This is a genomic window from Vibrio cionasavignyae (genome assembly GCF_050337155.1).
Lineage (GTDB): Bacteria > Pseudomonadota > Gammaproteobacteria > Enterobacterales > Vibrionaceae > Vibrio > Vibrio nomapromontoriensis.
In genome coordinates this window covers 115,344-173,014 of record NZ_JAKJSR010000009.1, presented here as the reverse complement: position 1 = coordinate 173,014, position 57,671 = coordinate 115,344, and the positions used below count along the sequence as shown (strand labels likewise).

Annotated in this window: 46 protein-coding genes (2 of these 46 cut by a window edge); 22 read left to right on the top strand and 24 right to left on the bottom strand. The window is 44.8% G+C overall.

The genetic code is table 11. The annotated features are described in order from the left end of the window. The 4 genes from hemL to L4D74_RS01415 form a co-directional block, all read left to right on the top strand. Window positions 1-245 carry the end of a glutamate-1-semialdehyde 2,1-aminomutase gene (gene hemL, locus L4D74_RS01430; protein ID WP_428750386.1) on the top strand. 1,048 nt of this gene lie to the left of the window's left edge, so 245 of the gene's 1,293 nt are visible here — the last part of the coding sequence; the start codon falls outside the window, past its left edge; it ends in the stop codon at window positions 243-245. 465 nt (window positions 246-710) lie between these two features. Continuing rightward, the gene (locus L4D74_RS01425; protein WP_428750668.1) at window positions 711-1,784 is read left to right on the top strand and encodes an AI-2E family transporter; all 1,074 of its coding nucleotides are present in this window, start codon (window positions 711-713) and stop codon (window positions 1,782-1,784) included. 69 nt (window positions 1,785-1,853) lie between these two features. Continuing rightward, window positions 1,854-2,876 (top strand): 16S rRNA (guanine(1207)-N(2))-methyltransferase RsmC, encoded by a 1,023-nt coding sequence (gene rsmC, locus L4D74_RS01420; protein ID WP_428750385.1) that lies wholly within the window; start codon window positions 1,854-1,856, stop codon window positions 2,874-2,876. 294 nt (window positions 2,877-3,170) lie between these two features. Continuing rightward, window positions 3,171-6,557, top strand: a complete 3,387-nt coding sequence (locus tag L4D74_RS01415) for a response regulator (protein ID WP_428750384.1) — start codon at window positions 3,171-3,173, stop codon at window positions 6,555-6,557. A 164-nt stretch (window positions 6,558-6,721) separates the two neighbouring features. Here L4D74_RS01415 and acnB read toward each other — a convergent pair whose 3' ends face one another. The 4 genes from acnB to hrpB form a co-directional block, all read right to left on the bottom strand. Then, window positions 6,722-9,319, bottom strand: a complete 2,598-nt coding sequence (gene acnB / locus L4D74_RS01410) for a bifunctional aconitate hydratase 2/2-methylisocitrate dehydratase (protein ID WP_428750383.1) — start codon at window positions 9,317-9,319, stop codon at window positions 6,722-6,724. A 302-nt stretch (window positions 9,320-9,621) separates the two neighbouring features. After that, window positions 9,622-11,973, bottom strand: coding sequence for a patatin-like phospholipase family protein (locus tag L4D74_RS01405; RefSeq protein ID WP_428750382.1), 2,352 nt, complete (start codon window positions 11,971-11,973; stop codon window positions 9,622-9,624). A 163-nt stretch (window positions 11,974-12,136) separates the two neighbouring features. Next, window positions 12,137-14,524 (bottom strand): penicillin-binding protein 1B, encoded by a 2,388-nt coding sequence (gene mrcB / locus L4D74_RS01400; protein WP_428750381.1) that lies wholly within the window; start codon window positions 14,522-14,524, stop codon window positions 12,137-12,139. Further along, window positions 14,521-17,004 (bottom strand): ATP-dependent helicase HrpB, encoded by a 2,484-nt coding sequence (hrpB, locus tag L4D74_RS01395; protein ID WP_428750380.1) that lies wholly within the window; start codon window positions 17,002-17,004, stop codon window positions 14,521-14,523. The genes mrcB and hrpB overlap by 4 nt, the downstream gene beginning before the upstream one ends. A 56-nt stretch (window positions 17,005-17,060) precedes the next feature. Here hrpB and sfsA point away from each other — a divergent pair, with 56 nt between their 5' ends. The 7 genes from sfsA (at window position 17,061) to panC (ending at window position 23,011) form a co-directional block, all read left to right on the top strand. Beyond that, window positions 17,061-17,771, top strand: a complete 711-nt coding sequence (gene sfsA, locus L4D74_RS01390) for a DNA/RNA nuclease SfsA (protein ID WP_428750379.1) — start codon at window positions 17,061-17,063, stop codon at window positions 17,769-17,771. 126 nt (window positions 17,772-17,897) lie between these two features. Continuing rightward, window positions 17,898-18,344 carry an RNA polymerase-binding protein DksA gene (gene dksA / locus L4D74_RS01385; protein WP_250615776.1) on the top strand — a complete coding sequence of 149 codons (447 nt, stop codon included), beginning with the start codon at window positions 17,898-17,900 and terminating at the stop codon, window positions 18,342-18,344. A gap of 136 nt (window positions 18,345-18,480) precedes the next feature. Further along, complete coding sequence (gluQRS, locus tag L4D74_RS01380; protein ID WP_428750378.1) at window positions 18,481-19,368, top strand: tRNA glutamyl-Q(34) synthetase GluQRS; 888 nt, start codon at window positions 18,481-18,483, stop codon at window positions 19,366-19,368. Window positions 19,369-19,455: 87 nt separating this feature from the next. Then, complete coding sequence (pcnB, locus tag L4D74_RS01375) at window positions 19,456-20,814, top strand: polynucleotide adenylyltransferase PcnB (RefSeq protein WP_428750377.1); 1,359 nt, start codon at window positions 19,456-19,458, stop codon at window positions 20,812-20,814. Then, a complete protein-coding gene (gene folK / locus L4D74_RS01370) occupies window positions 20,811-21,296 on the top strand; it encodes a 2-amino-4-hydroxy-6-hydroxymethyldihydropteridine diphosphokinase (RefSeq protein WP_428750376.1) in 486 nt (161 codons plus the stop codon). Before pcnB ends, folK begins: the two co-directional genes overlap by 4 nt. 24 nt (window positions 21,297-21,320) lie before the next feature. Then, entirely contained in the window at window positions 21,321-22,115 is a 795-nt protein-coding gene (panB, locus tag L4D74_RS01365) for a 3-methyl-2-oxobutanoate hydroxymethyltransferase (protein WP_428750375.1), read from the top strand. A gap of 8 nt (window positions 22,116-22,123) precedes the next feature. Beyond that, window positions 22,124-23,011 carry a pantoate--beta-alanine ligase gene (panC, locus tag L4D74_RS01360; RefSeq protein WP_428750374.1) on the top strand — a complete coding sequence of 296 codons (888 nt, stop codon included), beginning with the start codon at window positions 22,124-22,126 and terminating at the stop codon, window positions 23,009-23,011. Between the two features lie 101 nt (window positions 23,012-23,112). On the opposite strand, the gene L4D74_RS01355 is transcribed toward panC, so the two are convergent. Then, a complete protein-coding gene (locus tag L4D74_RS01355) occupies window positions 23,113-24,369 on the bottom strand; it encodes a methyl-accepting chemotaxis protein (RefSeq protein ID WP_428750373.1) in 1,257 nt (418 codons plus the stop codon). A 132-nt stretch (window positions 24,370-24,501) separates the two neighbouring features. Here L4D74_RS01355 and L4D74_RS01350 point away from each other — a divergent pair, with 132 nt between their 5' ends. Beyond that, a complete protein-coding gene (locus tag L4D74_RS01350; RefSeq protein ID WP_428750372.1) occupies window positions 24,502-25,263 on the top strand; it encodes an ion transporter in 762 nt (253 codons plus the stop codon). An 80-nt stretch (window positions 25,264-25,343) separates the two neighbouring features. Here L4D74_RS01350 and L4D74_RS01345 read toward each other — a convergent pair whose 3' ends face one another. Beyond that, the gene (locus L4D74_RS01345) at window positions 25,344-26,861 is read right to left on the bottom strand and encodes a CYTH and CHAD domain-containing protein (protein ID WP_265673642.1); all 1,518 of its coding nucleotides are present in this window, start codon (window positions 26,859-26,861) and stop codon (window positions 25,344-25,346) included. 205 nt (window positions 26,862-27,066) lie between these two features. Here L4D74_RS01345 and L4D74_RS01340 point away from each other — a divergent pair, with 205 nt between their 5' ends. The 3 genes from L4D74_RS01340 (at window position 27,067) to L4D74_RS01330 (ending at window position 29,960) form a co-directional block, all read left to right on the top strand. After that, a complete protein-coding gene (locus L4D74_RS01340; RefSeq protein ID WP_250615784.1) occupies window positions 27,067-27,747 on the top strand; it encodes a TIGR00153 family protein in 681 nt (226 codons plus the stop codon). Between the two features lie 119 nt (window positions 27,748-27,866). Then, the gene (locus L4D74_RS01335; RefSeq protein WP_265673641.1) at window positions 27,867-29,129 is read left to right on the top strand and encodes an inorganic phosphate transporter; all 1,263 of its coding nucleotides are present in this window, start codon (window positions 27,867-27,869) and stop codon (window positions 29,127-29,129) included. A gap of 219 nt (window positions 29,130-29,348) precedes the next feature. After that, the gene (locus tag L4D74_RS01330; RefSeq protein WP_428750371.1) at window positions 29,349-29,960 is read left to right on the top strand and encodes a TIGR04211 family SH3 domain-containing protein; all 612 of its coding nucleotides are present in this window, start codon (window positions 29,349-29,351) and stop codon (window positions 29,958-29,960) included. 58 nt (window positions 29,961-30,018) lie between these two features. Here L4D74_RS01330 and rpoS read toward each other — a convergent pair whose 3' ends face one another. From rpoS to L4D74_RS01285, 9 genes are all read right to left on the bottom strand, one after another. Beyond that, on the bottom strand, window positions 30,019-30,999 hold the full coding sequence (gene rpoS / locus L4D74_RS01325; protein ID WP_428750370.1) for an RNA polymerase sigma factor RpoS: 981 nt from the start codon (window positions 30,997-30,999) through the stop codon (window positions 30,019-30,021). Between the two features lie 100 nt (window positions 31,000-31,099). Then, window positions 31,100-32,035 (bottom strand): murein hydrolase activator NlpD, encoded by a 936-nt coding sequence (gene nlpD / locus L4D74_RS01320; RefSeq protein WP_428750369.1) that lies wholly within the window; start codon window positions 32,033-32,035, stop codon window positions 31,100-31,102. Next, a complete protein-coding gene (locus L4D74_RS01315; RefSeq protein WP_428750368.1) occupies window positions 32,036-32,659 on the bottom strand; it encodes a protein-L-isoaspartate(D-aspartate) O-methyltransferase in 624 nt (207 codons plus the stop codon). Window positions 32,660-32,662: 3 nt separating this feature from the next. After that, the gene (gene surE, locus L4D74_RS01310; protein WP_428750367.1) at window positions 32,663-33,433 is read right to left on the bottom strand and encodes a 5'/3'-nucleotidase SurE; all 771 of its coding nucleotides are present in this window, start codon (window positions 33,431-33,433) and stop codon (window positions 32,663-32,665) included. 5 nt (window positions 33,434-33,438) lie between these two features. Then, window positions 33,439-34,470, bottom strand: a complete 1,032-nt coding sequence (truD, locus tag L4D74_RS01305) for a tRNA pseudouridine(13) synthase TruD (RefSeq protein ID WP_428750366.1) — start codon at window positions 34,468-34,470, stop codon at window positions 33,439-33,441. Between the two features lie 12 nt (window positions 34,471-34,482). After that, window positions 34,483-34,962, bottom strand: coding sequence for a 2-C-methyl-D-erythritol 2,4-cyclodiphosphate synthase (gene ispF, locus L4D74_RS01300; RefSeq protein ID WP_428750365.1), 480 nt, complete (start codon window positions 34,960-34,962; stop codon window positions 34,483-34,485). Further along, on the bottom strand, window positions 34,959-35,669 hold the full coding sequence (ispD, locus tag L4D74_RS01295) for a 2-C-methyl-D-erythritol 4-phosphate cytidylyltransferase (protein WP_428750364.1): 711 nt from the start codon (window positions 35,667-35,669) through the stop codon (window positions 34,959-34,961). Before ispD ends, ispF begins: the two co-directional genes overlap by 4 nt. Next, window positions 35,666-35,947, bottom strand: a complete 282-nt coding sequence (gene ftsB, locus L4D74_RS01290) for a cell division protein FtsB (RefSeq protein WP_428750363.1) — start codon at window positions 35,945-35,947, stop codon at window positions 35,666-35,668. Before ftsB ends, ispD begins: the two co-directional genes overlap by 4 nt. Before the next feature lie 118 nt (window positions 35,948-36,065). Further along, window positions 36,066-36,716, bottom strand: a complete 651-nt coding sequence (locus L4D74_RS01285; protein WP_428750362.1) for a PilZ domain-containing protein — start codon at window positions 36,714-36,716, stop codon at window positions 36,066-36,068. Between the two features lie 225 nt (window positions 36,717-36,941). On the opposite strand from L4D74_RS01285, the gene L4D74_RS01280 reads away from it, so the two are divergent. Both L4D74_RS01280 and L4D74_RS01275 read left to right on the top strand, forming a co-directional pair. Continuing rightward, window positions 36,942-39,080, top strand: coding sequence for a TonB-dependent siderophore receptor (locus L4D74_RS01280; protein WP_428750361.1), 2,139 nt, complete (start codon window positions 36,942-36,944; stop codon window positions 39,078-39,080). Between the two features lie 403 nt (window positions 39,081-39,483). Further along, window positions 39,484-40,344, top strand: a complete 861-nt coding sequence (locus tag L4D74_RS01275; RefSeq protein ID WP_428750360.1) for a GGDEF domain-containing protein — start codon at window positions 39,484-39,486, stop codon at window positions 40,342-40,344. 53 nt (window positions 40,345-40,397) lie between these two features. Here the strand turns inward: L4D74_RS01275 and arsJ are convergent, their stop codons facing one another. The 3 genes from arsJ to L4D74_RS01260 all read right to left on the bottom strand — a co-directional run bounded on the left by arsJ (window position 40,398) and on the right by L4D74_RS01260 (window position 43,207). After that, on the bottom strand, window positions 40,398-41,639 hold the full coding sequence (arsJ, locus tag L4D74_RS01270; protein ID WP_428750359.1) for an organoarsenical effux MFS transporter ArsJ: 1,242 nt from the start codon (window positions 41,637-41,639) through the stop codon (window positions 40,398-40,400). Window positions 41,640-41,705: 66 nt separating this feature from the next. After that, window positions 41,706-42,203, bottom strand: coding sequence for a phosphatase domain-containing putative toxin (locus L4D74_RS01265; protein ID WP_428750358.1), 498 nt, complete (start codon window positions 42,201-42,203; stop codon window positions 41,706-41,708). Continuing rightward, window positions 42,203-43,207 (bottom strand): ArsJ-associated glyceraldehyde-3-phosphate dehydrogenase, encoded by a 1,005-nt coding sequence (locus L4D74_RS01260; RefSeq protein ID WP_428750357.1) that lies wholly within the window; start codon window positions 43,205-43,207, stop codon window positions 42,203-42,205. Before L4D74_RS01260 ends, L4D74_RS01265 begins: the two co-directional genes overlap by 1 nt. Window positions 43,208-43,588: 381 nt before the next feature. On the opposite strand from L4D74_RS01260, the gene L4D74_RS01255 reads away from it, so the two are divergent. The 3 genes from L4D74_RS01255 (at window position 43,589) to L4D74_RS01245 (ending at window position 47,085) form a co-directional block, all read left to right on the top strand. Further along, complete coding sequence (locus L4D74_RS01255) at window positions 43,589-44,347, top strand: metalloregulator ArsR/SmtB family transcription factor (protein ID WP_428750356.1); 759 nt, start codon at window positions 43,589-43,591, stop codon at window positions 44,345-44,347. Window positions 44,348-44,832: 485 nt separating this feature from the next. After that, window positions 44,833-46,245 (top strand): pyruvate kinase PykF, encoded by a 1,413-nt coding sequence (gene pykF / locus L4D74_RS01250; protein WP_428750355.1) that lies wholly within the window; start codon window positions 44,833-44,835, stop codon window positions 46,243-46,245. A 156-nt stretch (window positions 46,246-46,401) separates the two neighbouring features. Continuing rightward, window positions 46,402-47,085 (top strand): GntR family transcriptional regulator, encoded by a 684-nt coding sequence (locus tag L4D74_RS01245; RefSeq protein WP_428750667.1) that lies wholly within the window; start codon window positions 46,402-46,404, stop codon window positions 47,083-47,085. Window positions 47,086-47,592: 507 nt separating this feature from the next. On the opposite strand, the gene L4D74_RS01240 is transcribed toward L4D74_RS01245, so the two are convergent. Further along, window positions 47,593-48,732, bottom strand: coding sequence for an arginase family protein (locus L4D74_RS01240; RefSeq protein WP_428750354.1), 1,140 nt, complete (start codon window positions 48,730-48,732; stop codon window positions 47,593-47,595). A gap of 127 nt (window positions 48,733-48,859) precedes the next feature. Between L4D74_RS01240 and L4D74_RS01235 the strand changes: the two genes are divergently transcribed. Beyond that, window positions 48,860-49,891 carry an AraC family transcriptional regulator gene (locus tag L4D74_RS01235; protein WP_428750353.1) on the top strand — a complete coding sequence of 344 codons (1,032 nt, stop codon included), beginning with the start codon at window positions 48,860-48,862 and terminating at the stop codon, window positions 49,889-49,891. An 89-nt stretch (window positions 49,892-49,980) separates the two neighbouring features. On the opposite strand, the gene L4D74_RS01230 is transcribed toward L4D74_RS01235, so the two are convergent. Further along, window positions 49,981-51,156, bottom strand: coding sequence for an Ldh family oxidoreductase (locus L4D74_RS01230; RefSeq protein WP_428750352.1), 1,176 nt, complete (start codon window positions 51,154-51,156; stop codon window positions 49,981-49,983). Between the two features lie 413 nt (window positions 51,157-51,569). Between L4D74_RS01230 and L4D74_RS01225 the strand changes: the two genes are divergently transcribed. Beyond that, on the top strand, window positions 51,570-52,010 hold the full coding sequence (locus L4D74_RS01225) for a hypothetical protein (protein ID WP_428750351.1): 441 nt from the start codon (window positions 51,570-51,572) through the stop codon (window positions 52,008-52,010). Between the two features lie 53 nt (window positions 52,011-52,063). On the opposite strand, the gene eno is transcribed toward L4D74_RS01225, so the two are convergent. The 4 genes from eno to relA form a co-directional block, all read right to left on the bottom strand. After that, complete coding sequence (gene eno, locus L4D74_RS01220; protein WP_250615805.1) at window positions 52,064-53,365, bottom strand: phosphopyruvate hydratase; 1,302 nt, start codon at window positions 53,363-53,365, stop codon at window positions 52,064-52,066. Window positions 53,366-53,447: 82 nt separating this feature from the next. Next, entirely contained in the window at window positions 53,448-55,088 is a 1,641-nt protein-coding gene (pyrG, locus tag L4D74_RS01215; RefSeq protein ID WP_265673621.1) for a CTP synthase, read from the bottom strand. Window positions 55,089-55,249: 161 nt separating this feature from the next. Then, window positions 55,250-56,056 (bottom strand): nucleoside triphosphate pyrophosphohydrolase, encoded by an 807-nt coding sequence (gene mazG / locus L4D74_RS01210; protein ID WP_428750350.1) that lies wholly within the window; start codon window positions 56,054-56,056, stop codon window positions 55,250-55,252. 210 nt (window positions 56,057-56,266) lie between these two features. Next, window positions 56,267-57,671: the 3' portion of a GTP diphosphokinase gene (relA, locus tag L4D74_RS01205; protein ID WP_428750349.1), read on the bottom strand. It continues 818 nt past the right edge of the window; 1,405 of the gene's 2,223 nt are visible here — the last part of the coding sequence; its start codon lies beyond the right edge, outside the window — the gene reads right to left on this strand; it ends in the stop codon at window positions 56,267-56,269.

The window sequence follows — 57,671 nt, the reverse complement described above, 5'->3', positions numbered from 1 at the left end:
AAGTTGGCGGTATGTTTGGTTTCTTCTTTACTGATCAAGAACGTGTTACTTGCTACGAAGATGTCGCTAAATGCGATGTTGAGCGCTTTAAGCGTTTCTTCCATCTAATGCTCGATCACGGTGTGTACCTTGCACCATCAGCATTTGAAGCTAGCTTTCTGTCTCTTGCTCACGGTTCAAAAGAGATCGAGGCGACATTAGAAGCCGCAGATCGCTGTTTTGCGATGCTGGCTAAAGAAGCGTAATTTTCTGAATTACTGAGTACAGTAGAAAATTATGAAACATGACATTAAGGGCTGAAATCAGCCCTTTTTTACGCCTGCCAGTGAAATGCAGCCAACAACACGATGACTGATACCATGAGCCAGAACCAAGGAATTTTTCGCTTAATTTTAACCTCTGACTGACACGTTTCTTTGCTATTGCAGCACCCCATAAAACCCCCACTAATCACAGTACTAAATACTAATTAAAATTGATCACTCCATATTTTACGTCCATTATATGCTCAATTGGTCGCCGTATTTGATTACTTAGTTTACCGACAATACGCTTACCAGTAATAAGTTGAAAGAACAGTACTAGCGATGGCCCGTTGCCTACGAGTAAAGCAACGCCGCGACGCAGAAAAAACAACTCTCGCTCATCACCTGATCGCATGCAGATTTCGCAGCCGATATAGTCAAAAAGGATCACTCGTGAAAACGAAAATGAACGTAACAGCAAGTCACTGGGTGCTCATCATCGCCCTGCTTTTAACTGGCTTTGCCTGTTACTTGCTCGTCGAGCCTTATATTAACTCGATCGTCATGGCATTTATTTTGTCACTATTGATGTTCCCTATCCATGAGTGGCTAGAGAACAAGCTGCCAAAACATAAAAACATTGTTGCCTTGTTATCATGCGTCATTCTGACCTTTATTATTGTCATGCCATTGCTGCTGGTTTTTAGCGCCATCGTTCAGCAAGGATCGGTCTTTTCACAAAACATGTATCACTGGGTGACCGGTGGTGGCATTCAAGAAGTCTTTGCTCACCCTTGGGTCGTTAAAGGACTTTCTTTCATTAATGACTACCTACCCTTTGATAAAATTGACCCACAAGACATCGCCAAAAAAGCCGCTGAATTTGCGACCTCACTTGGTTCAAATCTAGTGGCAATCAGCGCAAAAATTCTTGGTGATGCCACCAGCTTCCTCATGAATTTCTTCTTAATGCTATTTGTGTTGTTCTTCCTACTGCGCGATCACGATAAAATCATTGCTGCCATTCGCCACATTCTGCCCTTCTCTCGCAGTCAAGAAGATCGCTTGTTGAACGAGATTGAAAAAGTGTCGAAGTCGGCAGTAATGGGCTCGTTTTTAACCGCTATTGCGCAGGGTGCCGCTGGCGGATTTGGTATGTGGGTAGCCGGATTCCCTGGGCTATTCTGGGGAACAATGATGGGCTTTGCCTCATTTATTCCTGTGGTTGGAACCGCATTGATTTGGATTCCAGCAACGGCTTACTTACTGATTACTGGCGAAACGCAGTGGGGAATATTCCTCGCCATATGGAGTATCGCGGTGGTGGGCTCTATTGATAACGTATTAAGACCCCTGCTAATGCAAGGTAGTGCCGGTATGAATACGTTGATGATTTTCTTCTCCCTGCTTGGTGGTATTCATTTATTTGGTCTTATCGGCCTGATTTATGGCCCGATCATTTTTGCTATCACTATCGTACTTTTCAATATGTATGAAGAAGAGTTTAAGGACTTTTTAGATAGCCAAGATAACAGCTAGAATGCTTTTTTAGTCTGGGGGTTTATGAGAGAATCCCCTCCCTTTTTCAGTTTCCAAGAGATGACGTTCATGTCGCATTACATCGCTCCCAGCCAGATTGCCGAAAGACAGCTTGAGTACTTCGCAGGAAAACGTGTGCTGGTCATCGGTGAAATAGAAGACCAATTCCCGATTGATTTGAGTAAGCATTGCGACAAAGTCACGGTATTTACTAGCAATTACTGTACTTACCGACAACTTCATCGCTCGGAACAACTTTGCTGTCACTTTGGTGCTAATTTACCAGACACGATCGACGCAGATATGATCTTAATGTATTGGCCAAAAGCTAAAGCAGAAGCGCAGATGCTATTAGACATGTCGTTAGCGAAGCTAGGTCAAGATACTGAAATCGTCGTGGTCGGTGAAAACCGTTCAGGCGTAAAAAGCGTGGAGAAAATGTTTGCGCCTTATGGCGTGATTAAAAAATACGACTCAGCACGTCGTTGCTCATTTTATTGGGGGCAATGCCAAACAGCACCCGCATCGTTTGATTTGCAATCATGGTTTAAGTCCTACCTTGTCGAGCTGGACGGCCAGCAATTAGTGGTAAAAAGCCTGCCTGGTGTCTTTAGCCATGGTGAGTTTGATTTAGGTAGCCAGTTGCTACTCAATAACCTCCCCCCACTGCATGGAAAAGTCCTCGATTTTGGTTGTGGCGCTGGTGTACTCGGTGCTTTTATGGCACTACGCTACCCGGATATTTCTCTGCAAATGTGTGATATTAATGCCTTTGCTATCGAGTCTAGTAAGCAGACCCTACTCGCTAACGGCTTGAAAGGCGATGTCTTAGCTTCTGATGTCTATTCTGATCTGTCGTCAGATTTTCAGTTCATCGTAAGCAACCCGCCATTCCATGCTGGTCTAGACACCAGTTACTCTGCAACTGAAGAGCTGCTAAATGATGCACCGACGCATCTTAAAGCCGCAGGAAATATCCTCATTGTAGCGAACAGTTTCCTTAAATACGCGCCTATCATCGAGCGTCAATTTGGCCATTGCCACACTCTCGATAAAAATCGTAAATTTACTATCTACCATGCAACAAAATAACTCGCGTATCTAAACAAGAATATCGGCAATACTCATCATTAGCATCCGTATTGCCGTTCTACTCTACAAGCCTCTCATAACGCCCTGTTTAACCGCCACTTTTATTATTGCTGACATAACAAGCTTCAATCTGCTTTCAAGCAATCATTAATTATGAGTGACCTCACACGCTTTGTATCCAACTTACTTGCTAAAGTAAAAAAAGTATTTAGATTAGTAAGGTCAGACGTTTTATAGCAAAACGCACATCTTCACTTACTCACTAGATACCCCTTAACGGCCTAAGACTTACATATGTTCAAGCTGCATAGAAAACAGAAATTTAAACGATTACAGAGCACTTTGATGATGGCCTTTTTGGTGCTCAGCATCACTCCACTTACTGTCATTGCTCTGTTTTTTCTTAATGCTCACAGCCAAGATCTTCGCGATCAAAGCACTACGCACCTTGTTTCGGTTCGCGATACAAAAAAACAGCAGGTTCTCGATTACTTTGATGCGCAGAAGTCCGAAGTCATGGGCTTTGTGCGCTCAGAGCTTGCCTATGCCAGTGGTGGGCGATTTTACGGCATAGTCAACGCATTCCAACGTTTAGGCGATGACATAGAGCAAGCTCAACAACATGCACAAGAGCGCTACATTACAGGCTCTGGCGATCAAGTAAAAACCTCAATCATGCCCGACTCAAGCAGCTATGTTGGCAGTGAACGTTACCGACTGCTCCACAAACGCTACCACCGCGCATTTGTGGAGCACCTTAAGCGTTCTGACTTTGACGATATCGTCTTGGTCGATTTAACGGGTAACGTTACCTACTCGGTGTTCAAACACGATTACTATGGTACCAACCTCAATACAGGCCGCTTTTCTCAATCGATATTAGGCTCTACCTTCGCGACTTTAGACCAAGAAGTAACGCAAAAACGTAAGGACAACGAAGAATACACGCCGGTTATCATTTCTGACTTTGCCTCCCAAGGAGAGCAGCAATACGCTTGGCTAGGCGCCCCGATTATTCAGCAAGGGTATTTACACAGTTACGCACTATTTCGTTTACCAATTAAAGGGATCACTAAGCTCATCAATAGCGGCAGCACCACCGACATCAACCTTCTTTTGGTCGGAAATGATGGCAAAGCTAAAATGATGGGGTTATCCGCAAAAAGCATCACACAAAGCGAACAAGTCATCCAAAAAGCGCTATCAGGTGAAACTCAAGTCGGAAGCTACAGCAATACTCTCGACAACCAATACTTAGCGGCTTTCGCACCCGTTCAATTTGCAGACACCACATGGGCGCTCGTTGCAGAAACGCCTGAGTCCGTGGCGTTTGCCAGTATCCGTCAACTGGAAAAGCTATTTGTCATTGCTATGCTTAGCGCGATTATATTAGTGGTGATCGCTTCGCACTACCTCTCCAATTTCATTACCTCGCCACTTCTTAAGCTAACATGGGCTGCCGAGCGAGCATCTGGAGGTGATCTCGAGCCATCAATCATTAGTGCTAACCGCAAAGATGAGATAGGTCGGCTGGCACTAAGCTTTGAGCGTATGCGCCGCTCTATCAAGGATAAAATCGAGTTAATTAAGAACCAAAACCAAGAGCTAGAACAAAACCTCATTGTGATTAAAAAACAGAATGAAGAACTACAACTTGCCAACAAATTAAAAGATGAATTTCTTGCCACTACCTCCCATGAACTAAGGACACCGCTACATGGCATGATTGGTATTGCTGAAGCCATGATATCTGGTGCTAATGGCCCGATTGGCGCCAATCATCGCTATCAACTGGATATTATTGTTAACAGCGGTCAAAGGCTGGCAAGCCTTGTAGATGACCTTCTCGATTATCACAAGATGCGCTATGGCAGCCTTGCAATAGAGCGTTCCGCCGTGAGCCTAACCAGTGCGACACAACTTGTTCTCGACTTATCCCAGCACCTGTTGGGTAATAAAAAGATTCGCATTATTAACCAAGTGTTAGAACCTATTCCTTACGTATCCGCTGACCCGCAGCGGTTAGAGCAAGTACTGTATAACTTGGTCGGCAACGCCATAAAATACACCAATGAAGGAAAAATCGTATTATCAGCAACTGCGATGGATGATCATATCCGCGTTCAAGTTGTCGATACTGGACATGGCATCCCTGCACAGCAGCTAGAGCATATTTTCGAACCATTAGTACAGGCAGGACACGATTCAGGGCACTATCGCCAAGGAGCAGGACTAGGGCTCTCTATCAGCCGACAACTCATTGAGTTAATGGGTGGCTCACTCTACGTCAGTAGCCAACCGCATGTAGGAACCACATTCAGCTTCACCCTGCCATTAGCTAACCAAGAAGAAGTGGAAGCCATGTCTTACGTGCCGCAATCTAATCACTACCAAGTGACGGAACAAAGCGAGTTAGCAATCGATGACGAAGAAACCCTTCCTGACAACCCTGATGGGCCTAGAATCCTTATCGCTGATGATGAGCCAGTTAACCTGCGTATTCTAGAGAGCTTTTTACGACTTGAAGGCTATCAAGTCACACTCGCTAAGGATGGCATAGAAGCCATGGCGACCATTGAAAAAGACAAACCAGACCTACTACTACTTGATATCATGATGCCAGGAATGAGTGGATTTGAAGTCTGTGAAACGCTACGTGAGCAATACGATCACGCTGCTCTGCCCGTCATTATGCTCACCGCGCTAAATCAATCAGAAGACCGTGTTCGTGGTTTTGAAGTTGGCGCTAATGACTACTTATCCAAACCATTTAGCAAACAAGAACTGGCGGCAAGAATTGCAGCCCACCTGCAAGCGAGCAAGGCAGAGGTAAGGCGGGCAGAAAACCAAAGTCTTAAATATGAACTAAAGCAACGTGCTCTCGTCGAAGCCAGCCTACTGGAAACACAAGGGCGACTCATTGAGCAGCTCGACACTGCACCAGAAGCTATTTTGTGCGTACGTAATGATCTTAAAATCCAATTTGCCAATCAAGCGGCGGCAGCGTTATTCAAACGAAATGTTGAACAGCTAAAGCGTTCAAGCTTAGATGACCTCATTGCGCCTAAGTTCGTTAACCTATCTCAAGAGCATTATTGCGGTGACATTGATATCTTTATAGAAGATGTAAGACAGCGTATCAATGCCGACATTTTAACGCTACCAGAAGGCTCTGGACTGCGCAGTGTCTATATCTTTGAACAAGGTAAAAATACTAACGTATCGCGCGTTAGAAACCTTGAAACCGCCATTGATGCACTTTCTAGCTACGCCATTGAAGGGGATAAAGCCAAGCTACAAGAATTAAAAGAGCTAGGAGGAGAGTTTACTCGACTGGCCGATAAAGCCAGCGACGAGCAAAAATCTCGCCCTGAATTAATGCGTGAAATACTGGTAGAAGCGATGACAAATTCATTGACTTACTGGGAAGATGTCACCGGACAATCGAAGTTTGCCTTTGCAGAACAAAGTGGCCTCTGGCGGGTTTACCTAGATCGAAGCACGCTACAAACTCGAACGTTAGACAAATACTTACGGGTAGAAACGCTGCCTAAAACCCCTCGCTGGCGAACTGTATTGAGTTCAATGGAATACATTTTGGAGCACTGCCACAAACAAGGCCCTGAGCGCGACCACATCATCGCCTGTAGAGACAGGCTGCAGAAGTTGTTAACCAGTTAATTAACTCATGCGTTCATTGTCTTAATTCAGCATGTTAGCTTGCCCTACAAAAAAGCCAGTCTTCAATTTAACATTGAAGACTGGCTTTATTATTAGTGTCGTTCTATTCCAGAGTCGCTATCGCCACTAGGTTGGGAGAGCAGGCTCTCCCAATTTATAACCGCTTATGCAGGCTCTTGGAAAATAACTGTATCAGCTTTTTCTGTATACTGCCCCATTAAATGGAAGTTCAAATAACGGTAGGTGTCTGCCGCAGTGGCATCAATTTGCTGCATGTACTCTAAGTACTCTTCCTTGTTTGGAATGCGACCTAGAATAGCACCAACAGAAGCGAGCTCAGCAGAAGACAAATAAACGTTCGCACCTGTACCCAAACGGTTCGGGAAGTTACGTGTCGATGTTGACATCACTGTAGAAGCGTCAGCCACTCGCGCTTGGTTACCCATACACAGAGAACATCCTGGTGTTTCGATACGCACGCCCGCACGACCAAAGATACCGTAGTAACCCTCTTCTGTTAGCTGGTCTTTATCCATCTTAGTTGGTGGTGCAATCCACAAACGAGTATCCAACTGACCAGTAAACTTATCAAGAAGCTTACCCGCAGCACGGAAGTGACCAATATTCGTCATACATGAACCAATAAAGACCTCATTGATTTCGGTACCTTGAACATCAGCCAGCAAACGAGCATCATCTGGGTCATTTGGCGCACAAAGAATTGGCTGGTCGATATCGGCCAAGTCAATTTCGATAACGTGAGCATATTGTGCATCGCTATCCGCCTGCATAAGATCAGGGTTTGCTAGCCACTCTTCCATTGCCACAATTCGACGTTCAATCGTACGACGATCACCGTAACCTTCAGAAATCATCCACTTAAGCATGGTGATATTTGAATTAAGGTACTCTTCAATCGACTCTTGAGATAGCTTCACCGTACAACCTGCGGCGCTTCGCTCTGCTGACGCATCAGACAATTCAAAAGCTTGCTCTACTGATAGGTGCTCAACACCTTCAATCTCTAGAATACGACCAGAGAACTCATTGATCTTACCCGCTTTTTCAACAGTAAGTAGACCTTGCTGAATGCCGTAGTAAGGAATCGCATGCACAAGATCACGCAGTGTAATACCAGGCTGCATCTCACCTTTAAAACGAACCAAGATAGACTCAGGCATATCCAACGGCATCACGCCAGTTGCAGCAGCAAACGCCACCAAACCAGAACCAGCAGGGAAAGAAATACCAAGAGGGAAACGAGTATGAGAGTCACCACCAGTACCAACAGTATCTGGCAACAACATACGGTTCAACCAAGAGTGGATAACACCATCCCCCGGACGTAGCGATACACCAGCACGGTTCATAATGAAATCTGGCAGTGTATGGTGCGTATTCACATCAACCGGTTTTGGATAAGCCGAAGTGTGACAGAAAGACTGCATCACTAAATCCGCAGAAAAGCCAAGACAAGCGAGATCTTTGAGCTCATCACGCGTCATTGGTCCTGTGGTATCTTGTGACCCAACCGTTGTCATCTTAGGTTCGCAGTAAGTACCTGGACGAATACCTTCTACACCACAAGCTTTACCCACCATTTTTTGCGCAAGTGTAAAGCCAGTACCTGTATCTTCAACTTCAACCGGACGACGGAAGACTTCAGAAGGCGCCATACCTAGCGCTTCACGAGCACGATCCGTCAAGCCACGACCAATGATTAGAGGAATACGACCACCGGCTTGTACTTCATCAATCAGTACATCGGTCTTCAATGAAAACTCAGCCAGTGTCTCACCGCTCTCATGGGCGCAAACTTTACCTTCAAACGGGTAAATATCAATCACATCACCCATGTTCAGTTTAGTCACGTCCACTTCAATCGGTAGTGCGCCTGCATCTTCCATGGTATTGAAGAAGATTGGGGCAATTTTACCACCTAGAACATAACCACCTGCGCGTTTATTCGGAACATTAGGGATATCATCGCCCATGAACCAAAGCACAGAGTTTGTTGCTGATTTACGTGAAGATCCCGTACCAACAACGTCACCAACGTAAACCAATTGATGGCCTTTTTGTTGGAGCGCTTCAATTTGTTTAATTGGACCAATAGAACCTTGTTGATCCGGTTCTATGCCTTCACGAGCATTTTTTAGCATTGCTAGCGCGTGAACAGGGATGTCCGGGCGAGACCAAGCATCTGGCGCTGGCGATAGGTCATCGGTATTCGTTTCACCGGTAACTTTGAACACCGTCAGTGTGATTTTTTCTTGGAGCTTTGGCTTAGACTGGAACCATTCAGCTTCCGCCCACGACGTCATAACTTGCTTAGCGTGCTCGTTGCCCGCTTTGGCTTTTTCTTCAACGTCATAAAATGCATCAAACATCAAAAGCGTATGAGAAAGTGCTTTAACAGCGATAGGGGCAAGCGCCTCATCATCAAGTAAAGAAACAAGTGACTCTATGTTATACCCACCTTGCATTGTACCAAGCAATTGGGCTGCTTTTTCACGACTGACGAGTGGTGATTCAACTTCACCTTTTGTGATAGCCGTAAGGAAACCTGCTTTAACGTAAGCGGCCTCATCTACGCCCGGTGGAATACGGTTCTCAAGAAGATCAAGGATGGCTTCTTCTTCACCTTGAGGGGGATTTTTTAATAGCTCAACAAGTCCAGCAACTTGTTCAGCGTCTAGGGGTCTAGGAACAACTCCTTCGGCAGCACGCTCTTCGACGTGTTTACGGTAGGCTTCAAGCACGACTTTTTCCTCTCATTGCGGTCCCTCCTTAATAATTAGAATTAGGAGTGGACATCCTTGGAAACTTGGCTCTCCCTCGCCATTTTTCGTCATCAAATCCTTTAATGATCAGCATTAGAGAGGCCAAACTGTGGGGCGAAGAATAGCAAATTTAACGATAAATTAAAATCTTATCATTTTGACCAACATAGCAACTTCGAGCAAAATCCATGATTTTCACTCGCATCTATGTAGAAAACTTTACTTATTTCACTCGCAAATTCTGTTCACAGGCACGCACCTGTGAACAATTGTGGGCTGAATTAATATGCAGCACCAATGATTAAATAAAACGACCGTAATCCTGTTTCAACCTGACCATAGGAGAACATTATTGGCCCAACAGGCGAATCGATACCGGCAAAAATGGATCCGGCCATAAACAGTGGCGCACTCGATATCCCTTGATCACCATCCCAAACCCCACCGTACTCAGCGGATGCCCCTAGATACACGGGGGATTTAAACATGCCAAAATCGTTGTCAAACCACCGATAGCGATACACTAGGCTGCCATACAGTTTATTTTCGCCAATTAAGCTATTTCTTGGGATACCTGATAAATTCAAAAAGCCACCCAGCTCTCTTGGGTTGACGGGTAATGTAGCGTTTTCTGTTTCAATGACCGCATAATCAAACGAACCAACAAAGGTATTACGCCCAAAAGTGTGCGCATACTTAGTTTCCGCCGTAATTTCATAGGCGGTATCAGAAAAGTCCGACGGCGCTTCATTAATATTTTGTTGACCGCTATCTTTAGACAGTAAGTACTCTAAGTTGATATACCAACCTTTCGTCGGCAAACTGAAATCATCGAGGGTGTCCAGCTTATAATTTACAAACATCCCTTGACGATCAAAATCAAACGTTCCTGATGAAGGTAAAGGTGACACATAAGACTCCCCCTGAACAAAACGACCACCGAGCTTAAATTCTTGCCACAAAGTAGGGGCATAGCCTACCGCTAGCTCTCCTAGCCATTCACGATACGTCACGGGAACAAAATCGGCACTGCCTTCTAAGGCTGGATCAAGACAACCTGTGCGATCCGCATTAGGCGTGCACAGTACATTTCGTTTTTCGTTGCCGTACTTAAGACCCGCTAAGAAGAAAAAATCTTGGTTGGTGACAAATGGCGAATACAGCTCCGCCTCTATTCGCTTATCGGTGCCAAAATCAGCATTGACTCGCAATTCGGCGCCGCGATCATTGAGATCAGTAAAGTTTGTACTTACACCAATGGCATAGAAGCTATTAGCATTAAAATCCTCTTCAAGATAAAAGCGGAAATCCATGTAGTTTGGACCCCATGACTTTTCTTTCACGTCCACCACCAGTGCCGTGTCTTCACCTAGCTCTTGGTACTCGTAAGTGATGAGTTCAAATCGGTCTAAAGCGTAGAGGTTTTCTATTTTTTCTTCTATGTCATCCGTTTCGAGGATCTGACCTGATTTTAGTGACAAATTATTGCTCAACAAACTGTCGCTATAATGCGTCTGGTTATTGATGACAACTTTATCAACCTGCGTTTGATCGCCATAACGAAGGTGACGACGAGCATTTTGCTTGTTTTCAATGTACTGCTGGAACTGGGAAGAAGAAACGGATAAATGCTGTAGTTCATCTGCAATTTGATAAGCGGCTTCATACCCTAATTCATATGCTCTCGGCATACTCGAGAAGTCAGTAGTCGCGATTTTCCCCACTTCCGGATGCATGTAAACATCATTTTCACCAAGCGACTGCATCTGTTCTTCCGTACTACGACGAACCAAATAGTTCGACAACTGCTCACCAACACTCAAAAAACTACTAAAGTCATCACGGGTCTTATAATCACTACTGATATCCACGGCGATAATAAGATCAGCACCCATTTCTTTAGCAAGCTCAACCGGCATATTGTTGGTCACGCCACCATCGACCAACAAAAGATCGCCTAATTCATAAGGAGGCAACGCGCCCGGAACCGACATGCTAGCCATCATGGCGTCGACTAAATACCCTTTATCAATCACCACGGGCTCAAGTTTAAGGATATCTGTAGCGACGGAGCGATAAGGGATAGCTAAGTCATCGAAAGATTGAAATTTAGGTAGGTTACCGGTTGTTTTGCGCAAAATACGTAACATATTCTGCCCTTGCACCACACCTTTTGGCGCCTCAATAGAACCAAAATGCAAGCCAATGTCCGTACGAATTTGATAACGGTCTTCTGCTTCTTTATCTCGAATTCGGCGCTGACTGCGATTTACGCGATCCACATAGCCGTTATTCCAATCAACCGTATGGATGAAACTTTCAATCTCATCAGCACTCATACCCGTGGCATACAGACCGCCAACATAAGCACCCATACTGGTACCTGTCACGATATCGACTGGGATATTCATTTCTTCGAGCGCTTTAAGCACACCGATATGCGCCGCGCCTTTTGCACCACCACCCGCTAACACAAGACCAATTTTTGGCCTTGCCTTATCACTATTTGCAGTATTCTCTTGAGCCGTTTGTTTAACTGAGGTTGCAGTTTCGCTTTCTTGCGCGCATAACGTTGCACTACCCCATGTAAAAACTGACGCTATAAACCATCCCGTTAGGCGTTTCACATTCATCCCTAAAAGCGCTCTCAATTTGATTATTCTAATATATCAGTATTTTGCATCATAGCTATAGCCTAACCGCTTATCTCAAACGTATCCATTGTTTCGATAAGCGGCAGCTTGGCTCGTTCTACAATTAAATGTTGTGACACTTACCTTTTTACTTTAGTGACAATTACCAATCAAACAGGTTCTTTATCCACTGTTTGGGTTGGTTGTCACACGATGCCTTCAATTTCCCCGATTCATCCCAGACGGGTAACTCAAATGCATTGCCGCAATCGAGCTGTAGTGAACCATTGGTGGTTTTATTGAAACCAATCATCGTGATATTTTTTGGCCACGGCAAAATAAGCTGCTCCGGCACGCGAGCGGCTAAGTAATCGGAATACACGCGAAGAGCGCCACTTGAACCGGTTAACTTGGTCGATTTGTTATCATCTCTACCTACCCATATGGTGGTCACTTCTCGGCCGTCTACCCCTACAAACCAGCTATCTCGCGTATCATTACTGGTGCCGGTTTTCCCCGCCAATGCTGCGTGAGGAAACAGGCTATTTAAGTATCGCCCTGTCCCTTCAAGCACGCCTTTTTTCATCGCATAGGTAGTCAGCCAAGCAGCTTGTTGTGGCACTTTTTGTGTCGCTTTAGGCAAAGACTGATACAACACGTCCCCATCCACGCTCACCACGGAACGTAGCGCTGACAAATTAGCTTGTCGACCAGAGTTTGATAACGTTTGATACATCTGCGCCACCTGATAAGGCGTTAATGATATCGCGCCTAAAAACATCGACGGTACTGGCCTTATCTCGCTGGCATCGACCCCAAGGCGCACTAGGGTACTTGATACATTTTTAATACCCAGCGACATCCCTAAACGAACGGTAGGAACGTTCAGAGACTTCGCGAGCGCTTCATACAATGGCACGTCACCGCGAAACTTTCGATCGTAGTTTCTAGGCTGCCACACATTGCCTTTACTGCCCTTCAGGGTCAGTGGCGCATCATCAAGTGTTGTTGCTAAATCAAACCTGTCTGGCTGCTCTAACGCCGTTAAATACACGGCAGGTTTCACGAGAGAACCAATAGGACGACTCGCGTTCAGCGCTCGGTTAAAACCACTGTAGCCAGTGCGTTTTCCACCAACCATGGCACGAATTTCACCGCTATTACGATCAACCGCTATCGCTGCCGCCTCTAACCCTTTGCCAGACGTTTTTTCTAGCTGTGGCAGCCGTCTCGCGATCGCTTTCTCAAGTTGATCCTGTGAAACTGGGTCAAGAGAGGTATAAATACGCACCCCACCTTCAGCATTAATTTTATTGCCAAGCTTTTGATTTAGCTCTCGCTTTAACTGCTGAAAGTAAGCGGGCTGACGACTGGCAATCTGCGGATTTTTTTGTAAGTCGAGATCGCGGCTCGCCGCCATTTCAAACTCACGCCCGGTTAACAGGTTTTGATCCATCATCAAGCGCAACACCAAGTCCCGACGCTGTTTTGAGCGCTCAGGATGGCGAATTGGGTTGTAATAAGACGGACCTTTCACCATGCCGACAAGCAGAGCTAATTGATCAATACGCAACTCTTGTAGCGGCTGACCAAAATACAAACGAGCAGCAAGACCGAAACCATGAATCGCCTCCCCTCGGCTTTGCCCTAAATACACTTCATTGAGGTAGGCCTCTAAGATCTGGTCCTTGCTATATCGATAATCCAGTATTAATGCGATATACACTTCACGTAGCTTACGCCACAGCGTGCGCTCACTGGTCAGGAAAAGGTTTTTCGCTAGTTGTTGTGTCAGGGTACTTCCCCCTTGTACCGTTCTTCCCGCACGTATATTGGCAAAAAATGCACGAGCGATTGCAGTAGGTGACACACCATCATGCTGATAGAAGTCTCTATCTTCCGTGGCGAGCAACGCATCTATCATGATTTCCGGAAACTGGTCACGACGTAAGAATAACCGCTGCTCATCCGCATTCTTCTCTAGCATTCCTAGCATTTTGGGTTCAATCCGGAGAAAGCCAAGGTTGCCTTTTTTCTCTAACGATTGAATTCGAACTAATTCATTGCCTTCAAAGTACAACATGACGTGACGATCAGGTTCAGGGCCGTCAGCAAACTCAAATGGACGGCGAATCAACTCAATCTTCGTTGATGATGAGGAGTACTCTCCTGGGTTGCGAGGCTGGTTCACCTTACGATAGCCAAGCACATCAAGTTCATTACGTAGCTGCTGAATCTCGATCGCATCGCCTGTCGACAAATTAAGCACACGCGCATAAACAACGGTAGGCAAATCAAACAACTGCCCTTCAAAACGCTCTTTCACCACCTGATCAAGATAAAAGCCGACCGCAGCAAGCGCCACCCCGCCAACTAATGCCAATTTCCAGCCAATAGAGAACAGTCGTTTTCCAAGCGTTGAGCGCCCTTTCTTTTTGGCAGGCTTACGCTTCTTAGGCGCACTTTTTGCTCTCGGTTTTGCTGCGGTTTTGGTGGTTTTTTTGGTTGTTGGTTTTTTACCTGTCGCCGCCAACTTTCTAACTTCTATCATGAGTTCAACTGTCTTTTGGTTTTGTGCGTTGCCTGATGATTTATTGGATCATCCGGCCATGGGTGTTTGGGATAACGTCCTTTCATCTCTTTTTGAACGTCTTTGTATGCGCCTTGCCAAAATGCGGCAAGGTCTTGTGTAATTTGTAACGGTCTTTGTGCTGGAGAGAGTAGCTCCAGCACTATCGCTTGGCGACCATGTGCTATCAATGGTGAAGCTCGTTCACCAAACATTTCTTGAAGCTTGACCGACAACATAGGCGCTTGCCCGATCTGATAGCGAATTTTTTTCTTTGCGCCTGTTGGCACAGCTAGATGCGTCGGCAAAGCATCATTCAACACTTTTAACGCCTCCCATCCTAGGTACGCCTCGAGTGCAGGCATAAGATTGAGCGCTTTTAGCCCCTTCATGGATGAAATGCCATGCATAAAAGGCAGCAACCACTGCTCTAAGTGGGACAATAATGCCTCCTGTGACATTTTCGGCCATTGAGGTACATCAAGCCAATCTCGTGCACACTCTACCCGAGTGACGAATTCATTCACAGATGGTGTCCAGTTGAGTACTGATACGCCGTGACGACGAACGGTCGCTAATAATGCCCCACTGACATCAGCATCGTCTGGGATAGGGATGATTTTTTGCTTCAAGATGATCGCGCCAAGCTGTTTCACTTCACTGGCAGTCAATCCCCCTCGCTTATCATCCCATTCCAGACGCTGTTTGTTTTCAATTAATTGAGGTGCTAAGTGTTCAATACTGGGAATATCTACGCTGAGTGCTTTAAAGATCTGACTAGCACCTCGCCCGGTATTCAGTACATCCACAACAACAAGATATTCTTCATCTGCAAGCTTGTCATGATCGTCAATTTGCACGCCGTGACCGTTAGCTAATAAGAACTGACCCGAATTTCCCGAGCGTTTCGCCGCAATTCTATCTGGGTAACCTAAGGCTGCAAGTATCCCGAGCAACGACTCATCACTCTCTTTCAAGATAAACCGATACTTGAGCTTCTGAGCTATCGATTTAGCTCGAAGCATTAGAGCAACACTACGAGTATGCTGCCCCGTCTGCCAGCGATGTAACGCATACCTTAAGTCAATATTCCCTCTTTCTGGCTCTTCAATTAAACAGCACAACGCAATAGCAGTGGTTAGCTCGACAGCGCCTAATGGCTGGGCTTGCAGTAGCAAGCTGGCGAGGCGAGGCTCAACGCCAAGTGTATGAGCGCGCTGCCCCAACGACGTCAATTGCGATGAAGCATCAAGCAACTGCAGTTGCCTTAATAGCGCCTTAGCCTGCTCAATATGCGTCGCTTTCGGTGTATCTAGCCACCCTAAAGTGGTTACATCTTGGCATCCCCATTTGAGCAGCTCCAACATCAAAGCAGCTAAGTCACTGCGTAATATCTCTGGCGTGCTTTGCTGTGGCTGCTGATTAAATTGACCTTCACTATACAAGCGAATACAAACCCCGGGCTCAAGACGTCCTGCTCGCCCACTGCGTTGAATTGCAGAAGATTGTGCAATGCGCCCTTGTGCTAGCTTGGTTACACCAGTTTTTAAATCGAAGGCAGCCTGATTCTCTAACCCAGAATCTAATACAATTCGAATGCCCTCGATGGTTAATGAGGTCTCAGCAATATTGGTCGCAAGCACTATTTTTCGCTGACCTGACGCTGCTGGCTGTATCGCCCGTTGCTGAGCTTTAAAGTCTAACTGGCCATAAAGCGGACAAATGTCATAGCCACTTTGTAATTGCGTCAAACTTTGTGATTGTGTTAACAACTCCTCAGTCCGTTTTATTGCCCCTACGCCTGGTAAAAAAGCCAGCAGCGACCCTGAGTGATTAGACATCGCTGATAGGATCTGCTGACACATGGCTTGAGGCAAGTTGTCATTCACCCCTAATGGCCGATAGGCAACCTCAACGGGAAAGGATCGGCCTTGAGACTCGACATAACGTGCTTGGGGTAAAACACGCTTAAGATCATCGCTATCCAATGTCGCTGACATCAGTATGAGCTTGAGATCATCTCGCAGCGCTTCTTGTACCTCTAAGGTAAAAGCTAGCGCGGTATCAGCATGCAAGCTTCTTTCATGAAATTCATCAAATATGATTGCGCCAATCCCGTTAAGCTCAGGATCGTCTTGGAGCATTCGAGTCAGTACGCCTTCTGTGACAATTTCAAGCCGTGTGCCTTTACTGACTTTACTTTCACCACGCACCCGATAGCCCACAGACTCCCCAACTGGCTCTGACAATTGTTGTGCTAAATACATAGCAATATTTCTGGCGGCGATGCGACGCGGCTCTAACATGATAATTTTGCCATCGATCGGCTGATGACGAAGAAGCTGCAACGGAAAGTACGTTGATTTCCCCGCCCCTGTTGGCGCCTTCAAAATCACTTGGTTTGAGTTTTCAATCGCCTCAAATAACTCAGATAACACGTCTTCAATAGGGAGTTGTGACAACGGAAAAGCCTTGTGCTGTAATGTGAGCTCTCATTCTAATAAAAAATGGCCATGAAATGCACTTCGATCCTCCTTTAGAGTCAGGAAAGCTCATTAAACGATATAAACGCTTCCTCGCAGATATCACCACCGCATCCGGAGACGAGGTCACCATTCACTGCGCGAACACGGGCGCGATGACTGGCTGTGCCGTCCCTGGTTCGACCGTTTGGTACTCCACGTCAGATAATCCGAAAAGAAAATACCCAAATAGTTGGGAGTTAACCCAAACTGATAGTGGTGACATGATTTGTGTTAACACAGCTCGAGCTAACACTCTTGTGGTAGAAGCCATTAATAATAATGTGATTGAAGAGCTAAAAGGTTACCAAACGCTGCGCACTGAAGTGAAATACGGTCAAGAAAACAGCAGGATCGATATTTTGTTGCAAGACAGTGAGCGGGTCGATTGCTACATTGAAGTAAAGAGTGTCACACTGCTAGAAGAATCAGGACAAGGGTATTTTCCAGATGCTCAAACGACAAGAGGTCAAAAACATCTCAGAGAGCTCACGGAAATGGCTCAATCTGGAAGCAGAGCCGTATTATTATTCGCTATTTTGCATTCAGGCATTGAAAAAGTCTTTGCCGCACACCATATAGATGCGAAATATTCACAATTACTTGAGCAAGCAAGGGAAGCTGGGGTTGAAGTACTTTGTTATAAAGCATCATTTTCAGATAATGATATGACGCTCTTATCTCGGGTCAATTACGAACAAAAGTGATGACACGTTCACAATGATAAGAACTTTAACAAACATCGTTTGCCACAAGCATTTCTTTTTGCTATAGATACCCGCCTTAAAATTAACTGTTCGCACAGTTGACTAGGTTTAAGTAGGAGATGCTGTATGCCAGAATCAAAGAAAAAAGCGCTAGGCATCCTAGCCATTGCAGGGGTTGATCCTTACCAGGAAAAAGCCGGTGAAGAGTACATGTCACCAGCTCAAATGGATCATTTTAGAAAAATCTTAGGCGCTTGGCGCAACCAACTTAGGGAAGAAGTTGATCGTACTGTGCACCACATGCAAGACGAAGCTGCTAATTTCCCTGATCCGGTTGACCGTGCATCTCAAGAGGAAGAGTTCAGCTTAGAGTTGCGTAACCGTGACCGTGAGCGTCGCTTGATTAAGAAAATCGAGAAAACACTTAACAAGATTGAAGAAGACGACTTTGGCTTCTGCGAATCTTGTGGCGTTGAAATCGGTATTCGCCGCTTAGAAGCCCGTCCTACTGCCGATTTATGTATCGACTGTAAGACACTTGCAGAAATCAAAGAGCGACAAATGCAAGGCTAATATATAGCGATAAAAAGGGAGCAAACGCTCCCTTTTTTGATCATTCAAGATGATCATATCAATGCAGCAATAACGCTCTACACTGTCTTAATAATCAACTCTGTCTTTTATAATAAACTATGTATATAGGTCGGTTATGTATATAGGTCGATTCGCGCCCTCTCCATCGGGACCATTGCACTTTGGCTCCCTAGTTGCCGCACTGGGCAGTTACTTTCAAGCCAAAGCTCAATCAGGCCAATGGCTCGTCCGTATCGAAGATATTGACCCGCCACGTGAAGTTGCTGGCGCTGCCTCTCTTATTCTAAAGACGTTAGAAGCGTATCAATTAGTTTGGGATGGCGACGTGCTGTACCAAAGCTCACGTCTTGCAGCCTACCAGCAGCAAGTTGATCAATGGTTGTCATCAGACGATGCCTACTTTTGTGAATGCACTCGTCGACAAATCAAAGAAACACACGGATTTTATCAAGGCACATGTCGCTACAAAGGCTTAACTGCATCAGGCAACCAAGCGGTTCGCTTGAAAGTGACCCACCCAATTAGTACATTTGATGACCAACGCTACGGCTCGCTCGCTATTCCTGCAGGTTTAGTGCACGAAGACTTTATCATTAAACGTAGAGATGGGCTGTTTGCCTATAACTTAGCGGTAGTACTCGATGATATCTATCAAGGGATAACCGAAGTGGTCCGAGGCGCCGATTTAATAGAGCCTACAGGGCGACAAATTAGTCTCTACAAAACGCTCAATGTGACGCCGGTGAGTTACCTACACTTACCCCTTGCTATTGACGATAGCGGCAATAAACTATCCAAACAGAACCATGCTGCCGGTATAGATTTAACCAATCCCGTGCCAACTTTAATGAATGCGATGCGCTTTCTTGGTTTCTCTTTAGATGACCATATGGCAGGCGCTACACCAGAAGAACTCCTAAAATGGGGAGTGGAAAATTGGCACTTGCAACAGCTATCCGATGCGCTCAAGATTAAACCGCCATTCTCAAATGATGCACTCTAGGCTATCATAAGCGGCAAAATTCAAGCGACAGGAACGAAACGTGACGGATGAGCCGTCATTTTTTCTCACCTAAACTGCGTTAAGATTATGAATAAAACTGAAAATTCCAAAAATGTTCACGAGGTTTATGGTGACATTGCACTGCATGTCTATTCTCGCGAAGAGCACACTGTCTCGCGTCAGAAAATCAGTGATAATGCGCTAAAAGTACTCTATCGACTACACAATGCTGGCTATGAAGCCTATCTTGTGGGCGGTGGTGTGCGTGATCTCTTGCTTGGCGAACACCCAAAAGACTTTGATATCGCTACCAATGCGACACCAGAGCAGATTAAAACCCTATTCCGTAACTGCCGTTTAATTGGCCGCCGCTTCAGACTCGCCCACATCATGTTTGGCCGAGATATCATTGAAGTCGCGACGTTCCGTGGCCACCATCAGGAACAAGAGAAGAACGTTTCTCAACAAAGTAAAGATGGTATGTTACTGCGCGACAATGTCTACGGCAGTATTGACGAAGATGCAGAGCGTCGTGATTTCTCAATCAACGCGATGTACTACAATATCGGTGACTATTCGATTCACGATTATGCCGGTGGCATTGAAGATCTTGAAGACCGCATCATTCGCCTTATTGGGGAACCTGAAGTCCGTTACCGTGAAGACCCGGTGCGTATGCTTCGTGCCACCCGCTTTGCCGCGAAACTCGATTTTGATATCGAAGAAGATACGGCAGCGCCAATTGAAGAATTGGCGCCACTGTTACGTGATATTCCATCAGCACGACTTTATGAAGAGTCGCTCAAGCTGCTGCAAGCAGGCTGTGGTCTAGAAACGTATCACTTGATGCGCGAATACAACCTATTCCAACAGCTGTTCCCGATTATTGCTCCGCACCTAACACCGGACTATGCATCGAACACTGAGCAGATGTTAGATCTGGTACTCGACGCTACCGATCAGCGCATCGAAGAAGGCAAGCGAGTCAATCCAGCATTCATGTTTGCCGCCATGCTTTGGTATCCAATGATGGAACATGCCGTCAAGCTTATGGCGAGCCAAAACCTGTCTGACTATGACGCGGTAATGGAAGCCAGCAATATCATTTTGGATGAGCAGGTTAAATCAACCGCGATTCCAAGACGCCACACGGCTACTATTCGTGAAATATGGCAGTTACAGCTTCGTCTACCACGCCGCACAGGTAAACGTGCATACCGCCTAATGGAATTGAATAAATTCCGCGCTGGTTATGACTTCCTGGAAATGCGCGGGGAGATCGAAGGTGGTGAAGTTGCGGAACTGGCCAGTTGGTGGAATACATTCCAAACCGCAGGCCGCAATATGCGCCAAGCGATGGTGAATGATTTAGGTGGAACGTCAACCAAGTCAGGTAATCGACGTCGCCGCAGCCCTAAGAGCAAAAAGCCAAAGAGCAGCCAATGATCACTTGTTATATTGCGGTCGGCAGCAATCTGTCCGATCCCGTAGCACAAGCTTTGGATGCGATGGAAGCGCTAAAGTCACTGCCCAAGAGTTCGGTCATTCAATGCTCGTCACTCTACAGTAGCACACCTATGGGGCCGGCAAATCAACCTGACTACATCAATGCTGTCGTTAAAATACAAACCGAGTTAACGCCGCTTGAACTACTTGATTGCACCCAAGCAATTGAATTGGAGCAAGGGCGAGTCCGTAAAGATGAGCGATGGGGGCCGAGAACACTCGACCTTGATCTTATTCTTTACGGCAATGAGGTGATCGATTCCGAGCGTTTAACCATTCCTCACTATGGAATGAAAGAGAGAGAGTTTGTGCTCTATCCGCTTGCTGAAATCACACCTAATTTACAACTCCCTGATGGGACTGAGCTCACGAGTTTGCTTAAGCAAGTCGATCGTAATGGGCTGAGCGTTTGGCAATCATAGCCAACGCCCAAATAAGGATAAAAAATGAAAAAAATCACCATCAACGACCTAATCAAGTGGAAGCAAGAAGGTCGAAAGTTTGCTACATCAACTGCATACGATGCTAGCTTTGCAGGGCTATTTGAAAGCCAAAACATGCCAGTATTGCTCGTTGGCGATTCTTTGGGCATGGTATTACAAGGCAAGACCGATACTTTACCGGTAACAGTTGAAGATATCGCTTACCACACTCGCTGTGTTCGTGCTGGTAGCCCGAATTGCTTACTGATGGCTGATATGCCATTTATGAGCTACGCCACACCTGAGCAAGCCTGTCAGAACGCCGCTCAATTGATGCGAGCAGGCGCTAACATGGTGAAACTCGAAGGCGGTGACTGGTTAATCGACACAGTAAGAATGTTGACTGAACGAGCCGTTCCCGTCTGTGCACACTTAGGTCTCACCCCTCAAAGTGTCAATATTTTTGGTGGTTATAAAGTACAAGGTCGCGACCAAAAGAATGCTGACCAAATGGTACGTGACGCGTTAGCGTTGCAAGAAGCGGGCGCACAAATCGTCTTACTAGAATGTGTGCCACAAGACTTGGCTAAACGTATTACAGAAGCGTTAGATGTCCCTGTTATTGGTATTGGTGCTGGTAATGTTACCGATGGACAAATTCTTGTGATGCACGACATGTTCGGTATTTCTGCTAACTACATGCCAAAATTTTCAAAAGACTTCTTAGCTGAAACCGGCGACATGCGTCTTGCTATTGCTAAATATATTGCTGACGTGGAAAGCGCTGCTTTCCCAGATGACGCACATACGATTGCCTAGGGGGAATCATGCATACTTTTGCTGATATCGCAGAGTTAAGAGAACAAATCGCGCAATTTAAACGTGAACAGCGTCGAATTGCGTTTGTTCCAACCATGGGTAACCTTCATGAAGGTCACTTGACGTTAGTGCGCAAAGCGCGTGAGCAAGCCGATATCGTGGTGGCAAGTATTTTTGTCAATCCGATGCAGTTTGAGCGCGCTGATGATCTCAACAATTACCCTCGAACTCTAGAAGAGGATTTGAGTAAGCTGAGTGCTGAAGGAGTGGACATAGTGTTCACGCCGACGCCTGAGATCATGTATCCACACGGTTTAGATAAGCAGACCTTTGTCGAAGTCCCTGGCATCTCTTCGATGCTAGAAGGGGCGTCTCGCCCAGGTCACTTCCGTGGTGTATCCACTATCGTGGCAAAGCTGTTCAACATCGTTCAACCTGATGTGGCCTGCTTCGGTGAAAAAGATTATCAGCAACTCGCGCTCATTCGCCAAATGGTCAATGATCTTGCGATGAATATTGAAATCATCGGTGTACCTACCGTCCGTGAGATGGATGGTCTTGCCATGAGTTCTCGTAACGGCTATCTAACCATGGATGAACGCCAACGTGCGCCAGTGCTTGCGAAAACGATGCGTTGGATCAGCAGTGCGATACGTGGTGGAAGAGATGATTACGCTTCTATAATCGAAGACGCGAACGACCAATTGCGCGCCGCAGACTTACAACCAGATGAGATATTCATCCGTGATGCACAAAGCCTGCAAGTCATTAGTGAAGAATCCACTCAAGCGGTGATTTTGATGTCAGCTTACCTAGGTCAAGCTCGATTAATTGATAACCAGGTGCTGGACTTAGCCCAAAACAGCAATGAAGCAGATGCTGAGCCAGCGGCTTAGTGCTTAATGCTTAATGCTTAATATAAAATAAAAAAACGCTCACATATTGTGAGCGTTTTTTATTGATGCTTCGCACGAGTGACTCGCACTAATCGCCATTGCTAAACTTTGAATGACTTAATCTTACCGTCTAACTCAGCGGCATTACTCTCCATCATCTCTGACGTTTCTAGCAATTCAGTAACCACAACAACCGATGCTTCAACTAGCTCTCTTACGTTGGTGAGGTTTTGATTCATCTCTTCCGCAACACTACTTTGTTGTCCTGCTGCCGTCGCGATTTGGAAGTTCATATCATTAATCTGATTCACTTGATTCACAATGCCGTCCAGTTCACTTCCAGCATTGGTAACCAGCTCCACGCCATCGGCTGCTTCAACGACACTTTTTTCCATTAGTTCAACCGCAGAATTCGCACTCGACTGAAGATGAGAAATCATCTCTTGGATTTCGACCGTCGCTTGCTGAGTGCGCTGTGCTAAATTGCGTACTTCGTCAGCAACCACAGCAAAACCACGCCCAGCCTCACCGGCACGCGCCGCTTCAATCGCCGCATTTAATGCCAATAGGTTCGTCTGCTCAGAAATACCTTGAATCGTACCAACAACGCTACCAATAGACTCGACTCGTTCTTCTACTTGATTCACCGCAGCAGCAGAAGCTGAGATATCATTAGATAACTCATTCATTTTAGTCACTGTACCCTGCACAAAGCGCTGGCCAGTTTCCGCCTGTCCTGACGCCTGCTCTGTTAATTGCGACGCATTTTGGGCATGATCAGCGACCGTTTGTACTGTTGAGGTCATCTCACTCATGGCTGTCGCCAGTTGGTCAATTTCCTGAAACTCTTCTTGAGCCGATTCTTTCGTTTCAGACATACTCAAGGTCATAATTTCAGTCAATGATGATAATTCCTGAGACGTCGCGACTTGAGTTTTGATTACATCTTGCAATTGAATTCGGGTACGCTCTAATTCTCTAGCGACGTCGCCATATTCATCTTTGCAATCCATATTAATTGGTACCGTCAGATCTTTATCTGCCATACGCTTGATAGCAAGGTTTAGATATTGAGTCTGTTTTAACATTGTTTTAGCGGCGAAGAGTAATAACGTGACGAACACCACGATCATAGCGACCGTTTGCCAAACCACCTGCACTAAATACGCTTCATAGTGCTCTTGCGCTATCGCTACATTCTGTGTCGCAGCCAAAAGAGAATCGTAAAACGTACTTGCATCCCAAAGTTGCTTTCCAATTAGAAGCAAGGTGCTAAATACCATTAACATCAACATCTTCGGTACGAGTCGAACATCGGTGATGAGTCGCTCCCAGGGCTTAAATGCCAGTGTTGTCATTATTCGTTCTCCATTATTTATTATATAGTTAGAGTATCCCTCTAACATTGACGCCAACATGACTCAATCACAAACGTGTTTCTCTTCGAGCCAAGTCACGCATGCAATAAAACTATTTAATTCGAGCCTCGTATGAAAGATGATGATATCAAAACTGAAACTAAGCCATTGAGTCTATTGTCACTTTTCTTGTCATTTATGGCATTAATTGTGATATCCGCCCTCCTTTTTGCACCCATTAGTGCAAGCGGTCGTACCATTCTTATCGGCCTAGACTTTATTATCTGTAGTTTATTTATACTGCAATTTACTGTGGATCTGATCCGCTCCACAGATCGTATGCAATATATGAAAACGCACTGGATTGATTTTATCGCCAGTATCCCGCTCATCGAACCGCTGCGTTTCGCCCGACTATTTCATATCTTCCGCGTTATCTTAGTCATCCGCTCTGGTGAGGCGATTCTTAACCAACTCGCACGCAATCGACATGAAACAACACTCGTGTCGATTCTACTGGTACTGTTCGTATTAATTACCGCAGGGGCAGGGATGATGCTTTTGGCGGAAAGCTCGGATCCGCGCGCGAATATCACCCATATTGGCGACGCTGTTTGGTGGGCGTTTGTCACCGTCTCGACCGTTGGCTACGGTGATCATTATCCGGTCACCGCTTTTGGGAAGGTTCTCGCTGCAGGTATCATTATTTGTGGCGTAGGACTATTTGGTATGACATCTGGCCTAATCACCTCTTTGCTTTCTTCTCCGAGTTCCTCAGAAGAGCGTCGCTCAAAACACACCGAAGTCCAATTGCAGAAAATACTCAATCAACAAGAGGTGATTATGCATCGCATCAATCAAATAGAACATAAACTAGAACGTCGAGATAAATAAAAAGAGAGGCCGCTAAGGGCCTCTCTTTCTGATACCAGGGTTATCACTGTTAATGACACACCTTGATGTGTCATGTGTAATTATGGCTGCCAGTAAGGTTCAACTTCCATACTAATCTGTCTGGTTTGCTCCATTGCATGCAAGATCGAGCTTTCTTGGCGACTAAGCCAACGTCCTAGTTGCTCTTTTTCATCGCCTTCTAAGCGCTCAATCAGCGCCTCTAAGAGCTCTAACATCAACAGGTCATCAATGCCTTGCAGTAAGTCTGCCCACGGCAGCCTGAAGCTATTACGCTCTTCTACGTCGAATAGGATGGCAAAGCCTACACCGGAGTATAGATTACGCATTAATCGATATTGCTGTTCGAGGTAATCTTGACGCGTCAGCATTTTTTCTACGGGAAAGGCTTCAACTAATTCAGCCCATGTTCGAGAAAGCTGATTCACAGCAAAAGGCTTAATCGGCTGTTGCATTTTTTCTCGAGCTTTTTCGTCTAAAAAAGGCTGCCAACCGCGCGATAAAATCCAGCGACTAAGATCAAGTAACAGACCGGCATAACGCGCAGAGTGAATCAGTTTCAAGGTTTCTTCTCGATCGGGAAGTTCCGCTTGCGTGTCTTTAAGTTCTGATACTAAGAATTTACGTGCATCAAGCTTTCTTAATACATGCCCTTTATCTTCCAGTAACCCTTCTAAGTGATCATAACGCTTGAGCCATGTTAACTCTTCTTCAAGCCACTTCAGTTCTTGACGTACTATTGCACTCGCGCGGCGTGGGACAATGCCACCATAGACCGTCAGAATTTGGCGAATCAGGCTAATCGAATGGCTAATCTCATGCAGCGCTTCTATCGATTCATGCTCAGTATAGATTTGTTCGTGGTAATGCCAATGCTCTAAAGCATGTTCTAAGGAATTAATGAAGCAGGTTTCAACCGTATCCGATTCAACCGTATCAACCAGCGCCAGAGGTTTCACTTCGTCACCTTCGTAGCCTTGCGCTAAACGATAGCCACGCGCCGCTTTGCTTAAATTACCAAGACGAATGCCACCAGACTCACAAAATGCACGAGCCAGCGTAAATAACGCATCGGTTTGCCCCGATTTAAGCTCAAGTTCTACTTCACAAATAGGATAACTACGCTCACCGGAAGACACGAGCCCCTGATCAAACGCCACTTCGACTTGACTACCGTCAGGCATGCCAATCAGCCACTGCTCACGGGTAAAGTCTGTTGAAAAGATGGCAATGAGTTCTGACTGCAATGTTTCAACATTTTTACCTTGTGGGTAAATGTCGAGCGGATGTAAAGTCAATTCAGGTTCATTAGAAGTGTGTTCGGCGTTAAATTCTGGACGTTGATGCAGCCCCGCTACAACTCGACCTGATGTCTTCACCGTTTGTACAAAGACATCATCAAATCGGCGAATGCGTAGGCCAATATCGTGTTGGCGCAGCCAGTTGTCTGGTGTATCGAAGTAAGTGTTTCCTAACTCACGACAACTGTGCTGAAGTACTTTTGTTTCTGAGATTTTATTTCGTAAAGTTTCTGAAAAATCAGGTGAAACAAAAAACTTCAGTTCTATCTCGGTTTCCATAGTTATACCTTTCAAGGACACTGACAACAGGATATGGTCAATTCCCAAAATCGGCAAGTGACAAATATCACCCAATTCATGATCTAAAACAGTTTAAATCAGACTTTTAATGGGTTAACATGCGCGCCTTTATAGCCATCGCTTAACATTTCACCATGATATGGTGTATGTTTATTTCAGGTTATATTTTTTAGGTTAGACAACCATGCCAGTGAATACAATTATGGGGTTATTTGCAAAGTCCCCTATTAAACCTTTGCAACGCCACGTTGTGTGCGTAACAGAGTGTTGCTCACATCTTGTCAATTTCTTTGAAACCAGTTTTCAAGGTGATTGGGAGAAAGCAGCCGAGATCCGTGCGCAGATTTCTCACTTAGAGAAAGAGGCGGATGTATTAAAGCGTGAGATTCGCTTAAAGCTTCCTCGCGGATTGTTCTTGCCTGTAGATCGTAGCGATATGCTTGAGCTACTGACACAGCAAGACAAACTTGCCAACCTAGCAAAAGACATTGCAGGCCGTGTTTACGGTCGACAACTTGTCATCCCTACCCCGATGCAAGATAACTTCATCGCCTATGTAAAACGTTGTCTCGATGCAGCGAATCAAGCTCAAAAAGTCATTAATGAGTTAGATGAGCTACTAGAAACAGGGTTTAAAGGTCGTGAGGTAACACTTGTAGCCGAAATGATTCATCAGCTCGACATCATCGAAGATGATACCGACGCGATGCAGATTCAACTTCGCCAACAACTCATGGCGATTGAACATGATCACAACCCAATTGATATCATGTTCCTTTATAAGATTCTTGAATGGATCGGTGGCATTGCAGATCAAGCTCAGCGCGTTGGTGCTCGACTTGAACTCATGCTTTCGCGGTCTTAAATCATACGTTAACTAAATAACAAAGAGCGAAATTGATATTAGGCGCTGTATACAATGCTTAAGTGTTGCCCGCGTCTTAAAACTGCTCCGCTTGTTATGAAACAAAACTAGGTATTACAATGGATATTCTTGCAAACTACGGCACTATCCTAATTATTGTTGCGGCTTTATTCGGTTTCCTAATGGCTATCGGTATTGGTGCAAATGATGTTGCCAATGCAATGGGTACTTCTGTTGGCTCTAAAGCTTTAACAGTTAAGCAAGCAATCATCATTGCGATGATCTTCGAATTTGCCGGTGCGTATCTTGCGGGCGGTGAAGTAACAGATACTATCCGTAAAGGTGTTATCGATACTTCACTGTTTGTCCATCAACCTGACGTTTTAGTCTATGGCATGATGTCTGCGCTACTTGCTGCAGGTACATGGCTATTACTTGCGTCATATATGGGTTGGCCGGTATCGACAACACACTCTATTATCGGTGCGATCATTGGTTTCGCCTGTATTTCTGTCGGTACAGAAGCGGTGGACTGGGGCTCAGTAAAAGGTATCGTTGGTAGCTGGGTGGTGACACCTGTTATTTCCGGTTTCTTTGCCTACTTGATTTTTGTTAGTGCACAACGACTGATTTTTGATACAGAAAAACCGCTATTGAACGCTAAGCGTTTCGTTCCGGTTTATATGTTCATTACTACAATGGTCATCGCACTAGTTACGATTAAAAAAGGCCTAAAGCACGTTGGCCTGCACCTTTCAAATGGTGAAGCATGGCTCTGGGCAGCGATCGTTTCGTCTGCTGTAATGGTATCAGGCTACCTGTATATCCAACGTAAGTTTGCTAACCGTGAAGAAGACCATGGCTTTAGCGGCGTGGAAGGTATCTTCAGCGTATTAATGGTTATCACAGCTTGTGCAATGGCATTTGCACACGGCTCTAACGACGTAGCGAATGCCATTGGTCCTCTGTCTGCGGTTGTTTCTACCGTTGAGCATATGGGCGAAATTACCACAAAGAGCTCTATCGCATGGTGGATTCTTCCACTCGGTGGTTTTGGTATCGTTGTGGGTCTTGCGACCATGGGTCATAAGGTAATGGCTACTGTTGGTACTGGTATTACTGAATTAACGCCAAGCCGAGGCTTTGCAGCGCAGTTAGCAACCGCTTGTACTGTTGTTCTAGCATCAGGTACTGGCTTGCCAATCTCAACCACACAAACTTTGGTTGGTGCTGTATTAGGTGTTGGTTTTGCTCGAGGTATCGGTGCCCTTAACCTAGGTGTTGTTCGCAACATCGTCGCATCTTGGATTGTTACGCTACCTGCTGGTGCACTACTTGCTGTTGTGTTCTTTTACGCAATCCAAGCCTCATTTGCTGGTTAACGCACACAAACCATAAAGTCAGGGAGATGTGAACCTCACGTCATATTTGACTCAAATGCAAATAAAGGGAGGCTAAGCCTCCCTTCTTAGTTGCACCACGTACAGAAAATTCATACTATTTGCCCATTCTTAAAAGTTTACAATTTGAGTGTGTCTGCGTAAGACAATGATCGACGCACACTATCATTAATCCCCATTGAAAGACTGAAGGGACTTATCGTGAAAAAACTGATCAGCATGATCTTAGTATCAATGTTTGTAGTACCTGCCGCATTCGCTCAGGAACGCTATATTGCCGACAAACTATTTACTTATATCCACTCTGGACCGAGCAACGAATATCGCATCGTCGGCAGCATCAATGCCGGCGACAAGGTGAAACTACTGTCGACAAATCGCAGCTCAGGCTTTTCTCAGGTGCTAGATGCACGCGGACGTAAAGGCTGGGTTGAAACTAAGTTTGTCACCGCACAAGAAAGCATGGCGGTACGTTTACCTCGTCTTGAAAAAGAACTGACTGAAGTAAAGAGTCAACTTGCAAATGCTCGTGAAACCGCAGATAGCGAACAACAAGGCTTAGCCAGTTCTTTAGATGCGCGTAACAAGCAGATTGCTGAGCTAGAGCAAAACTACTCAGATATTAATCATCAGTTAACCACGTCTCAAACAGAAATTCGTGAGTTAAGAGCTAAGCTCGATACGCAAAAAGAAGACCTACTACTTAAGTACTTCATGTACGGTGGTGGTGTAGCTGGTATCGGACTGTTACTAGGCTTAATTCTGCCGCATATCATTCCACGCCGTCGTAAGAGTCCAAATGGCTGGAAATAGTATTCTAAGAATAAAAAAACCGCCTTTCGGCGGTTTTTTTATTTCTCTATATCTTCATTTAGTCATCATTGAAATTGAATAGTGACTCCATATTGAGACCTTGCTTAATCAAAATATCTCTTAGACGGCGTAGACCTTCCACCTGAATCTGGCGAACTCGCTCACGAGTCAGGCAAATCTCCCTACCCACTTCTTCTAACGTTGATGGCTCATAGCCTAACAATCCAAAACGTCGTGCTAATACTTCTTTTTGTTTCGGATTAAGCTCGTCAAGCCAGTGGATAAGCGACGCTTTAATATCATCATCTTGCGTGGACACTTCAGGATCTGAATGCATAGAGTCTGGAATAATATCTAATAACGCCTTCTCTCCATCACCGCCAATAGGCGTATCTACAGAGCTAATCCGCTCGTTAAGACGAAGCATTTTAGACACATCACTCACTGGCTTATCGAGCTGATGAGCAATTTCTTCCGCCGTGGGTTCATGATCAAGCTTTTGAGACAACTCACGTGCGGTACGCAGATAGATGTTGAGTTCTTTGACAACATGGATTGGCAATCGAATGGTACGTGTTTGGTTCATCAAAGCACGCTCTATCGTTTGTCGAATCCACCACGTCGCATAAGTTGAGAAGCGGAAACCACGTTCTGGGTCGAATTTTTCTACTGCACGAATAAGTCCTAAGTTCCCCTCTTCGATAAGATCTAGTAGTGCAAGCCCACGATTACTATAGCGACGGGAAATTTTAACAACGAGTCGAAGGTTACTTTCAATCATGCGCTTACGAGCCGCTTCATCACCTTTAAGTGCACGTCTCGCATACAGAACTTCTTCTTCTGCGGTTAACAGTGGAGAGAAGCCAATTTCACCTAAGTACAATTGCGTTGCATCAAGGCTTTTGGCTGAGGCGTCAAACTGTTCTTTTTCTTCCTTTTTAGCTTTTTTGTCATTATTAGCGCGAGTGTTGCCCACCACTTCTAATTCGTTTTCAACGTTGAATTCTTCATTTTTGGTTACTGCATTGCTGATACCCATAGCGCCTCCCCCTGGCGAGCTAGCAAAACATGACTACCTAACTATGTCGCTAACCTATCCTGATCATGTCAATTAATATGCAAGTAGCATTGGAACGTTGTTACGGCAAATAGCGTTTTGGGTTCACCGATTTGCCTTGATAGCGGATTTCAAAGTGTAATCTGACACTGTTAGAACCTGAACTGCCCATGGTTGCGATTTTTTGTCCAGATTTAACGCTTTGTCCTTCCGATACCAATAACCGATCGTTATGAGCATAAGCACTGAGGTAACTATCATTATGTTTGACGATAACTAGGTTACCGTACCCTCTAAGTGCGTTGCCCGAATACACCACGGTTCCTCCTGCAGTGGCAACAATTGCTTGTCCTCGTTGACCAGCAATGTCGATACCTTTATTTCCTTGGTCCCCTACAGAAAAGTTCTTTATCACACGACCTTTTGTCGGCCAAACCCAACTTGATACCTTGGCAGTAGCGGCTGGTGCGGTGGTCTTAGGTTTACTCGCTGCCGTTTTTTGCTTTGCCGTATTGGGTTTTGTGTTATTAACATTTTGTTTACCTTTAGAATCACCATACTCTTTTGCTTTGGATTGTTCAACCTTCTTATTGGCTGTTTTTTGGGCACTATTACTTGTTGAACTCGCCGGCTTTTTCGCTGCGGGTTGGGGTTTAGGGGATACAGTAGAGGCCGCTGTGGTCGCCGCTGCGGCTTCACCCGCACCTGAACCAGCATAAGAAGGTGGTGAGTACACACTCCGCCACAAATTAAGGCGATCGCCAGGATGAATCGTATAAGGAGCCTGTAAATTATTTAACCGAATCAGCTCTTTAACATCTTTATTGGTGACGTAGGAGATAAAGTACAAGGTATCCCCTTTTTGTACCTCGTAGAAACTACCTCGGTAACTTCCTCTTGAGACACTTTCGTACTTTCCTCCCAAATCTGAGACAGGCGCACGTGAGTAGCCCGTGCACCCTGCAAGCACACTCGTTAGGGATACAACCCAAACTGCTCGTCTCAACATCGTTCGCATTTACGCAAGCTCACCTGCTATCAAAGGAACAAACCTCACCAATTCAATTACTTCTGTTATAAAACTATCACCTTTACGGGTGATTTTTAATAGTTGCTGCTCATTCTCCCCAACCGGTATCACAAGTCGCCCCCCGTCGGTGAGCTGTAACAACAAAGCATCAGGCACTGACGCTGCCGCCGCGGTTACGATAATGGCATCGAAAGGTCCCTTTGCTTGCCAACCCTGCCAGCCATCACCGTGCTTGGTGGAGACGTTATAAATATCTAAACGCTTTAGACGCCGCTTCGCTTCCCATTGCAGTGCTTTAATTCGCTCAACGGAGCAAACGTGTTCAACCAACTGTGCCAATACTGCGGTCTGATAGCCTGAGCCTGTGCCAATTTCAAGCACTTTAGTCTCTCTCGTTAAGGCCAGTAATTCTGTCATTTTCGCGACAATATATGGTTGGGAGATCGTCTGCCCACTACCGATTGGCAGTGCGTTATTGTCGTATGCTTGATGAATCATCGCCTGGGATACAAACTGTTCGCGTGGCACTTGAAGAATAGCGTGTAATACGCGCTTATCTTCAATACCGTGTCCCTGTAAGAATTCAACTAATCTCGCCGCTTGCGGATTCATTGATTAATCTCTCCCTGCTATCCATTTTTTCATCGCACAAATCGAATCATGAGCGGTTAAGTCAACCTGCAAAGGAGTAACGGATATCTTGCCATGCTCAATGGCGTAAAAATCCGTACCTTCTCCTGCATCTTGCTCCTTACCGGGAGGACCAAGCCAATAGATATCATGTCCTCTTGGATCTTTTTGCTTAATCATACTTTCAGCATGGTGCCTAGCACCAAGCCGAGTCACTTGCATCTCATCCAGTTCAATCATAGACCGGTCAGGAACATTGATATTTAATAGGCGATTCGTTGGAACCGCTTGGGCTAAATGGCGCTCGACAAATTGTTTTGCCACGCGTGCGGCCGCTTCAAAGTTATCTCGCCCCACGAGACTAAACGCCATCGACTGAACGCCAAGAAAGTGCCCTTCCATTGCCGCAGCAACCGTTCCTGAATAAAGTACGTCATCGCCTAGGTTTGCGCCGTGATTAATACCAGATAACACCAAGTCTGGCATCTCATCACACATCAATTCATTCAGCGCAAAATGCACACAGTCCGTAGGCGTACCCTGAACTGAAAAAACATTTGGCTCAATTTCATTGACTCGCAGCGGTTGCTCCAATGTGAGTGAATTTGAAGCGCCAGAACGATTCCGATCAGGGGCGACGATCACAACGTTGGCAATGGCTTGAAGCGCATTCGCCAGCGTGCGTATCCCTTGTGCATGAACGCCATCATCATTGCTGAGAAGTATTTTTGGTTTGCTTACTTTAGTCTTATTCATTTAAATCAGAATTGTCTTTCTACTTCTTCTAACACTGCGATCTCCCGCAGAATTGAGGTTGCAAAGCTGCCAGAGTCTAAGAAGAAACGCAGTTGCAAAGTCTCTTTCTCTACTGTGACGTCTAGCTGCTGAGGAACTAAGCTAATATCACGACGATCATGGCGCATTCTGTTGCCTCTAATCAACAACATTAGATCCGGTTCATTATCAAGGTGACGCTGCTCCAGCGCTAAGGCCTCATCTTGAGTCGGTAAAGCGTTATCGCCAGCTAACGCAGCGGTAATCGCCGTCTTATTCGCCATCAATTCATCATAATTACTTTCGCTCACAACAACGTTCTGGCCTTCAACCGTCACAATATCACCAAGTAATACTCGGTCTAAGCATTGTTGCTCAATACGATCAGAAACAATCTGGTTAAATATCCAAGAGCGTGCCGCAGACAAATACAAGCTTCGCTTGTTTTGATTTCGAGTACGCACATTGTCACGTCCCCAGCGCCTTGCTTCTACGACGTTGTTCCCTTCGTGACCAAAGCGTTGCTGACCAAAGTAGTTAGGCACACCGGAGGTCTTGATAGCTTCCGCTCTTGCCAGTGCTGACTCAAGGTCTGTAACCTCAGTCAGTCGAATCTCAAAGTCATTACCCACTAAGTCACCTGGACGCAATTTTTTGTTGTGCCACGTCGTCTCAATAATTTCAATGCTTGGGTAGGCTGCTAAAAAACCACTAAAATCTGGCACATTTTTCTTCGGAAGATGAATACTCAACCACTGCTCAGTGACGGCATGACGGTCCTTAAGCCCCGCCCAGCCGATGTCTTTAGACTTAACGCCAAACAGCTTAGCAAGTTCATTAGCAACAAAGCTGGTATTTTCACCGCTTTTGCGAATGCGTACCATAAAATGCTCACCTTCTCCGGCAAGCTCATAGCCAAGTACCTCTTTAACAATAAAGTCTTCATTACGTGCTTTAAATTTTGCAGTACTGGTTGGTTTGCCGTATTGAAACGCCAAGCCATCGATAATATTTGTCATTACTAATGCCTACTAGGACAAGGATTTTGTGATTAACACCACAGCTTCTGTGGCAATACCTTCTTTACGTCCTGTAAAGCCAAGTCGTTCCGTCGTTGTTGCTTTTACATTGACGTTTTCAATATCAGTTTCAAGATCGGCTGCGATTACCTGACACATTTGTTCAATATAAGGCGCCATTTTAGGGGCTTGCGCCATGATGGTCACGTCCGCATTAACAAGTTCATACCCCTTAGCGCGAACTTTTGCATACACATCGCGCAATAACGCTCGACTGTCTGCCCCTTTCCATTCTGCATCCGTATCAGGAAAGTGGCGTCCGATATCACCGGCGGCGATGGCGCCGAGTAACGCATCGCAAAGCGCATGTAATGCGACATCACCATCAGAGTGAGCAAGAAGCCCTTGCTCGTAAGGAATAGAGACACCACCGATAATAACAGGCCCATCACCACCAAACTTATGTACATCAAAACCGTGGCCGATTCTCATCTATGCTCTTCCTCTCTTAATAAATAAAACTCTGCTAACGCTAAATCTTCTGGGCGAGTGACTTTTATATTGTCGCTGCGCCCTTCCACCAGTATAGGGCTCTGCCCTAAGCGCTCAATGGCAGAAGCTTCGTCCGTGATCATGGCGCCATTTTTCAGCGCGTCACTCAATGCCGCATGTAAGACCTTCACACTAAATAGCTGCGGCGTGAGCGCATGCCACAATCCATTGCGATCAACCGTGTGATCAATCTCGCTTTCAGTATTGGCTCTTTTCATCGTATCTTTCACAGGGGTAGCGAGGATTCCCCCTACAGTATTTGGCACCACCTGTTGAATGAGTGTAGTAATATCATCCAAAGAGACGCAAGGTCTGGCGGCGTCATGAACTAAGCACCAAGCCTCTGGTTCGCTCGCTTGCACCCAATTCACCGCGGATAATACAGAATCCGCACGCTCCTTACCGCCACTAACACGCAGCACCGCAGGGTGGCTTGCTATGTCAAGTTTAGGGTAATAAGGATCGTTTTCACTAACGGCAACGATCACCTTGCTCACCTGTGGGTGAGCCAATAGCTTAATCACCGTGTGCTCTAAAATCGTTTTACCAAATATTGGGAGGTATTGTTTCGGTTTATCAGCCTGCATTCTGCTGCCTACCCCGGCAGCAGGGACAATAGCAATAATTGGGGGGAGTGTTGCAATCACTGGTTTTCCTCACCTATGATGCGATAGAAGGTTTCTCCATCTTGGATCAACCCCAGCTCATGCCGAGCTCGCTCTTCAATAGCATCAAGCCCTTGGCGAAGATCGTCTATTTCAGCAAACATCTCGTCATTACGAGTCTGCAAATTGCTGTTGACCTGTTGCTGAACTTTGATGTCACTCTCAACTTCATTAAAGTCAATAACGCCATTTTTCCCGAACCACAATACGTATTGTAGCCATGAAAAAACCACGAGCAGTACGAGAGTAAAGATGCGCATAAACTGGAACGTTCCATCGAAAAAATTAACCCTTTATATACCACAGTTTACACTCTGAAATAAGCTAAGACGAAGCTTGTTCACCGCTTCCAGTCAATTTTAATGAATACTGACACAACTAGGTCACCTGCATTGCCATTTCAGCAAGGGCATTCTTTAACGCATTCGACATGAGTATCTGCTGATTAAACTGAATACCAATCAACGAACCTTGCCCCTGCTTCTTAATACTGACTACCTCAAACGCAATACTACTCGGTAAAAAGCGATTTAATGCCGTCTCAACTTTGACTTCAAGACCCTTGCAAAAATCATGTGGTTGTTCCGTATAAATGCCACAGCCCGAGACAGAGAAGTCAATCACTTTGCCATCAAGGCTTGCCTGGCCAAACGAGATACTACATGGTAATTCCAGTTTATAGCGTGAATGCTCACGTATGGGTTTAGAAACCACTCGCTCAGGGATTGATAAGTACAACTGTTTGCAAGCCACGTCTGAAAAAGCCAGCCACTGGGATTTAAACGCAATAACATGGCCAAAGCTGCTGTCCGTTAATCCTCGCACCACCAATTCTTTATCAACCAATTTATCCAGCAAATGGTCGTCAATACCAGTTACATCAAGCAATATAAATCGTTCCATCTTATAACCAATGAGTGTTGAGGGAATACCTCTGACTTGATCACTGTCATTAATAGACAAGCTCAACCTCATTCCAGGCTTCAAATACCGATAATAATCTTGCGGTTTAGTTAACGCCTGCCCCATATATAGCCCCCACCGACAAAAGCAACAATTGAATTACATCGTAATTACCTTGTCTTTGCAAACACTTACCTCTCATCTCAAAAAATACAAATGCTTACAAAATTAATAATTGAAAATGATAATAAATATCATTAGTATTCGATCGCCAGTACGAATAGTGGCATAACAAAATAAATAATTAACTAAAAAAATTGCTTTGATTACGACAAGCAAGGAAAGCCTAGAATGAAATTAGCACCAACAACCCTTTGTAGTGCAGTGGTACTCGCACTTAGTACTTCCCCAATTTACGCTGCTGAACCACCAGCAAATTCCGCCTCGAGCACAGATGAAACCATGACCATTCATGCTCAGAGCTTTGATGATTATAAAGTAGACAGTGCCAGCGGCGCGATGCGTACCGACGCCACGATGCTAGAGACGCCTCAATCCGTTACCGTCATCCCAGAAATCGTCTTAGATGAACAACTTGCCACAACGCTAGGTGAAGCACTCCAAAATGATGCCAGCGTCAGTGCTGGAACTAAAAAATGGAACCGTGAAGTATTTAGTTTACGTGGTTTTGAACTCGATTCAGGTTCAAGCTACTTGAGAAACGGTCAAGCACAATTTTCGCACTACATGTTACCCATTGAGACACTTGAACGCGTAGAGATCCTCAAAGGGCCATCAAGCCTACTATACGGTCAGACCACACCGGGCGGCCTAATCAACATGGTGTCGAAAAAACCAACTTATGAACCCATGTTGAACGTCGGTACGGATATAGATCACTTAGGCAGTACACGCATACACGTAGATGCGTCGGGCCCACTCAATGAGTCAGGCACGATTCGTGGTCGCACGGTATTAGTCAAACAGGACACCGTTGAATCACGTCAATATTCTAATGGCGATAACCGAGAGCGTGATCGCTTCCTTGGCTACGGTGTCATTGAAGCAGACTTAGCGGACTGGGGCTTAGTCTCGGTTCACTATGAAAGAACGCAAGATAAAGCCAATATTGATTCTGGCGCATGGCTAGATGGTGACGGTAATACGATAGGTGGTCGCGAACTCATTCGTGATATGCCTTGGGCATTCACCGACAACAACATTGAAAATATTGGTACCGATTTAACGGTTTATATCAATTCAAGTTGGACTGCGAAAGCAAGCTACAATCACCAAACTCTAACACGACACAGAAAAGACTCATCGCCAAGACCAACAAGCAATACTATCGTTGATGGCAGCTACGAAATTAAACCATTCGACCGTCATGACGACTGGAAACTTCAGACTTTTCACTTAGACCTAAATGGTGATTTTGACGCTCTAGGTGTGAATCACAGAACCTTGTTTGGCATGAACGGAAAATTGTATAACTATGAACAGTACAAAGAAAGTTCAGGTACGACTCCCGTAATTCCTGGCCAACCCTATCCAAAGGATCCGGGCAATGATTACCGAAAAGACACCACCGCGTACCGCTCTGACAATCAGTTTTACGGTTTCTACGCGCAAGATCTCGTGACACTAAACGATCAGTGGCAAGTGTTGTTGGGTGGCCGTTATGATCTTTTCTATAAAGATCAGCAAAACAGTGATGGTAGTGTCGATGTGAAAGGGGCTCATGATAGCCAATCTTTCTCGCCTAAAGCGGGGGTTATCTTCCACCCAGCCTACAATGGTAGTATTTACGCGAACTATTCGGAAAGCTTTGAACCACAAAACAATGTGGTTAACGGCGATGACTCCATTACTGAGCGAGTGCCAGAAACCAGCCGTCAATATGAGGTAGGGACAAAATGGGAGCTCATGGATAACCGACTTCTTGTCACTGGTGCCTTGTTCGATATTGAGAAAAAGAATATCAGTATCAGTGAAACCATCAATGGCAGCTCAGTGACAACACAAGGTGGCGTTCAGCACCATCGTGGTGCTGAAGCCGCAGCACAAGGTCAAATTTTCGATAAATGGTTTGTCATGACTTCTGCCATGTACCTTGACGCCGAATATTCAAAGCACGACGATTATCAAGGCAACCGCCCCGTCAATGTTCCTGAATGGTCTGGCTCTGCGTGGACTCGCTATTCAATGACGGATAACACGGCTTTCAACCTTGGTTTATTTTATCAAGGCGATCGTTGGGCTGACCACGAAAACACCGTGAAAATGGATGGCTATGCTCGCGTAGATGCGGGTGCTTCCCACCAAATTAAGAGCGGCGATATTCGCTGGGACTTTCGCTTTAACATCGAAAACCTATTCGATAAAGAGTACCTAGCTGGCGCTGGCGGCAGCTCTTCAAACGGTGTGATTACCGATGTTCATTATGGTGATGAGCGAAAATTCAAACTTTCCGTCAATGCAACGTTCTAGCAACCTAGCACCAGAACAATAACCCCAAAGAGCGCTTCGGCGCTCTTTTTAAATCTCATCGCGACAACCAACATGAGTGTTAGAGCCTAAAACGGTAAACGGCCATATAGCCATTATTTGCTAATACTTATGTCACATGAACTCGCATCACCTAGAACTAAGATCGTAATAACATCAAATAAAACAGCCTATTAAAGTTTCAACACAACCTGCTCACCAGCACCATTTTTACTTTTAAACTGTCTCACTGGTGAGAATTTGTACATAAATACTAAATTAGCAAGAACAAGGTGATGTGCATCACGGTTCTTATGCAAGTAGCATGTTAGAAACCCTGCAAAACGATAACTATAACCGTCGCTTTAAGATTGAGTAACGAGTTTATCTGAGTAGGATATTGGCAGTGACAGACTTAACATACCACCAAGCGATCGGGCTCTTCCAGCACTTCCCCGGCTTTCTTTCCATTCGCGACGCCAAACACAACTACCTTTATCTAAATGATAAGTTCACACATTGGCTTCGTCAGTATACTCAGGTCAATCCACTGGGAATGAATGCGATCGAATTCGCTCAACTCGTGCCTGATGATGTCGCCCATATGCTTAAAAAGTGCCACGATGCGAGTATGGAGTATCTAGAATTTGGTGAGTGCGCCCCTAAAATCATTCCATTTAAAACCCCTACAGAGACGTTGTACTACAACGTACTCAAATTTAAAGTTCTGATTGAAGATGAGCTGTATATCTACACCACTAGCTTCGACGTCACTGAATTACATCAAGAAGCTAAATTCTTCGAAAAAAAAGCCCACACCGATCCACTAACAAAATTACACAACCTTGCCTACTTAAACTCTATTCAATGGCAAGAAGGGATATGTGTCGCCGTAGACTTAGACAACTTTAAGCAAGTCAACGATGAGATGGGGCATAGTGAGGGAGATCGAGTACTAACTAAATTTGCCCGCTGCTTACGACAATCATTTGCTAGCACCGATAAGCTCATACGATACGGAGGCGATGAATTTATCGTTCTCACCTCATCTAGCGATGATGCGTTATTACAATTAGCGTTAACCAAGCTAGAAAACACCTTTAAACAGCGATTCAGCCAATATCAAGATTTAGCTTATAGCGTTGGTATTTCCTCTTTCCATCACAACTTGCGTACAACACTCAAACGGGCCGATAGAAATATGTATAGCAATAAACACAAACGTAAAGCTCACCTAATCAGTGACGATAGTTTTGTGGAATCATAAGGGTGGGAGATAGCAATGAAGCCAGCATTGCTATCTCCTGTCATCTTGCTAAATCAATGACTGTGGTGCGCCTTTTTTACTCCCGGCAGGCGTAGAGAAATAACAGTTGTGACGAGTAAAAAAGCAAACGAAACCCAAAGACACGCCGCCAAGCCCGATACCTGATAGATCCACCCAGAGAGAATCGTTCCAATGAGCCTCCCCATCGCATTAGCCATGTAATAAAAACCCACATCCAGCGATACGCCGTCCCCTTTTGCATAGCTCACAATTAAGTAACTATGTAAGGAAGAGTTCACGGCAAAAACAGCGCCAAAGAGTAGCAATCCGGCAACAATAACAAACTGAGGGTGCCATTCATTTTGCACGCCCAATGCAACCAATCCGGTGACGATAGCTAAAGCGAGTACCCACCAAAAGGCAGCTGCACCATCCGGAACCTGTCCGTCAGCGGTACCTTTAATCTTAGCTTTACCAGTAATCTTAGGAGCAAACCCTTGTACAAAACCGTACGCTATCACCCATAAAGCAAGAAAGCCCCCGACCCAACTATGATTCCAACCAAACACCGAACCTAAATAAATCGGTAGTGCTACCACGAACCAAACATCCCTTGCGCCAAACAAAAACAACCGAGCCGCAGATAAGATATTAATGCTCTCAGATTTAGAAAAAATCTGCTTAAACTTCGGCTTAGACTTCGCTTTACCGAGATCGTTGTCCAAATGCGTAACACTGCCAGTGAATACCAAAGCCAACACGCCAGCCATGGCCATGACCGCATACTGGAACCCCAACACCGATAACAGAACTCCTCCAATAAAGAACCCCGCCCCTTTTAGCGCATTTTTGGATCCAGTAAGAATCGCAATCCATTTATACAATGCACCTTGTTGTTCATCAGGAACCAGCGTTTTAATCGCACTTTTCGCACTCATTTTATTAAGATCTTTCGCGATTCCCGACAATGCTTGCGCGGCCATCACCCAAGGGATAGTTAAGGCTGCACTTGGTACGGCTAACATCAACAAAGCAACAATCTGCATGCCAAGACCAATATTCATAGTACGATTGAGCCCAAGCCGAGCACCGAGCCACCCTCCCACTAAATTTGTCACTACGCCAAAAAACTCATAAAAAAGGAACAAAGAAGCAATGGCAAGGGTGCTATAGCCTAGATCATGAAAATACAGTACGACTAACATCCGTAGCGCACCATCTGTAATGGTAAAATTCCAGTAATTAAACGTGACTAGCATGTACTGGCGTACACTTTTACTTAGATTAGACAACATGGTTTTGGCCTAATGTAGACAGATACAAAGAACATAAAAAAGCCCTCAACAGAGGGCGTTCACAAATTAGAATGTTGCTGCCAACTTCTCGACATAATCAATTTGTGGTGACTTGGTAAACGCACCGGGACGAAGTGCTTGCACCTCTTTACGGATCGTTGCTAAATCCCAGCCTAATTCAAGTAACAAATTTGCGGCTAAAAGCCCGGTTCTTCCCGAACCGCCCATGCAGTGCATCGCAATTTTTTCACCCGATTTTATGGCTTGATGGAGTGTAGGTGAAATCGCTGACCATTGAGCAGCAAACGCCTCACCTGGTGCTTTATCATCTTCTATTGGCGTTTGGAACCATTGCATTCCAAGCACTTGCGCTGCATTTCCCAGTTCAGAGACCCCTTTTTCTGACATCTCACTGTTGTCTAGCGCCGTCACAATAATAGTGACACCTTGCGTTTTTAGCTGTGCTAACGATTCTTGTAAAGACACCCCTTTAGTACCAGGGCAAGGTGTAAAAACAAGTGCAGCCTCATTGACGCTTAATTCCCATGTAGGATGCATCGTCATTACCCCGCTAATCCAACAGTACGTGCTAATTCCGCAGTACGAGTGGCATAACCCATTTCATTGTCATACCACGCATAAATCTTAACCATACGCGTCCCTACTACCATGGTGGATAACGCATCAACAATGGTTGAACGTTGGTCACCTTTATAATCAATAGAGACTAGCGGACGTGCTTCAAAACCAAGAATGCCAGCAAGCTCACCTTCTGAAGCTTCTTTTAATAAAGCATTCACTTCGTCAGCCGTCGTATCACGTTTCACATCAAAAATGATATCGGTTAGTGACGCATTGGCTAATGGCACTCTAACCGCGTGGCCATTAATTTTGTCTTTCAATTCTGGGAATATTTCAACGATCGCCGTCGCGCTGCCGGTCGTCGTCGGGATCAAACTCATACCACAAGCACGAGCACGACGAAGATCTTTATGAGGCGCATCTAAAATGGTTTGGGTATTGGTCAAATCATGAATTGTCGTGAACGCCGCTTGCTCAATACCCAGTTTTTCATGAATCACTTTTACCACTGGCGCTAAACAGTTTGTCGTACATGACGCCGCAGTGACGATACGATGCACAGCAGGATCAAAAATATGGTCGTTCACACCCACAACAATATTGGCAATACCGTCTTCTTTAACTGGAGCGGAAACCACCACTCGTTTCACGCCTTGAGCTAAATACTGATTCAAAAAATCCGTGTGGCGATGCACGCCTGTGGCTTCAATAACCACATCACAGCCAGACCAATCAACCGCATTGATATCACGTTGCTGTGTCGTGACTACCTTTTGGTCATTAATAATAAGGGTTGTTCCCTCGACTTGAACTTGATGATGCCAACGCCCTTGAATAGAATCAAATTCAAGAAGGTGGCCAAGCGTTATTGCATCACCCGCCACATCATTGATCATGACAAACTCAAGCTCAGGCCAATCAAACGCTGCACGTAGCGCTAAACGACCGATTCGTCCAAAACCATTAATTCCTACTTTGATAGCCATAGAGTGCTCTCTTTTTTCGATATGAAGGGGCTGTCTTACTCGGAAGTACCACCACTTCGTTAAAGTTTAGTCGATAAATATTTTGCCAGTTTTTCGGCCATAATCGGGCTATTTATATTCTGTAATCATACCGCGACGACATGACAGCGATGCGACTTTCTTTGCTAGAAAGTCTTCAGAATGCATTCCTTTCTCGCCCTATTATGTGGCTCTTCTGAAAAATATCACACCACAAATATATGGATATGCGTATATATTAAATTTAAGATATAAATAGTCAAGGATCTTTTCATCACGTCATAAAACTTTCATAATATGCACGCATTGTTAGTTTAATGTTCCCGTGACCTTGGTTACTCAAGTTCATATGTTGAGGATAATATGAAAAAAACCATTCTGTTTGTGTGCCGTGGAAACTCAGCAAGATCACAACTGGCTGAAGCCATTGTTAATCATCATTATGATGGACAATATCAAGCGTTCAGTGCAGGCAGCCGTCCCTCTCATGTCGATAAGAGAACCATTGAGACGCTAAAAAACGCAGGGTACAGCACTCAGGGTCTTCGCTCTAAAGCGCTGCAAGAGTTTGACGACCAACATTTTGACTATGTCATCACCCTATGCTCATCTGCTCAGGCTGAATGTGGGGTATTTAAAAACAGTCACGAGAGTATATTTTGGGACTTACCCACCCCAACGTCGTATTCAGAACCCTTATTCAGCGCCTCTTTGACCGATCTCCAACAACGCATAAAATGGTTTATGCTGGTTCATAGCGAAACTGGCGAACAAGGGTTTGATCCTCTTATCGTCCATAAATGCTTATCGGATCAAACGCGCTTAATGATCGCACTGATGATTTTTTCTGAAATAGAACTGAGCGTGGGTGAACTGTGTGAAGCATTGCAAGAATCCCAGCCAAAAATTTCGCGCGCGCTTGGGGTACTAAGACAATGTGGCATGGTCGTCGATCGACGTAAAGGTCAGTGGGTCTATTATTCAGTTTCAAAGAAATTACCTGAGTGGGCACAAGCGATACTCAAAGCCTCACTTTCTAGTATGGCTCCTCAATTACTTGCTGCGCACCAACTGCTGAATCAATCGACCAATCGACCACACCGGCATGATGCACCCAATTAGCAACAAGCTAACTGGTTACATTTCCCCCAAAACAAACGAATAATGTAGAGAAGAAATTCTGTAACTTGAAAGTACATTCTGAAAAAAAGTTACAACATATTGATGATTCATCCAAATTATTTATTTCGATCTAAAAATTAAATATTAAGCGTCGAAAGCTTGCTCTAAAACAAGTTATGTACCGTGAACTTTGATCAATTAGGTGGTAGAATCCGCACCGAAAAGAAAATAAATTACGAAATTATTGTTTATTTTTTTGCAATATCGCTGACATATAGTGGTTTGCATCACAGAATTCGAGGCAAGAAAGCGCCTTAACTGGTCATAAAATGACTAAACGTATTGAAAGACTTTCATACCAAGAAGACGACAAGCTAGATAAAATTTTGATAGCTCACATGAATTATTCGTGGGCATTTCTAGCCTTCTCGGTGGACAACGACTAACTTCAAATTGTAAATATTACTTACCGGAGAGTAACTTCCATGAAAAAGACCAAAATCGTATGTACGATTGGCCCAAAAACTGAATCTGTAGAAAAGCTGACTGAACTTGTCAATGCAGGCATGAACGTAATGCGCCTGAACTTCTCTCACGGTAACTTCGAAGAGCACGCAGCTCGTATCACTAACTACCGCGAAGTAATGGCGAAAGTTGGTAAGCAGCTTGCAATCTTGCTTGATACTAAAGGTCCAGAAATTCGTACAATCAAACTAGAAGACGGCAACGATGTCGACCTAGTTGCTGGTCAAGAGTTCACGTTTACTACTGACGCTTCTGTTGTTGGTAACAAAGACGTAGTTGCTGTTACTTACCTTGGTTTTGCAAAAGATCTTTCTGCTGGTAACACTATCCTAGTCGATGACGGCCTAATCGAAATGGAAGTTATCGCAACGACTGAAACTGAAGTTAAGTGTAAAGTTCTTAACAACGGTGCACTTGGCGAAAACAAAGGTGTTAACCTTCCTGGCGTTTCAGTTAAACTTCCAGCGCTTTCTGAAAAAGACAAAGCTGACCTTAAGTTTGGTTGTGAGCAAGGCGTTGATTTCGTTGCCGCTTCTTTCATCCGTAAAGAAGAAGACGTAAAAGAAATTCGTGAACTGCTAAACGCAAACGGCGGCGAAAACATCCACATCATCTCAAAAATTGAGAACCAAGAAGGTGTTGATAACTTCGATGCAATTCTTGAAGCGTCTGACGGCATCATGGTTGCTCGTGGCGATCTAGGTGTTGAAATCCCAGCTGAAGAAGTTATCTTCGCTCAGAAGATGATGATTGAGAAATGTAACCGTGCACGTAAAGTGGTTATCACTGCGACTCAAATGCTTGACTCTATGATTCAAAACCCACGTCCTACTCGTGCAGAAGCGGGCGACGTAGCGAACGCAATCATGGACGGTACTGATGCCGTTATGCTATCTGGCGAAACAGCGAAAGGTAAATACCCTGTTGAAGCTGTGACTATCATGGCTCAAATCGCTAACCGTACCGACAGCGCACTTAAAGCTGAACTAGGTTCACGTCTAGACAGCCCACGCCTACGTATTACTGAAGCAGTATGTAAAGGTGCAGTAGACACAGCTGAAAAACTAGCAGCTCCACTGATCATCGTTGCAACTGATGGCGGTAAGTCTGCACGTTCTGTACGTAAATACTTCCCTACAGCGAGTATCGTAGCACTTACAACGAATCCAAAAACAGCAGCACAACTTGTACTAACAAAAGGTGTTCGCCCAGTTCTTGTTGATTCAATTGAAAGCACTGACGCATTCTACAAAAACGGTAAAGAGTACGCTCTAAGCTCTGGTTTTGGTAAGAAAGGCGATATCGTTGTTATGGTTTCTGGTGCACTAGTTGCTTCAGGCACAACAAATACAGCGTCTGTACACGTACTTTAATTCCTACGTTACATAAGCAACATCTATAAAAAGAGGGCTCACGCCCTCTTTTTTTTATAATTTTTCTTGCCCAACATTTCCACACACTGTACTATCCTCGCCGACTTACAACACGCCATACTGCCTGTTTGTTTTAGTCTATTATTCCATTGGATGATGAGGTGTATTGTGTCGAGCCCAACGTTGACGGACAAAGTCGCAAAAGATATTTGTCAGGATATTCTATCGGGAGAGCTCAAGCCGAACCAAAAGTTGGTTGTCGCTGAGCTTAAAGAAAAATATAACGTCGGTGCGTCTCCTATTCGAGAAGCATTGATTCAATTATCTTGGATAAAATACGTCAAACTAGAGCCACAAAAAGGCTGCTGGGTGGCGCCTATATCCAAGACAGAGCTTTATGATCTACATGAAAGCTTAAATGTGGTCGCGTCTGTATTGTTGGAAAAATCAATCCAGCAAGGTAACGAAAACTGGGAGCTCAATATTCTCACCGAGTTCCATAAACTCTCTCGCTTTAAATTTCAGGGTGATAACTTTAACTGGAAAGAGTGGGAAGAGCGCCAAGAAGCATTCTATCTCGCACTATTTAGTGGCTGTTTTTCGAAAAACATGCAGGAGTTTTTGCACGACATTATTCGTCAGATCAAGCGCTATCGTCAGGTATCATTAAGTCGCTATCCAAAAGGATTTGATGAGATCTTCCGTATTGATGAGCATGAAAAAATCATGAAACTGACGCTTGATAAAGATCTCGAAGCAGCAAAGCTGCAACTGTCAGTATTCATCAATGACATGATAAAAGAGATCGAGCCTCAAATCGACGCGATTGAAATGGCATAAAAAAACCGGGACAACCCCGGTTTTTTTACCATCCAAAGAACTCTTTGTGGTGCGTGTTTAACAACAACACCATTGGCAAAAAGTATAATGCGCTCAACTTAATACCGAGAACCACAAGTGTCCCAATGGTTAATCTAACAAGAAAGTGATTGTACATAATCGACCTCGCACGCCCAACATGCTGATTTCCCTATCAACTTATAAAAAAACAACCATGACCAGCCAAAACACCAAGCCATTTATCATTCATTTTCATGGGCAAAATGTAACTAAAAAAAATGTGATATTACTCAAAGAAACGGTAGTGTACTCACAATATCAAACAGGTCAAGTTTTAACCTACATTAGACTAAAGTCTAATGTAGTAGCACGATTTTTCCACTCTTTCTGAATAAGAGTATTTCTCTCTCCACGGTATTTTTCTTGATTCTCAAATACAAGAAAGCCAACTGCAATAGCAGCTGGCTTTCTAAATGATCATGTATACGACCGATTTAACCGACTCGATTAAAACTCGATATTACGGCCGAAGCTCATTGGCCATTCTGTCGGATTTTTCTTACCTTCACGGATATAACGGCACTCAGCCAACCATGTAAGCAGCTCCCAACCAAATGCAGCGGTTAGCAGCGCATCTTTCTCATCAGAGTTCTTCTGTGGAGCGAATTCAGCAATATCAGCACCTACTAAGTTAATACGCTTTGTTGCACGTAACTTACGGAAGATATCGTAGTACATACGTGCTGATACACCGAATGGATCTGGGCTTGAGTTTGCGCTGTGATCCAGAAGATCCAAACCATCAAGATCGAATGTCAGGTAAACAGGACGACCATCGCCTTGTTTCTCAAGAATTTGCTCAACAATGTGGTCGATACCAAGATCGTACATTTCATCCGCAAGGAAGAAATTGCCACCAATCGCTTTCGCTTTACCTTGTTGAGAAGCACACCAGCGACCACGCATACCCATGCTTACGCTGGTTGTTGGGTCAATAGCACCTTCAGATGCTAAACGGCAGTACCAGTTACCTGAATAAGACTCGTAATCAAAATCAGCACGAGTTAACAGATCAAAGTGGCCATCAATGTGAATCAAAGATACTGGACCGTGAACTTTTGCTAGTGCAGCAGGGCCAGGGTAAGCCACGGTATGGTCACCACCGAAGAAAAATGGTGTACAACCATGGTTAATAACCATGTCATCCACGACTTTCTGTGCATTGCGCATTTCTTCATCTAGGTTGAACTGACCTAAGCCATCCCAGTTTCCGTAATCGATAATATTACACAGTTCAAACGGCATTGTTCCATCTTGGTGAATAAGACCCATACCCGTTTTAGACGCATCACGAATTGCTCCTGGACCAAATTTATGACCACCAGCATTCGGAGAACACTTGTCCATCGTCAGACCGTACATCACGATGTCTGCGTTTTCAAAATTGTTTACATAAGGCGCACCAAATGCTCCAACGTGCTCTTTACCGAGTAAACTGAACGCTTCTACACCCTGCTCAGCCATACGCTGCTGCATTGGGGCGATATCTTCGTTAATGTAAAAATCTGCGTCAGACTTGTTCCAATAAATATCTTTGTAGAGCTCTAAGTTTTCTTTTGAAATTTCAACACGTTTTGGCTTAAACATGGGCGATACCTCTAATGATTAATTTAGTGAATGACTTCACTGCAAGCTATGGGAAAATTATAATTGCTACCGTCGCGATTGCTTATTACACTTTAGGACATGTGTATTACATTTTCGGACAACTCACTTGACCTCATTAAATCAACAACACTTCTTTGACGCTATTTTGGGATACTGGGAAAATATTGTCCGAAGTGAGTCTACTGTAGCCATAGATATTGCAAACTTTTTGCGTAAAGCCGGCATCATCCGTATCACTCAAGGGCAATATCAACCAATCCAAGCCAGTCAAGTCCATACGTTAATGGCAATTACCGTTGAACAACTGCATATTGATGGACTAGGGTTACGCATTGCCAAACGGCTGAAACTTCAGGATATGGGCGCCTGGGGATATGCGATGATTAGCTGCCAAAACCTCAAACAACTTCTTGATACTGGGTTACAATTTTCATATATCACCAAAGATTATGTCGACATACACATTGGCTATGACAGCGAATATGCTTACATTACTGCCGATGACCGCTCACATGGAAGATCGGCTCAACACTACACGATTGAAGATGCCATTTGTCATTATTATCTCGGTATCGAACGATTTTTGGGGCAAGAATTTGACCGAAAACGCGTTCATGTTGACTTCGCCTACCCGGCTCCCCATTACTTACCTTTGTACAAAACTATCTTTACCACCAACCTGAGCTTTAATGCCAAAAAAAACCAGCTGCGCTTTCCCGTCGAGTGGATACGTTCGGCCATTTCGATGAACCCTGCTCTTATCGCGCACGTTGCTACTCTACAAAGCCAAACTCTCATTGATGACACTGCCACGCACCCTATCAGTTACCAGATAAGAGTGAAGTTACTGACCCAACTGAAGTATGGGCTGCCCTCAATGGAAGCAATGGCTATTGAGATGAACACCACCAGTCGTACGCTCAGACGAAAACTGATAGCGGAAGAGACCACTTATAAGCACTTAGTCCTTGATACACGGATGCAAGTGGCACGCGACTACTTACTTAACACCCCGTTAAGTACGACGGAAATAGCAGAACTACTCAGCTACCATTCCTCCCCGCCGTTTTTTAGAGCGTTTCAAAACTATTATGGTATGAGCCCCCATCAATACCGCATTCAATCACGTCATGAATAACACTTCGCTCCAGCGATTGTGAGTCAGATGTTCAACACAAAAAAGCCCAGTCAAAGACTGGGCTAAAATCAAGTGCGTATGATTTTGAATTACTTGCGAATGGTTTCCGCAGCGCGCTCAGCGCCTACTTTCTCTTCCCATTTCGCATTTAGCGCATCGATAGTTGTACCAGAGCGCTCTAGGAAAGATTTGAAACCATCCCAGTGTGAATCCATAACTTGGTGAGTGTCTGTTGACTCAGCCATTGCTTTTAGACCCCACTCATCTGGGATGTATACTTCGTTGAAGCCTTTACGTGGACGGTTTGCTTTTTGTGCTTTCACAAATGCATCACTCTTACGCTTAACTTCTTCGATAGGACCGAAGTGGCTTGGGTCAATCACTAGGATGTAAGAACCGCCTACTGGACACGGTGCATTTTCCATTGTGAAGAAGTCACTTGGAATCGCTGGAAGCTCAGGTGCGATCGTACCTTTCGGGTTGATGATCGCTGTCATTACTTCATTCCAGATGTTGATAGAGTAAAGGCGAGGCGTTAGGAACGTCCAAGGTGCTTTACAGTCAGCAACACGGCCGTAACCTTCAATTAAAGAGCCCCATTTACGAGCGTCAGCTGTTAGCTCACCTGTATCTTGGTCAACAAGTGCTGCTACGTGCAGGTCACGGTCGTTGACGATAGCATCACAGATGTGAGAGTCGTAACCTTCACCGATCATGATAGACGTGACTAGAGGAAGCTCATCGCCACCTACACACGCCGCATCAAATGGAGGACAAGACATAGTTGGATCCATACCACCAAACGGAGCGTTTAGAGGAACTGAGTTGTTTGAAGACATAGCAAACATGCCTTCTTTCATTGCCATCTGTGTGTAGTTTGAGAAGTTACCGCCGTCACAGTGGTCGTAACCAAATACGATTGAGATACCGTGCTTACGTGCTTTCTCGATAGCGGTTTGAGCCATCAATGTACATGCGTAGTGACCAGAAGACTTTTTACCATCGTAAACCGCCCAAGTATCACCTTCAGACTCAATGACTGGCGTTGTAGAAGGATCTAGAATACCCGCTTCATATGGAATCGTTACCGCTTCGATAACACCAAGACCTTGGTGCAGCTTACCTTGTAGGCCACCAACAAGTAGGTTGTGCGCTAGAATATCAGCGTGCTCTTGAGTTGAGCCGATGTGTTTCCATGATTCAGAAACAATGAATGAGAAATATTCGTTGTCAAATGTAGTGGTAGGGCTTGCTACGTTAGCCATGGTGATGTCCTCTAATTTAGTGGAAATTCGTTTTCTATGAAACTGGCTTTAGTCTATTCGATATAAGTAATCAAAGAAGTAACATACTGGAGCCACCTCTTCTAGCACTATGTATGTTTCTTTTATTACTTGCCTCATTTCTCTTGTGACATTCCGATTAAAAATATAGCATCACTCATAATTAAAAAGCATTAAGACACCAAACAAAACCCAATACAATCAATAATTTAAACTTATACACAAACCTATTTCACTGAAAATTCAAATCTTCACAGAAGCCTGTCAATTACTCATGACAGTAACTTCCTTTTGAGTTGTTTTTTCACTTACTCACATTTATTGAATATTGTCAGATTTGAAAAGTGTTACCTAACTTAACTATTGAATTTATGTCATTAACCAGGGAGAAATTTATGACAAATTTGCATTACGATCGTCGAACGCTGAAAGCCGGGTATTGGGTTCTAAACAACTACCATTATGGCTTTGTTGCAGAGGCTCACTGTAATCTTGAGTTCGTCAATACTGTCAACTTATATAAAACCGCGAATGACCACGTACTATATTTCATCATTGAATTCAGTAAGGCCATCGAAACATGCAATAGTGAAATTTCTATTGCCCTAGCGAATGGCAGCACGGTCGCGCTCACACCGTACACAAAATACGCATGTATTCGCGGAAACGACCAAATGATTCGCTGTGAGCTACCGGTTGAAATAGAAAATGAGCTGAAGAATGAGAATGGTTTTACGATATGTTTTCGTCAGGAGAACTCGATAAAGCAAGACTTTATCAGCACTGAAGGGGCTGTGAATATCATTAGTAATGCAATCAGGCACAAAAGCATATAAAAAAAGCCGCTCCTTAGGAGCGGCTTCATTAAAATCCGTTTACGATTAAGCGATTACGCTTGACCTTTAACTTCTTTTAGACCGTTGAAAGGTGCACGCTCACCTAGAGCTTCTTCGATGCGAAGAAGTTGGTTGTACTTAGCAACACGGTCAGAACGGCTCATAGAACCAGTTTTGATTTGACCTGCAGCTGTACCTACCGCTAGATCAGCGATAGTTGCATCTTCAGTTTCGCCAGAACGGTGAGAGATAACTGCTGTGAAGCCAGCGTCTTTAGCCATCTTGATTGCAGCTAGAGTCTCTGTAAGTGAACCGATTTGGTTGAACTTGATTAGGATAGAGTTAGTGATGCCTTCTTCGATACCACGAGCTAGAATCTTAGTGTTTGTAACGAATAGATCGTCACCAACTAGTTGAAGCTTGTCGCCTAGAAGTTCAGTTTGGTGCTTGAAGCCAGCCCAATCTGATTCGTCAAGACCGTCTTCGATAGATACGATTGGGTATTGGTTAGCAAGGTCTTGTAGGTAGAAGTTAAACTCTTCAGAAGTGAAGATTTTGCCTTCGCCTTTCATGTTGTACTTGCCAGTTTCTTTGTCGAAGAACTCAGAAGCTGCACAGTCCATAGCAAGAGTAACGTCTTTACCTAGTACGTAACCAGCAGCTTCAACAGCTTCTTGGATAGCAGCTAGAGCAGCAGCGTTAGACTCAAGGTTAGGAGCGAAACCACCTTCATCACCCACTGCAGTGCTTAGGCCTTTAGCTTTAAGTACTTTCGCTAGGTTGTGGAATACTTCAGCACCGATACGTAGCGCTTCTTTAAGAGTTTTTGCGCCAACTGGTTGGATCATGAACTCTTGGATGTCAACGTTGTTATCAGCGTGCTCACCACCGTTGATGATGTTCATCATTGGTAGAGGCATAGAGAATTGACCAGGAGTGCCGTTTAGCTCAGCGATGTGCTCGAACAAAGGCATGCCTTTAGCAGCAGCTGCTGCTTTAGCGTTCGCTAGAGAAACCGCTAGGATAGCGTTCGCGCCGAACTTAGATTTGTTTTCCGTACCATCTAGGTCGATCATTACTTGGTCAACGTCAGCTTGTGCTTTCGCGTCTTGACCAACTAGTGCTTCAGCGATTGGGCCGTTAACAGCTTCAATTGCTTTAAGAACACCTTTACCTAGGAAACGTGATTTGTCACCGTCACGTAGCTCAAGAGCTTCGCGAGAACCAGTAGAAGCACCAGATGGAGCTGCTGCCATACCAACGAAACCGCCTTCTAGGTGAACTTCAGCTTCTACAGTTGGGTTACCACGTGAGTCGATGATTTCACGACCTAGAACTTTAACGATCTTAGACATTGATGTTTCCTCTCAATAAATAAAAATTTAATGTCAATTTAAAGGCAGCCGCATAACCTTCGCAGCCGCCCGTATCCTTTTACTATTTATCTTCTGATCCGCGTTGGAACTCACCCGCCGCTTTCACAAAGCCGCTAAACAATGGGTGGCCGTCACGAGGTGTTGAAGTGAATTCTGGATGGAACTGCGCAGCTACAAACCATGGGTGAGCTGGGTTCTCGATCACTTCAACCAGTTTCTTGTCTGCTGACAAACCAGAAACTTTAAGTCCTGCTTTTTCGATCTGTGGACGAAGGAGGTTGTTCACTTCGTAACGGTGACGGTGACGCTCATGGATTTTCGCATTGCCATAAAGCTCAAACGCTTTTGTGCCTTTTTCAAGGTGACATAGCTGAGAACCAAGACGCATCGTGCCGCCTAGATCCGACGTTTCAGTACGTTCTTCAACTTTACCTTCGCCGTCTACCCACTCTGTGATCAAGCCTACCACAGGGTATTTTGTTTCTTTGTTAAATTCTGTTGAATGTGCACCTTCCATACCCGCTACGTTGCGCGCGTATTCGATCAGTGCTACTTGCATACCTAAACAGATACCCAAGTAAGGTACTTTGTTTTCACGAGCGAATTGTGCCGCGCGGATCTTACCTTCCACACCACGGTCACCAAAGCCACCAGGTACAAGAATTGCGTCTAGACCTGCTAGTGCTTCTTCACCTTTAGACTCGACATCTTGTGAATCAACGTACTTAATTTTCACACTCAGGCGATTCTTTAGGCCCGCGTGCTTCAGTGCTTCGTTCACTGACTTATAAGCATCTGGTAGTTCAATATACTTACCTACCATACCAATCACAACTTCTGCCGTTGGGTTGGCTTCTTCGTAGATAACTTGTTCCCATTCAGACAAGTCAGCTTCTGGTGCTTCAATACCAAAGCGTGCACAGACAAGGTCATCAAGGCCTTGTGCGCGAATAAGCTGAGGGATCTTGTAAATAGAATCTACATCCTTCATCGAGATAACGGCTTTTTCCTGAACATTACAGAAAAGAGCGATTTTCTTACGCTCGTTCGCTGGGATAATACGGTCGCTACGACAAACAAGGATATCTGGCTGAATACCAATCGACAGAAGCTCTTTTACAGAGTGCTGAGTTGGTTTCGTTTTCACTTCACCTGCTGCCGCTAGGTAAGGAACCAGAGTTAGGTGCATAAACATTGCACGCTCACGACCAAGCTCGACGGCTAACTGACGAATCGCTTCCATAAATGGCAAAGATTCGATATCACCAACAGTACCACCAACTTCAACGATAGCGACATCGTGACCTTGAGAACCAGCAATCACACGATCTTTGATTTCGTTAGTAATGTGTGGAATAACTTGAATCGTTGCACCTAGGTAATCACCACGACGTTCTTTAGCAAGAACATCAGAGTAAACACGGCCAGCAGTAAAGTTGTTACGCTTGGTCATCTTGGTACGAATGAAACGCTCATAGTGACCAAGGTCAAGATCCGTTTCCGCGCCATCTTCCGTGACAAACACTTCACCATGTTGAGTCGGGCTCATTGTGCCTGGATCAACGTTGATGTAAGGGTCAAGCTTCATCATAGTCACTTTAAGACCACGAGCTTCTAAAATTGCTGCCAGCGATGCTGCTGCAATACCTTTACCTAGAGAGGATACGACCCCGCCAGTAACAAAAATGTAATTTGTCGTCATGTTTAACCTGAAATTGGTTGAATGAGGGAAATGGATTACTTCTGGACGGGATGAAAATATACCAGAAGCCCTTTATCGCCACAACGTGAAACTTATCACATTCAAAATTTTTATTTTTTGCTTCAAATCAATTCTAGAAACTAACTCGAATGGGAAGTGCATCACAGTTCGGTCGATTTTTCTTGTTTTTTAACATCATTCCAAAAGCCGTCAAGCTCTTGTAGGGTAAAGTCTGTAAGCAATTTACCGCGTTCTGAAACACGCGCTTCAACCCCCTTAAAACGCCTCGAAAATTTATTGTTCGCTTTTCTTAACGCAACTTCGGGATCGGACTTTAGGTGCCGAGAAAGATTCACAACAGAAAATAATAAATCGCCTATCTCTTCTTCAAGCTTATCTTCATCCACGTTAAGCTGAATCGCTTCATGCACGACTTCATCTATTTCTTCGTGAACTTTGTCGACGACAGGCGCCAAAACGCCCCAATCAAAACCAAATTTAGCGACGCGCTTTTGTATTTTATTGGCCTTTGAAAGGGCAGGTAGCGACTGTGGTATTGAGTCTAGAATACTTTGTTCTGTTTTGCCTACTTCTGCCTTTTCCTTCTGTTTTTCAGCTTCCCAATTGGCATCAATGGCAGCTTCATCTGCAAATTCGGTATCACTAAACACATGGGGATGACGCCTTGTTAACTTGTCATTAAGCCCTTTCACCACATCATCAAAATCAAACAGCTCTTGTTCTTTTGCCATCTGACTATAGAAGATTACTTGGAACAACAGGTCTCCCAGCTCTTCTTTCAAGTTAGGCCAATCTTGATTATGGATCGCATCTACAACCTCATATGTTTCTTCAATGGTATGAGGCACTATGGTGTCAAAGGTTTGCTTTTTGTCCCACGGGCAACCTTTTTCTTCGTCTCTGAGTTGCGCCATGATGCTGAGAAGTTGCTCGACGGGTTGAGTCATATTAAATTCCTGAACAATGTATTTCCTAAAATATTCAATTCAAAACAGCTTGATTCGAAATAAGCTAGTGATAGGTCGCACCTATGAAAACGTAAGTGTGGGCGAATAAAAAGGGTTGGAAAACCAACCCTTTATTTTTCAACAATGTTGTCATTTCCTACACAGGGTGACAGTGAATCATTGACTTAACCGTGCCCCTGATTACACACATCACCCTAAGCGCTTCACTTTCATCACATCTTTGATCTGCTCAATGCGATTGGTCACGCGAGACAAGACTTCAATGTTATTCAGTTCAAGATCAAAATCCATAATGGTTAATTGACGCTTGTAGTCATTACGACTTTTCATACTGATGACTTTCACTTTCTCATTGGTGAGTAATGTCGTGACGTCTTTCAATAATCCGCTTCGCTCTAGGGCTTCAACACGAATTGTCAAAATATAAGAGCCAACAAAGCCACTGCCCCAAACCGTATCTATGATTCGCTCTGGCGCATGATGACTCAACTCTTCAAGCTGCTCACAGTCGCTTCGGTGTACAGAGATGCCTCGACCTTGGGTGATATAACCTTTAATAATATCGCCAGGGATAGGCTGACAGCAACGCGCTAGATGAGTCATGAGATTATCAACCCCTTCAACCACGACCGCATCTTTATGAGGGCGACTCTGTTGACTGGCTTTTGTTTCCGACTCTTTGAGTTTCTCTAGGGCTTTTTGATCTTCTTCTTCCGCCGTTGGCTTGTTGACCAACGCATTGATGTGGTTGATGACCTGATGGATTCGCAGATCGCCACTACCAATACCCGCGTATAGCTCATCAGGCGTATTGACATTAAAGCGCTTCAACGCATATTGGTCGGCATCTTTTAATGTCGCACCAATTTTTGCCAATTCCGCTTCGAGGATATCTCGTCCCGCCTCTAGATTTTTCTCGCGACTTTCCTTGCGGAACCAAGCATTAATTTTCGCTCGTGCGCGACCAGAATGAACAAAGCCCAATGTCGGATTTAACCAATCTCGGGAAGGGTTAGGCTCTTTTTGGGTGATAATTTCCACTTGGTCACCCATCGATAATTGATGGGTAAACGGAACAATGCGCCCTGCTACTTTCGCGCCAATACAGCGATGACCCACCATTGAGTGGATGTGGTAGGCAAAGTCTAGTGGCGTGGCACCCATAGGCAGGTCGACCACATCACCACGTGGTGTAAAGGCATACACTCGGTCATCAAAAACCTGACTTCGAACCTCATCCAGCATTTCGCCAGAATCGGACATTTCTTCTTGCCAATCCAGTAGCTTACGCAACCAAGTGATTTTTTCATCGTAACCACTTCGAGCTGTGCTGCTGCCTTCTTTGTATTTCCAGTGAGCAGCAACGCCTAGCTCAGAATCCTCGTGCATTTCCTTGGTGCGGATCTGAATTTCAATGGTTTTACCTTCTGGCCCCAACACAACGGTATGGATAGACTGGTAACCATTGGGTTTTGGATTAGCGACGTAGTCATCAAACTCACTTGGTAGGTGTTTGTACTTGGTGTGCACTACCCCTAACGCCGCATAGCAATCTTGTAAGCGCTCAGCAATGATACGGACCGCACGTACGTCA

Coding starts and splice junctions, on each gene's coding strand:
- L4D74_RS01425 (WP_428750668.1), top strand. CDS start 711: ATGAACGTAACAGCAAGTCACTGGGTGCTCATCATCGCCCTGCTTTTA.
- rsmC (WP_428750385.1), top strand. CDS start 1,854: ATGTCGCATTACATCGCTCCCAGCCAGATTGCCGAAAGACAGCTTGAG.
- L4D74_RS01415 (WP_428750384.1), top strand. CDS start 3,171: ATGTTCAAGCTGCATAGAAAACAGAAATTTAAACGATTACAGAGCACT.
- L4D74_RS01405 (WP_428750382.1), bottom strand. CDS start 11,973: ATGAATGTGAAACGCCTAACGGGATGGTTTATAGCGTCAGTTTTTACA.
- mrcB (WP_428750381.1), bottom strand. CDS start 14,524: ATGATAGAAGTTAGAAAGTTGGCGGCGACAGGTAAAAAACCAACAACC.
- sfsA (WP_428750379.1), top strand. CDS start 17,061: ATGCACTTCGATCCTCCTTTAGAGTCAGGAAAGCTCATTAAACGATAT.
- dksA (WP_250615776.1), top strand. CDS start 17,898: ATGCCAGAATCAAAGAAAAAAGCGCTAGGCATCCTAGCCATTGCAGGG.
- gluQRS (WP_428750378.1), top strand. CDS start 18,481: ATGTATATAGGTCGATTCGCGCCCTCTCCATCGGGACCATTGCACTTT.
- pcnB (WP_428750377.1), top strand. CDS start 19,456: ATGAATAAAACTGAAAATTCCAAAAATGTTCACGAGGTTTATGGTGAC.
- folK (WP_428750376.1), top strand. CDS start 20,811: ATGATCACTTGTTATATTGCGGTCGGCAGCAATCTGTCCGATCCCGTA.
- panB (WP_428750375.1), top strand. CDS start 21,321: ATGAAAAAAATCACCATCAACGACCTAATCAAGTGGAAGCAAGAAGGT.
- panC (WP_428750374.1), top strand. CDS start 22,124: ATGCATACTTTTGCTGATATCGCAGAGTTAAGAGAACAAATCGCGCAA.
- L4D74_RS01355 (WP_428750373.1), bottom strand. CDS start 24,369: ATGACAACACTGGCATTTAAGCCCTGGGAGCGACTCATCACCGATGTT.
- L4D74_RS01350 (WP_428750372.1), top strand. CDS start 24,502: ATGAAAGATGATGATATCAAAACTGAAACTAAGCCATTGAGTCTATTG.
- L4D74_RS01345 (WP_265673642.1), bottom strand. CDS start 26,861: ATGGAAACCGAGATAGAACTGAAGTTTTTTGTTTCACCTGATTTTTCA.
- L4D74_RS01340 (WP_250615784.1), top strand. CDS start 27,067: ATGCCAGTGAATACAATTATGGGGTTATTTGCAAAGTCCCCTATTAAA.
- L4D74_RS01335 (WP_265673641.1), top strand. CDS start 27,867: ATGGATATTCTTGCAAACTACGGCACTATCCTAATTATTGTTGCGGCT.
- rpoS (WP_428750370.1), bottom strand. CDS start 30,999: ATGGGTATCAGCAATGCAGTAACCAAAAATGAAGAATTCAACGTTGAA.
- nlpD (WP_428750369.1), bottom strand. CDS start 32,035: ATGCGAACGATGTTGAGACGAGCAGTTTGGGTTGTATCCCTAACGAGT.
- L4D74_RS01315 (WP_428750368.1), bottom strand. CDS start 32,659: ATGAATCCGCAAGCGGCGAGATTAGTTGAATTCTTACAGGGACACGGT.
- surE (WP_428750367.1), bottom strand. CDS start 33,433: ATGAATAAGACTAAAGTAAGCAAACCAAAAATACTTCTCAGCAATGAT.
- truD (WP_428750366.1), bottom strand. CDS start 34,470: ATGACAAATATTATCGATGGCTTGGCGTTTCAATACGGCAAACCAACC.
- ispF (WP_428750365.1), bottom strand. CDS start 34,962: ATGAGAATCGGCCACGGTTTTGATGTACATAAGTTTGGTGGTGATGGG.
- ftsB (WP_428750363.1), bottom strand. CDS start 35,947: ATGCGCATCTTTACTCTCGTACTGCTCGTGGTTTTTTCATGGCTACAA.
- L4D74_RS01285 (WP_428750362.1), bottom strand. CDS start 36,716: ATGGGGCAGGCGTTAACTAAACCGCAAGATTATTATCGGTATTTGAAG.
- L4D74_RS01280 (WP_428750361.1), top strand. CDS start 36,942: ATGAAATTAGCACCAACAACCCTTTGTAGTGCAGTGGTACTCGCACTT.
- arsJ (WP_428750359.1), bottom strand. CDS start 41,639: ATGTTGTCTAATCTAAGTAAAAGTGTACGCCAGTACATGCTAGTCACG.
- L4D74_RS01265 (WP_428750358.1), bottom strand. CDS start 42,203: ATGACGATGCATCCTACATGGGAATTAAGCGTCAATGAGGCTGCACTT.
- L4D74_RS01260 (WP_428750357.1), bottom strand. CDS start 43,207: ATGGCTATCAAAGTAGGAATTAATGGTTTTGGACGAATCGGTCGTTTA.
- L4D74_RS01255 (WP_428750356.1), top strand. CDS start 43,589: ATGAAAAAAACCATTCTGTTTGTGTGCCGTGGAAACTCAGCAAGATCA.
- pykF (WP_428750355.1), top strand. CDS start 44,833: ATGAAAAAGACCAAAATCGTATGTACGATTGGCCCAAAAACTGAATCT.
- L4D74_RS01245 (WP_428750667.1), top strand. CDS start 46,402: ATGAGGTGTATTGTGTCGAGCCCAACGTTGACGGACAAAGTCGCAAAA.
- L4D74_RS01240 (WP_428750354.1), bottom strand. CDS start 48,732: ATGTTTAAGCCAAAACGTGTTGAAATTTCAAAAGAAAACTTAGAGCTC.
- L4D74_RS01230 (WP_428750352.1), bottom strand. CDS start 51,156: ATGGCTAACGTAGCAAGCCCTACCACTACATTTGACAACGAATATTTC.
- L4D74_RS01225 (WP_428750351.1), top strand. CDS start 51,570: ATGACAAATTTGCATTACGATCGTCGAACGCTGAAAGCCGGGTATTGG.
- eno (WP_250615805.1), bottom strand. CDS start 53,365: ATGTCTAAGATCGTTAAAGTTCTAGGTCGTGAAATCATCGACTCACGT.
- pyrG (WP_265673621.1), bottom strand. CDS start 55,088: ATGACGACAAATTACATTTTTGTTACTGGCGGGGTCGTATCCTCTCTA.
- mazG (WP_428750350.1), bottom strand. CDS start 56,056: ATGACTCAACCCGTCGAGCAACTTCTCAGCATCATGGCGCAACTCAGA.